Source organism: Candidatus Firestonebacteria bacterium RIFOXYD2_FULL_39_29 (genome assembly GCA_001778375.1).
GTDB lineage: Bacteria > Oederibacteriota > D2-FULL-39-29 > D2-FULL-39-29 > D2-FULL-39-29 > D2-FULL-39-29.
In genome coordinates, this window is the sequence record MFGV01000087.1 from 1 (window position 1) to 57,671 (window position 57,671).

General features: G+C 39.7%; 52 protein-coding genes and 1 tRNA gene (1 of these 53 running past the window's edge). 8 read left to right on the forward strand and 45 right to left on the reverse strand.

Annotated elements, in window-relative coordinates; translation table 11 throughout:
- Positions 1 to 228 precede the first annotated feature (228 nt).
- The 11 genes from A2536_12275 to A2536_12325 form a co-directional block, all read right to left on the reverse strand.
- A complete protein-coding gene (locus A2536_12275) occupies positions 229 to 1,185 on the reverse strand; it encodes an ADP-glyceromanno-heptose 6-epimerase (GenBank protein OGF44401.1) in 957 nt (318 codons plus the stop codon).
- Positions 1,186 to 1,381: 196 nt separating this feature from the next.
- Positions 1,382 to 2,380 (reverse strand): cytochrome C biogenesis protein CycH, encoded by a 999-nt coding sequence (locus tag A2536_12280; GenBank protein ID OGF44402.1) that lies wholly within the window; start codon positions 2,378 to 2,380, stop codon positions 1,382 to 1,384.
- Positions 2,381 to 2,413: 33 nt separating this feature from the next.
- Entirely contained in the window at positions 2,414 to 2,653 is a 240-nt protein-coding gene (locus A2536_12285; protein ID OGF44403.1) for a hypothetical protein, read from the reverse strand.
- A gap of 44 nt (positions 2,654 to 2,697) precedes the next feature.
- Positions 2,698 to 3,552 (reverse strand): hypothetical protein, encoded by an 855-nt coding sequence (locus A2536_12290; GenBank protein OGF44404.1) that lies wholly within the window; start codon positions 3,550 to 3,552, stop codon positions 2,698 to 2,700.
- Positions 3,553 to 3,607: 55 nt separating this feature from the next.
- Positions 3,608 to 4,450 carry a radical SAM protein gene (locus tag A2536_12295; protein OGF44405.1) on the reverse strand — a complete coding sequence of 281 codons (843 nt, stop codon included), beginning with the start codon at positions 4,448 to 4,450 and terminating at the stop codon, positions 3,608 to 3,610.
- A complete protein-coding gene (locus tag A2536_12300; GenBank protein OGF44456.1) occupies positions 4,429 to 5,157 on the reverse strand; it encodes a hypothetical protein in 729 nt (242 codons plus the stop codon). Before A2536_12300 ends, A2536_12295 begins: the two co-directional genes overlap by 22 nt.
- Before the next feature lie 621 nt (positions 5,158 to 5,778).
- Positions 5,779 to 6,171: a hypothetical protein gene (locus A2536_12305; protein ID OGF44406.1), complete on the reverse strand. Its 393-nt coding sequence runs from the start codon at positions 6,169 to 6,171 to the stop codon at positions 5,779 to 5,781.
- A gap of 89 nt (positions 6,172 to 6,260) precedes the next feature.
- Entirely contained in the window at positions 6,261 to 6,659 is a 399-nt protein-coding gene (locus A2536_12310) for a hypothetical protein (protein OGF44457.1), read from the reverse strand.
- Positions 6,656 to 7,126 carry a hypothetical protein gene (locus A2536_12315; protein ID OGF44407.1) on the reverse strand — a complete coding sequence of 157 codons (471 nt, stop codon included), beginning with the start codon at positions 7,124 to 7,126 and terminating at the stop codon, positions 6,656 to 6,658. The genes A2536_12310 and A2536_12315 overlap by 4 nt, the downstream gene beginning before the upstream one ends.
- Positions 7,113 to 8,666 (reverse strand): hypothetical protein, encoded by a 1,554-nt coding sequence (locus A2536_12320; protein ID OGF44408.1) that lies wholly within the window; start codon positions 8,664 to 8,666, stop codon positions 7,113 to 7,115. Before A2536_12320 ends, A2536_12315 begins: the two co-directional genes overlap by 14 nt.
- A gap of 131 nt (positions 8,667 to 8,797) precedes the next feature.
- Positions 8,798 to 10,402: a murein biosynthesis integral membrane protein MurJ gene (locus tag A2536_12325; protein OGF44409.1), complete on the reverse strand. Its 1,605-nt coding sequence runs from the start codon at positions 10,400 to 10,402 to the stop codon at positions 8,798 to 8,800.
- A 111-nt stretch (positions 10,403 to 10,513) separates the two neighbouring features.
- On the opposite strand from A2536_12325, the gene A2536_12330 reads away from it, so the two are divergent.
- A complete protein-coding gene (locus A2536_12330) occupies positions 10,514 to 10,774 on the forward strand; it encodes a hypothetical protein (GenBank protein ID OGF44410.1) in 261 nt (86 codons plus the stop codon).
- Between the two features lie 311 nt (positions 10,775 to 11,085).
- Here A2536_12330 and A2536_12335 read toward each other — a convergent pair whose 3' ends face one another.
- From A2536_12335 to A2536_12435, 21 genes are all read right to left on the reverse strand, one after another.
- Positions 11,086 to 12,168 (reverse strand): DNA polymerase III subunit delta, encoded by a 1,083-nt coding sequence (locus tag A2536_12335; protein ID OGF44411.1) that lies wholly within the window; start codon positions 12,166 to 12,168, stop codon positions 11,086 to 11,088.
- Positions 12,149 to 12,658, reverse strand: coding sequence for a hypothetical protein (locus tag A2536_12340; GenBank protein ID OGF44412.1), 510 nt, complete (start codon positions 12,656 to 12,658; stop codon positions 12,149 to 12,151). Before A2536_12340 ends, A2536_12335 begins: the two co-directional genes overlap by 20 nt.
- A 270-nt stretch (positions 12,659 to 12,928) precedes the next feature.
- Complete coding sequence (locus A2536_12345; protein ID OGF44413.1) at positions 12,929 to 14,332, reverse strand: hypothetical protein; 1,404 nt, start codon at positions 14,330 to 14,332, stop codon at positions 12,929 to 12,931.
- Positions 14,329 to 16,806: a leucine--tRNA ligase gene (locus A2536_12350; protein ID OGF44414.1), complete on the reverse strand. Its 2,478-nt coding sequence runs from the start codon at positions 16,804 to 16,806 to the stop codon at positions 14,329 to 14,331. The genes A2536_12345 and A2536_12350 overlap by 4 nt, the downstream gene beginning before the upstream one ends.
- Before the next feature lie 266 nt (positions 16,807 to 17,072).
- A complete protein-coding gene (locus A2536_12355; protein OGF44415.1) occupies positions 17,073 to 17,492 on the reverse strand; it encodes a hypothetical protein in 420 nt (139 codons plus the stop codon).
- A 236-nt stretch (positions 17,493 to 17,728) separates the two neighbouring features.
- Positions 17,729 to 21,820 carry a hypothetical protein gene (locus A2536_12360; GenBank protein ID OGF44416.1) on the reverse strand — a complete coding sequence of 1,364 codons (4,092 nt, stop codon included), beginning with the start codon at positions 21,818 to 21,820 and terminating at the stop codon, positions 17,729 to 17,731.
- Positions 21,798 to 22,289 carry a hypothetical protein gene (locus A2536_12365; GenBank protein ID OGF44417.1) on the reverse strand — a complete coding sequence of 164 codons (492 nt, stop codon included), beginning with the start codon at positions 22,287 to 22,289 and terminating at the stop codon, positions 21,798 to 21,800. The genes A2536_12360 and A2536_12365 overlap by 23 nt, the downstream gene beginning before the upstream one ends.
- Positions 22,273 to 23,259, reverse strand: coding sequence for a hypothetical protein (locus A2536_12370; GenBank protein ID OGF44418.1), 987 nt, complete (start codon positions 23,257 to 23,259; stop codon positions 22,273 to 22,275). The genes A2536_12365 and A2536_12370 overlap by 17 nt, the downstream gene beginning before the upstream one ends.
- 330 nt (positions 23,260 to 23,589) lie before the next feature.
- Positions 23,590 to 24,039, reverse strand: a complete 450-nt coding sequence (locus A2536_12375; protein OGF44419.1) for a hypothetical protein — start codon at positions 24,037 to 24,039, stop codon at positions 23,590 to 23,592.
- Positions 24,040 to 24,286: 247 nt separating this feature from the next.
- The gene (locus A2536_12380; GenBank protein OGF44458.1) at positions 24,287 to 26,089 is read right to left on the reverse strand and encodes an adenylyl-sulfate kinase; all 1,803 of its coding nucleotides are present in this window, start codon (positions 26,087 to 26,089) and stop codon (positions 24,287 to 24,289) included.
- Between the two features lie 7 nt (positions 26,090 to 26,096).
- Positions 26,097 to 26,978, reverse strand: coding sequence for a sulfate adenylyltransferase (locus A2536_12385; GenBank protein OGF44420.1), 882 nt, complete (start codon positions 26,976 to 26,978; stop codon positions 26,097 to 26,099).
- Positions 26,965 to 27,717: a phosphoadenosine phosphosulfate reductase gene (locus tag A2536_12390; GenBank protein ID OGF44421.1), complete on the reverse strand. Its 753-nt coding sequence runs from the start codon at positions 27,715 to 27,717 to the stop codon at positions 26,965 to 26,967. The genes A2536_12385 and A2536_12390 overlap by 14 nt, the downstream gene beginning before the upstream one ends.
- A gap of 21 nt (positions 27,718 to 27,738) precedes the next feature.
- A complete protein-coding gene (locus A2536_12395) occupies positions 27,739 to 28,188 on the reverse strand; it encodes a hypothetical protein (GenBank protein ID OGF44422.1) in 450 nt (149 codons plus the stop codon).
- Between the two features lie 27 nt (positions 28,189 to 28,215).
- A complete protein-coding gene (locus A2536_12400) occupies positions 28,216 to 29,034 on the reverse strand; it encodes a hypothetical protein (GenBank protein OGF44423.1) in 819 nt (272 codons plus the stop codon).
- Positions 29,035 to 29,053: 19 nt separating this feature from the next.
- Positions 29,054 to 29,449: a hypothetical protein gene (locus tag A2536_12405; GenBank protein OGF44424.1), complete on the reverse strand. Its 396-nt coding sequence runs from the start codon at positions 29,447 to 29,449 to the stop codon at positions 29,054 to 29,056.
- Positions 29,450 to 29,465: 16 nt separating this feature from the next.
- The gene (locus tag A2536_12410; GenBank protein OGF44425.1) at positions 29,466 to 30,269 is read right to left on the reverse strand and encodes an adenylyltransferase; all 804 of its coding nucleotides are present in this window, start codon (positions 30,267 to 30,269) and stop codon (positions 29,466 to 29,468) included.
- Between the two features lie 4 nt (positions 30,270 to 30,273).
- Positions 30,274 to 31,503: an O-acetylhomoserine sulfhydrylase gene (locus A2536_12415; GenBank protein OGF44426.1), complete on the reverse strand. Its 1,230-nt coding sequence runs from the start codon at positions 31,501 to 31,503 to the stop codon at positions 30,274 to 30,276.
- A gap of 1 nt (position 31,504) precedes the next feature.
- Positions 31,505 to 31,711, reverse strand: a complete 207-nt coding sequence (locus A2536_12420; GenBank protein OGF44427.1) for a thiamine biosynthesis protein ThiS — start codon at positions 31,709 to 31,711, stop codon at positions 31,505 to 31,507.
- 23 nt (positions 31,712 to 31,734) lie between these two features.
- The gene (locus A2536_12425; protein ID OGF44428.1) at positions 31,735 to 31,974 is read right to left on the reverse strand and encodes a hypothetical protein; all 240 of its coding nucleotides are present in this window, start codon (positions 31,972 to 31,974) and stop codon (positions 31,735 to 31,737) included.
- A gap of 54 nt (positions 31,975 to 32,028) precedes the next feature.
- Positions 32,029 to 32,265: a tRNA methyltransferase gene (locus A2536_12430; GenBank protein ID OGF44429.1), complete on the reverse strand. Its 237-nt coding sequence runs from the start codon at positions 32,263 to 32,265 to the stop codon at positions 32,029 to 32,031.
- The gene (locus A2536_12435) at positions 32,262 to 33,842 is read right to left on the reverse strand and encodes a hypothetical protein (GenBank protein OGF44430.1); all 1,581 of its coding nucleotides are present in this window, start codon (positions 33,840 to 33,842) and stop codon (positions 32,262 to 32,264) included. Before A2536_12435 ends, A2536_12430 begins: the two co-directional genes overlap by 4 nt.
- Positions 33,843 to 34,306: 464 nt before the next feature.
- Between A2536_12435 and A2536_12440 the strand changes: the two genes are divergently transcribed.
- Together A2536_12440 and A2536_12445 are read left to right on the forward strand one after the other, a co-directional pair.
- Positions 34,307 to 36,967, forward strand: coding sequence for a helicase SNF2 (locus tag A2536_12440; GenBank protein ID OGF44431.1), 2,661 nt, complete (start codon positions 34,307 to 34,309; stop codon positions 36,965 to 36,967).
- 130 nt (positions 36,968 to 37,097) lie between these two features.
- Entirely contained in the window at positions 37,098 to 37,961 is an 864-nt protein-coding gene (locus tag A2536_12445; GenBank protein OGF44432.1) for a hypothetical protein, read from the forward strand.
- A gap of 131 nt (positions 37,962 to 38,092) precedes the next feature.
- On the opposite strand, the gene A2536_12450 is transcribed toward A2536_12445, so the two are convergent.
- Positions 38,093 to 39,085, reverse strand: coding sequence for a hypothetical protein (locus tag A2536_12450; GenBank protein OGF44433.1), 993 nt, complete (start codon positions 39,083 to 39,085; stop codon positions 38,093 to 38,095).
- A gap of 475 nt (positions 39,086 to 39,560) precedes the next feature.
- Between A2536_12450 and A2536_12455 the strand changes: the two genes are divergently transcribed.
- Positions 39,561 to 41,129, forward strand: coding sequence for a dehydrogenase (locus tag A2536_12455; protein ID OGF44434.1), 1,569 nt, complete (start codon positions 39,561 to 39,563; stop codon positions 41,127 to 41,129).
- A gap of 157 nt (positions 41,130 to 41,286) precedes the next feature.
- On the opposite strand, the gene A2536_12460 is transcribed toward A2536_12455, so the two are convergent.
- The 11 genes from A2536_12460 to A2536_12510 form a co-directional block, all read right to left on the reverse strand.
- Positions 41,287 to 41,691 carry a hypothetical protein gene (locus tag A2536_12460; GenBank protein ID OGF44435.1) on the reverse strand — a complete coding sequence of 135 codons (405 nt, stop codon included), beginning with the start codon at positions 41,689 to 41,691 and terminating at the stop codon, positions 41,287 to 41,289.
- 14 nt (positions 41,692 to 41,705) lie between these two features.
- The gene (locus A2536_12465; GenBank protein OGF44459.1) at positions 41,706 to 42,755 is read right to left on the reverse strand and encodes a hypothetical protein; all 1,050 of its coding nucleotides are present in this window, start codon (positions 42,753 to 42,755) and stop codon (positions 41,706 to 41,708) included.
- A 329-nt stretch (positions 42,756 to 43,084) separates the two neighbouring features.
- The gene (locus A2536_12470) at positions 43,085 to 43,657 is read right to left on the reverse strand and encodes a hypothetical protein (GenBank protein ID OGF44436.1); all 573 of its coding nucleotides are present in this window, start codon (positions 43,655 to 43,657) and stop codon (positions 43,085 to 43,087) included.
- A gap of 12 nt (positions 43,658 to 43,669) precedes the next feature.
- Positions 43,670 to 44,746 carry a hypothetical protein gene (locus A2536_12475; protein OGF44437.1) on the reverse strand — a complete coding sequence of 359 codons (1,077 nt, stop codon included), beginning with the start codon at positions 44,744 to 44,746 and terminating at the stop codon, positions 43,670 to 43,672.
- 387 nt (positions 44,747 to 45,133) lie between these two features.
- A complete protein-coding gene (locus A2536_12480; GenBank protein ID OGF44438.1) occupies positions 45,134 to 46,552 on the reverse strand; it encodes an amidophosphoribosyltransferase in 1,419 nt (472 codons plus the stop codon).
- 121 nt (positions 46,553 to 46,673) lie between these two features.
- Positions 46,674 to 48,158, reverse strand: coding sequence for a hypothetical protein (locus A2536_12485; protein ID OGF44439.1), 1,485 nt, complete (start codon positions 48,156 to 48,158; stop codon positions 46,674 to 46,676).
- 506 nt (positions 48,159 to 48,664) lie between these two features.
- On the reverse strand, positions 48,665 to 49,231 hold the full coding sequence (locus A2536_12490) for a hypothetical protein (protein OGF44440.1): 567 nt from the start codon (positions 49,229 to 49,231) through the stop codon (positions 48,665 to 48,667).
- A 339-nt stretch (positions 49,232 to 49,570) separates the two neighbouring features.
- On the reverse strand, positions 49,571 to 50,560 hold the full coding sequence (locus A2536_12495; protein OGF44441.1) for a hypothetical protein: 990 nt from the start codon (positions 50,558 to 50,560) through the stop codon (positions 49,571 to 49,573).
- The gene (locus A2536_12500; protein ID OGF44442.1) at positions 50,557 to 51,585 is read right to left on the reverse strand and encodes a hypothetical protein; all 1,029 of its coding nucleotides are present in this window, start codon (positions 51,583 to 51,585) and stop codon (positions 50,557 to 50,559) included. The genes A2536_12495 and A2536_12500 overlap by 4 nt, the downstream gene beginning before the upstream one ends.
- A 133-nt stretch (positions 51,586 to 51,718) precedes the next feature.
- Positions 51,719 to 52,441: a cytosolic protein gene (locus A2536_12505; protein ID OGF44443.1), complete on the reverse strand. Its 723-nt coding sequence runs from the start codon at positions 52,439 to 52,441 to the stop codon at positions 51,719 to 51,721.
- Positions 52,365 to 53,282 carry a DNA methylase gene (locus A2536_12510; protein OGF44444.1) on the reverse strand — a complete coding sequence of 306 codons (918 nt, stop codon included), beginning with the start codon at positions 53,280 to 53,282 and terminating at the stop codon, positions 52,365 to 52,367. Before A2536_12510 ends, A2536_12505 begins: the two co-directional genes overlap by 77 nt.
- Before the next feature lie 237 nt (positions 53,283 to 53,519).
- Here A2536_12510 and A2536_12515 point away from each other — a divergent pair.
- Positions 53,520 to 53,595 (forward strand) — tRNA-Met (locus A2536_12515).
- A gap of 277 nt (positions 53,596 to 53,872) precedes the next feature.
- Positions 53,873 to 54,787 carry a hypothetical protein gene (locus tag A2536_12520; GenBank protein ID OGF44445.1) on the forward strand — a complete coding sequence of 305 codons (915 nt, stop codon included), beginning with the start codon at positions 53,873 to 53,875 and terminating at the stop codon, positions 54,785 to 54,787.
- A 168-nt stretch (positions 54,788 to 54,955) separates the two neighbouring features.
- On the opposite strand, the gene A2536_12525 is transcribed toward A2536_12520, so the two are convergent.
- Positions 54,956 to 55,531: a hypothetical protein gene (locus tag A2536_12525; GenBank protein ID OGF44446.1), complete on the reverse strand. Its 576-nt coding sequence runs from the start codon at positions 55,529 to 55,531 to the stop codon at positions 54,956 to 54,958.
- A 253-nt stretch (positions 55,532 to 55,784) separates the two neighbouring features.
- On the opposite strand from A2536_12525, the gene A2536_12530 reads away from it, so the two are divergent.
- Together A2536_12530 and A2536_12535 are read left to right on the forward strand one after the other, a co-directional pair.
- Positions 55,785 to 56,666 (forward strand): phosphoribose diphosphate--decaprenyl-phosphate phosphoribosyltransferase, encoded by an 882-nt coding sequence (locus A2536_12530; protein ID OGF44447.1) that lies wholly within the window; start codon positions 55,785 to 55,787, stop codon positions 56,664 to 56,666.
- A 186-nt stretch (positions 56,667 to 56,852) separates the two neighbouring features.
- Positions 56,853 to 57,671: the beginning of an excinuclease ABC subunit B gene (locus A2536_12535; GenBank protein OGF44448.1), read on the forward strand. It continues 1,281 nt past the right edge of the window; the window shows 819 of its 2,100 coding nt (coding positions 1-819); it begins with the start codon at positions 56,853 to 56,855; its stop codon lies beyond the right edge, outside the window.

Genomic DNA, 57,671 nt, shown 5'->3' on the forward strand with positions numbered 1-57,671 from the left:
CGCTTCTTGGTTCCAGTTGTCAAAGAACGGTGTTTCTAGAAATAATTGCGACACAGTCTGAATTACTAAATTCTAAGAACTAAACAATCACTAAATATCACCTAATTATAATTCTTAAACAAAATCTTTGTATTTATATTATAAACTTCATTATGTTTAGTGCTTAGTGATTTAACCTTAGTCATTGTTTAGTTATTAGTGCTTAATCCTTAGTAATTGTTTTTTGTCTCACCAGTAACTCTTATTCTTTAAATACTTAGCATAGTCTTTCACTGCGGCTTCCAGGGTCATGCATTCGTGTTTACAGCCGGCATGGCGGAGTTTTGTCATATCGGCTTCGGTGAAATACTGGTACTTGTCACGGATGATCACAGGCATTTCTATATATTCTATTTTTGGTTTCTTTTTGACGGATGCAAAAAGGGCCTTGGCCACATCGTTCCAACTCCTTGCTTTGCCCGTGCCGACATTAAAGATACCTCTCTTCTTTGGATGTGTCAGGAAGTAGTAAACAATATCCACTGCATCCTTCACGTAGATAAAATCCCTCTTCTGTTCGCCGTCGGCGTAACCTTTTTTGTAGGATTTAAAAAGACACATAGGTTTTCCCGCCGCAACTCCGTCGAAAGCTTTGCAGATCAAACTCATCATCTCTTCTTTATGGTACTCATTCGGACCGAAGACGTTGAAGAACTTGAAACCGGTAACTTTATTCTGGAGTTTGTTTTTTATTAGCCAGAGGTCGAACATCTGTTTCGATCTGCCGTAAGGATTAAGAGGTTTCTGGATGAGAGTGCTTTTATCTTCATCGCTGTATCCCTGATTTCCGTTACCATAAGTAGCCGCAGATGAAGCATAGAGAAAGGAAACTTTATTTTTTAAAGAGTACTCTGCAAGAGCTTTGGAGTATTCAAAGTTATTCTTTTTCAGAAATTTCGTATCCATCTGCATCGTGGAGGAGCAAGCCCCCATGTGGATTATCGCATTCGGTTTGAATTTAGGAAGTTCTTTGAGGAGTTCATCCTTATCCACATACCCGTCCAGCACCTTCCCTTTCAGATTGTCCCATTTCACAGGATTATCCGACTGGTCCACAGCAAGGATGTGCTTTATCCCTTCATCATTCAGCTTCCTGACAATACAGCTCCCAATAAACCCCGCCGCCCCGGTAACAATAACTTTCATTTTTTTACGTCCTTTTTTTAAAAACTATTCCACTTCCGCCAGTTATGTTGGTCGGATCTTTTGTAGAAATTACAAAACTACCGGATTCTCCGCCTAAGGCGAGATCTCACCGTAGGTGGACACTGATAAAAGCTATGCTATAAATATTATTGCATTAGAACATATATTTTTCAATAATAATAGAAATTGACTAATATTATACCAATAAGTTCAATATAACTTTAATCATATTTTCTTTTTCCTGTGATTTACTGGCAGCAATCAATAAAGTCAAGGCAACAAGCGTATTATCTTCTATACACCTACTACCATCTTTCCTTAATAAAACATTATTATTCTGTAAAAAACAAACAAAAAGAGTTGCTGCAATTCGTTTATTTCCATCTACAAAACTATGATTTTTGGTTATAAAATATAAAAGATTCGCAGCTTTTTCTTCTACCGTTGGATAAACATCTTCCCCTCCAAACGTCTGATAAACAGCCCCTATTGAGCTCTTAAAACTACCATCTTTCTCCTGCCCAAACAACTTTGAATCTACATATTTTTTTTTCACCATGCTGATAATTTTACCGGCTTCCTCATAAGTAATTTTATACCGTTCTTGTTTTGTTCCTTTCGGGACAGCAAGTTTTTGATTGTCGTAATCATCCAGTATATCAAGAGCGCGCGAATACTCAGTTATTACTCTAATAAGTCCTTTAGTTTCATCGGAAACCTTTTCAATGCTAATAATATTTCCTAAAAGCCTTATTGAATTCTGTAGTTCACAATATTTATGCTCTGATAAACGAAGCCTTTTTTCATTAATCGTATATCCATTTACAAGGTGCTTTTTTAAGACGTTTGTTGCCCAAATACGGAATTGTGTTCCCCTTTTGGAATTAACCCTATAACCCACAGAAATTATTGCATCAAGATTATAGTATTCAATATTCCTTTCAATTAAACGCCCGCCCTCATTTTTAACTGTTGCATATTTTGCAACAGTTGAATATCTGCGGAGCTCTTTTTCCTTGAAAACACACTGCAAATGGCGAGAAATTACAGATTTATCTCTTTCAAATAATTCTGCCACCTGATTAAGGCTTAACCATACTGTTTCTTTTTCTAACTTAACTTCAAGCCTGTTTTTATAAAGAACAACCTGTCCTTTTGGCATTTCTTCTATTTTATTATTTATTCTCTGCAGCATTATTCATCCTCCAAAACAGTAATAGTCCTCTACTTAGTCATCAATCCTCTTCCCTGCCAGATTCTTCCATTTCATAGGATTATCCGACTGATCCACCACCACCAGGATATTATTAATCCCTTCATCATTCAGCTTTCGAATGATACAACTCCCGATAAACCCCGCCGCCCCGGTAACAATAACTTTCATTTTTTTACGTCCTTTTTTTAAAACGATGCCACTGAAAGAAACTATCCTTGTAAATATTATTGCATTAGAACACTGATCTTTCAATAAGAATAGATTCTGAATCTACCCCGATTTAGAGAACTACTTGTTTAGTTACAAACAAACGTTTTTGATTGATCAATTTTATGCAATGCACTCAAATTAGTCCATACTATTTGCCAGAGTTTCTCTGAAAATTTATCCGAAGAAACATTAATTACCGTCTCGATATAAATACAATTATTACCCAGATAATCTATATGATATAGCCGTTCGTGACCAGAAGGAAGCACCTTATGTTTAAACCATTCAGGAGAACACTTAATATATACCCTAAAAAAACAACTTTGAGGAGTATTTAAAACTCCTCCCGGATTCTCTTCACTTATTGGGCCAACATTATTTTCAAATTTTAATTCTGAATATACATTCCCGTTGTTTAAAAAGCTTGCGTTATCTTTGAATCCAACCAATTCAGGATAACTTTTTTGAATTTTCACTATATCATCATAAATATTTTTTGTAGTTATTTGAGAAACTTTAATTATTTCGGCCTTATTTTTTAAAAATTTGTTCCAATCCCGGATGTAGTAAAAAGATTCAATACTTACATAAACTATAAAAACACAAACAAATACTTGAATAATTTTTCTTTTATGCTTTCCTTTTTGCCAAATAAATATAAGATATGCCATCAATAGATAAAAAATACAAAATATACCATATATAATTTCGCCATATGGTCTAATTCCCATTAAAATCAATATTTTATCCATTGGTATACCAGTAAAACCTACCATCCTTGCTATTAACTCACCAATGTTCCGTTCATATGTCAAACTTATATGATGAGCCATGTAACCTGGGAATATTTGAGTTAATAAAATAACAATCAAAACATTAACAATTGACGTAACAACAAAAATCAATAGGCTATACAAAATAAGCTTAATAAAAGTTATCATATCCTTGCCTCCAACTAAGCTCTTCATAGTTTTTCAACAGTTTCACTGAATTATTCTATATTTTCGAGGTGCAAAGCTCACGATGCACCTTGTCATCAATATATTTTACTTTTGAAGTTACGGTGCCTTCTTTTACATAATATTTAATATCATTTTTTTTACAGAATCCGACGAAATAATCGGCTAGGGAATTGTAGTATTCCTTATGGTATTTGAAAACTGATACTTCGGCATTATAATTCAGTTTTCCGAAGACGATTTGATCGACAAAATCGACAGCTTCAAGAATCTCTTTAAGATTCTGTTCAATAAAATTTGGAGTAGGATACGGCTCCATACTCACCCAGGTCTTTAGACCGTTATCGTGAAGATACTTGAGTGATTTGATCCTGTCTTTAAAAGCAGATGTGTTTGGTTCATATTTCTTTCTGAAGTTCTCATCCAGTGAAACCAAAGTAATCCCATATCTATTGTTTTTGCTTTTCCCGTTTCTTTTTGCCAACTCCCGCGGATAAAGACCTTTCGTAAGAGTACTACATGGTTTTTCAGCTTGGTTTAGTTTGTCAATTATCTGGATACTCAACTCGGAAACCGGATCTTGCTCGTACATAAACGGATCTGTTGAAAAGCACATATGCACATAATTAATCTTATTTTTATACCGGGGTATCTCTGCATCCAGCAATTCCAGAGCATTCTCTACAATTTTTGGCTCAAGCCACTCTTCATAAGTTTTTACCACGCCGCATCTCTTTTTCATCATAAAAGCATAGCAAGGATACTTACAGCCGTGAGAACATCCCTGTACATGATTTAAGCAGTAGTCGGAGTATTCCACTCCTGTCTGATAAAGCAATGTTTTACGAGTTATCGTTTTCAATTTATTTTCACCTTGCATCCACTTGGATACGTATATTTCTTCTTTCTTGAGGATAAAACGATTAATTCTAAAGGAGTTGCTTTTTCCATTTTCTTTAAGACCGTTCTTAAATGTTCTTTTCTGAAAGATGTTTCTATGTTTACAAAAGATTCGAGATCATCAACTAAAACTTCTAGCCCTTTATATTTCTCTATAATACTTTTATTGAGTCTATTAAAATCTGGAATATCCTCAAACAACAAAGGCTGAGAGGAATTATAAGTCGCATCTGAAAATCGAAAAGAACCGCTTGGATCAACTTTCCACATTGCATCCTTCATTTTCGATAAACCAGTTTCACTGTTTGTACCAAAAACCAAATAGTAATCACTTTTATTATGCCTATTAACTATTGTAAACGTTCTTACATACTTAATTCCAGCATATTTTTCTAATTGGTCTCTATAATGAGCAATTAGCATGCTTTCCCTATTGGGTACATCTTTAAACTTTTTCCAATCGTCAGAACCAAAAGTCTCAGTTATTGCAGCTTCATTTTGAGGTAGAACTAAGAATCTATTTAGTTCTTCTATCATAAAATTAATAAATACTTCACATCTTTTATTAGTCACAATATTTTTTATGAGACTCATTGGTATTCCTGTAAAACCAAAAGGATCTATAAATACAAATGAAGGAGCAAGTAATCTTCCTTGTTTTTCAAGGTTTTCAAGTATTGAACCCATAACACGAGAAAATTCCCCATAAACACAATCACACTTAACATTTACTGGTTTAGTTATTCCGGAAACCTTTTGTTTTAAATAATCATATCTGCTTTTATCAGCTTCAATAAATAGCATTACTACTTCAGATTTTATAGGTGTTTTGTGTTCGCATATAGTTTTAATAGCTATTATAGGCGAACCATCTTTTCCCCCAATATATTCCCCAGGTCCAGAAAAGCCATCAACATATAATATTCGATCCCCAAATTTTGATAAGATAGGTACCCACGCTGCAAGATAACGTCGTAATATTTCGTGTTTAATTTCTGTATGTGGCTCAATTTCCCATAAAACAGTTTGAATCTTTCCCATATTCTTATCTTCCCCCAGACGTCAGACATGAGAAAAGCAATTTTGAATACACCGTTTCACCCTTGTCAAATTCATTTTATACTTTTCTTCAAGCTTTTTCAATAGATTCAATCAGGATTCAATCGGAAACAGGAAGGTGTATTAACATATCTGCTCAATGGCATTTTTATTAACAGGTAAATCTGCACAGAAAAGTGAAACTTACAGACGCTGGATCCCCAATCTAGTTGAGGATGACAAAAAGGGAAATTATATTGTTTTAGTCGACTACTCTCTTAACAGTTTTTGCATCTCTTTGTCTACAAGCGGGCCCATTTGGTTATATACGGGAGTTACAACGAACAGCATGAACAATACGGTAACGATTATTCCGAGAATAACGGAGATCCAGACCCAGAGTTTGGCTTTTTGGGTGTAAGTTTCTGCCTCGTCGTATTTTCCCTCGAGAAAACTGGAGTTTACTTTCAGACCGTAAATAAAAGAGACAATGGCCGTGGGAATGCAGGAAAGAATAAGCAGAATAGAGATGATCATATAATTTTTTGGTTTTGGTTTCTCTACTCGGGGTCTTCGTTCGTCGTCATGCAGAGGGAAATTACAAGCCTCGCATTTCCAGAGGTTGTCATTGTTGTCTTTACCGCACGCTTTGCATTTTATCATAAAACTCCTTCTATAATGCTTTATCTTTCCGTCACACGACACTGGATTCCGGGTCTAAGCCCGGAATGACAGGTGTTTTCAACAGCCTGTTACGACTTAAACAACGTAAACGGGTAAAAAGATAAATTTCTTAGTATCATAAATAGTATTATACCAGAAATTATCAGCCACCAAATAGCTGGTTTTAACTTAACTTCCGGTAGTTTTACCGCAAAAATTGACTTTAGTACATATAGAAGGAACCAGACGGTTAAAAAGGGAAGAACCATCACCATTAACGGATTGAAAAAGAAGGCTTCTTTTATATTTCCATGAAGTAGGTTATGCAGAGCTCTTAAAGAACCGCAACCGGGACAGGAGAAATTTGTCAGATAATGAGTCGGACAGGGCGGATATATTCCGCCTTCTCCCGGAGCAAAATAAAATAGTACAATGACTGCAATACTGACCAATATAATCAAACCTGTTGCTGTGGATTTTTCAGTCATTTTAGACGTTCCAGATGCAACAATTTTTTCTTCCAATTCCTTCCTCCGGAGAAGCCGCCCGGGGTCCCGTCGCTTTTTATTACACGGTGGCAGGGAATTACAATAGGGCAGGGATTTTTTCCAAGGGCATTTCCTACTGCGCGGGCAGAGCCGGATTTTCCTATTTTTTTTGCAATCCAGAAATACGGCCTGGTTTCGCCGTAGGGAATCTTCTTTGTACTCTTCCAAACCTTTGTTTGAAACAGGGTAAAGCATTTAAAATCAAAAGGCGGGGAGAAACCCTGTTTTTTTCCGCAAAAATACGCTTTCAATTCTTTTCCAAGTTTTTTCATAAATAGAGGCGGGTTTTGCGAAACAATAACAGGTTTACTTTTTACCGGAAAAGATATTTCTTTAACGCCCAGGGCTGAATAGGTTAATTTAATCCAGCCGGGTTTAACTTTAACGACAAACTCATTTTGTAACATCTGTCTTTTGCTCTAAGAGCGGAACTGTAAGCGCTTCTGAAGTAGCCGCTGTCTTTTCCTGTGTTACAAAAAGCGCAGGCGGGACCGGTTTTGGAGGAGTGTACGGGTAAATATCTCTTTTTATGGGTTTTCCCGGAAATATTCCTTTTCTTATACCATCTTTATCTTTTACAATCTCCCCATTTACCATAACAATATCAAAACCTTCCGAGTACTGCGCCGGATTTTCCACAGTGGCTTTCTCCACTATTTTATCCGGATCAAACACAAGTAAGTCAGCATCCGCTCCGGTTTTTATTCTCCCTTTGTTTTTCATAGCCGAAGATATCTTTTCAAGACGCTTTGCGGGATAATAAGAACACATCCTTACAGCTTCCATCAGAGTAATAATCTTTTCTTCCCTTACATATTTTTGAAACAGCCGGGCGTAGCAGCCGGCACCGCGGGGATGGTTATTCTTTTCAATTTCTATTATTGTGTCGCTTCCTATCATCATCCCTGGAAATTTAAGAGCGGCAACAATATCAGTTTCCGGAATAGCATAAGCTACCGTCAGGGGATTGTTGGCCGGACGTTTCATTTTTCTTATTGCTTTATATTTCTCTTCAGTCAGACGTTCAGAAGTATTAGCCACCTGAAGGTCCTTATAAGTGATATTGAACCTTTTTTGCCAGTCACCGTCAAACCTCGCAGAAGCAAGATAGGTTGCCCAGGAATTATAAGGGTACATGTCCAGAGTAATATCAAGACCTTCTTCATTCGCCTTTTTTATGAGGTCCAGAGAGGTGTTCATGGAGAAGGTACCGCCGGTACTGTTAAAATGATCTATTTGGAAAGAAACACCCGTTTTTCTTACTATATCTATGGCTTCAAAGATAGCATCTATATTTGTCTTTTTTTCATACATCGTGGAATATCTAAGGTGCGCCGTACAGATGGCTCCGTACCTTTTTACAACTTTTGCAAGTTCTAAGGCCTCTTCAGTAGTAGTCCCCGGAACATACTCAAAGCTAAAATTAAGCCCCAAAGCCCCGTTTGCGAGAGCCGCATCCGCAAGCCGGCACATCTCTGTTATCTGTTCTGATGTCGGTTTTTCATAAGCTCCCATAAGACCAACCGAATAACGAAGGCGGATCTGGCTTACCGCACCCCCCTGATTCAGATACAGATTCCCCTGTGTCCTTCCCCAAAGCTTTCGAAAGTTAGCCATGGAAGCTCCATGCATGGAAAGATTGGTCGTAACGCCATCAGCTGCCTTATAGTATTCTCCGGTTTTATTTTGATCATAAGACAGGAAATCAATAAAACCGGGACACACGACCAGGCCGGAGACATCAAGAGAACGTTTTGCTTCAACACCCTTCGGTCCCGCATATACAATCTTTCCCCATCTTATTCCGATATTTTTAACTTCATCAGTTCCGGATTCCGGATCAAGCACCCGGCCGTTCAAGAGCGCAAAATCGCATATTTCCTGCGCCCCTAAAATACCGCGAGCGAGCACAAGTAATAATATTACAAGAGCAACACACTTTTTCATTTATTTACCATCCTGCGAAAAGCGATTCCACCGATTACAGAACTACGGGATTCCACTGATACAAATTTTTGCTTTGTTAACTTGTTTTACTTCTTTTACTGCTCTTACTTCACTTTCTTCTCTTGCTTTTCTTACTGCCCTTGCTTCTCTTGCTGTTTGTGCTTTCCCAGCCTTCTTGCAACTGCGTCCGTGAATAATTTTGCTTCCTCTATTTTTAAAAACCGTGCCAGCCCCAGATAAACCGGTAACGCCAGAAGTATCGGAACCAGTACGACAACTATTCTCTTTGTTAAACCCGGAGTTAAAACACTGCTTAAGAACTCCGAAGAAAGCCACGCTATAACTGCCATTATACACGAAGCAAGGAGAACTTTCCAAAAGACTTTAAGGATATTTTTTCCGTCAAGAGGCCCCATTTGTTTTCTGAGAAAATAGTACAACATTAAGAAGTTCAACAAAGTTGAGATCGTATTTGCCAGGGGTAGCGCAGCATAGTTCATCTTTTCCATTAAAATAATACTAAATAGTCCGTTCGTAAGTATGGCCACTATTCCGCAAATGACCGGAACATTGGATTTTTTTAGCGCAAAAAATGCAGGCGTAATAATTTTATTAAGAGAAAAGAGCGATAATCCCAGAGCATAGTAAATAGTCACAATTGCCGTTGCTTCTGCGGCCTCTGCCGTAAAATTACCATGCCTGAATAAAAGGTCAGTCACTCCATAGCTAAGAACAATAAGTCCGAGTGTTGCCGGAACAGTCACAAATAACGAAAGACGGAGAGAAGAAGAGATCGTATCTTTAGCTTCTTCAGTCTTCCCCTCGGCTACAAAAGAGGAGAACATAGGAAATGAAGCAGTGGCAATAGCCACGCCAAACAAGCCGATAGGAAGCTGCATCAGCCTGAACCCGTAGTAGATGTAAGTTATAGCCCCGGTGCCAAGCAACGAAGCAAGAAAAGTATTAACAAAGACAATATTTATCTGTCCGATAGAGTTCGAAAATATCGCAGGCGCCATTACGCGGCCCATCTGTCTTATTCCGGAATCTTTAAAGTCCAGTTCATAGCGCAGCTTAAAGCCCTTCTTATATATTATCGGCAGCTGGATAAGGACCTGAACTAACCCGGAAAAAAGCGCGCCAAAAGACCAGACAATGACCTGAGTCTCCGGAAGTTTTGAAAATAGCGGACATAAGGCAATACCGGTAATTATCATTACAAGGTTTCCTATTGCCGGAGCAAGGGCCGGGACGGTAAAATGTCCTTCGGAATTCAACATACCCATTATAACGGTGGCAAAACCCATAAAAGCAATAAAAGGAAACAATATTCTGGTAAGCAAAATAGCAAGTTTTATCCCTTCAAGCGCAAAACCGGGAGCAATTACTTTAATAAGAAACGGAGTAAAAACCCAGGCAAGAATTATAAGAATAGAAAATAATATGCAAAGAATACTGATAACAAGGTTGGCCAATCTATAGGCTGCCTCCTTCCCTCCTTTATTCATATAATCGGTAAAAGCCGGAACGAAAGCCGAACTTAAGGCGCCTTCTGCAAGAAGATCACGGAACATATTAGGAATTCTATAGGCAACATAAAAAGCATCAGAGACAATACCTGCTCCAAATAAAGCGGCATTTATCTGATCCCTGACAAGACCAAGAATACGGCTTAGTCCTGTAGCCAGGGTCATTACTGCTGCATTCCTGCCTATTTTTTTCAATTTTTCGGTCATTTACCTATCCAAACTTTGATTGTCTTGTTTATCTTGACTTTTACGCCTTATTTTTGTTATATTACTTGAGTATTTATACTGCGCTTCGCAGTAAATCTCAGGAGGTGTACGTTGCCATTACTTAAATCATCAATAGAAGCAGCAAGAAAGACCAAGAAAATGACCTTAATTAACAGGTCTACCAAACATAAACTTAGAGTTACAGAAAAAAAGCTTCTCAGTTTAAAAACCCATGAAGAAGCCTCCAAATTACTCAAAATCTTGATTCCTAACATTCAAAGGGCGGCACTGAAAAATATTTTCCCCAAGAATACAGGAGCAAGGAAAGTTTCAAAATACACCAGATACGTTAATTCACTTAAAGGAAAATAAACTTTGCCTGTAAGCTACAAGCCGCTGGTTTTTAGCCGGCGGCTTTTTTATTTCAGAGAATTCATCTGCTATAAATGTCCGCGTTAGAATGTTACACGTTATCACGTTGCTCACGTTCCACATTAAAGTGGTATATATTTAACAAAGTAAATCGATACTGGATCCCGTGTCCCAGTACGGAACGACAAAATAATTGCATTCTTCTGTCACTTTGTACTTCGCACTTACCTTTGCTAACCATCCGACCCTCTAACCTTCTAAACATCCGGCATGCTTTTACCTAGCCCCTGGTATCAAGAACCCAGAAACTTTCATTTTAGTAACAATTTGTATACCAAACTCTCAATCACCTGTGAAGGCATCTTTCCCGATTTTCTTTTGGTTTCTTTATCAGTTTTTGCAAGCTCAGAAAATATTGTCTTTAACTGTTTTTCATCATAAAACCGGGCCTGAGTAAGAAGTCCGGAGATAAAGTAAGGATGCACGCCAAGCTTTCCCGCAATAGAGTTTTCAGGAATTCCGGCACGAAGAAGGACTTTAGCCGTCCAAATTTTCTTAAAATGACCATATACAGCCCCGACTATCATCGGACCGGCAGCATGTTTATCGTAGACATAGAATATATCATCAATTATTTTTAAAGATTTGACCAGATTTCTTTCTGCCAGGGCATTAACAAAATCAAATATGTTTCTCGCATCAAGTCCGCTCACTAAAAACTCCACATCAACTTCATCTACATGTTTTTTATCACCGATATAAAGTATCACTTTTTCTATCTCAGAGTCAAGGTCTCTCATATTACTTCCTACTCTCTCGACAAGTATATCCACGGCCTCCTGGGATATCGTCTTTCCCAATTCGGATAATTTCTTTTTTATCTCAGAACCAAGTTGATTAGGATATAGCTGATAATAAGTAAAGGTTGTCGAAGAAGCTGCGGCGGAAATCTTCTTGTAAGCAGCCCCTTTTTCAAAATCACTTTTTTTCACGTCTTTGCTTACTAATATTAAAACAGTTGATTCTACCGGAGTTTTAACATATTCCAGAAGAGTATCTTTAAGGTCTTTTCGAAGTTTTTCAAATTCCCGCAGGACAACCACACGCCTGTCTGCAAGAAAAGGCACGGTCTTAATCGTCGAATCAAAATCAAAAACAAAATTACTCTTTGCCCGGCGGCTGCCGGATTCTTCTTCGCTTTCAGCAGGGTCTCCGTCTTCATCTTCTTCCCCGCCGGCTTTACCCTTGCATTCTATTTCTGTGTAATTCAAATCTTTATTTTCCGCAGGTAAAGACTTTCTTAATATTTCTTTTACCTTTTTGTCTTTATTAAACTCATCATTGCCGGCAACAAAATATACCGGAGCTATGGGTTTAGTAACTTTCCCAGCCATAAATGACCCTGTTGACAATCCCTTCTGCAAGAGACCTGTAAACCCGCTGCCTGGCACCAACCTCAGTTTCTATGCTCGTCCCCTGTACGGTAAAGGTGGTCGCCCCGCCGCCTATTCCTCCAATTTCTTTCTGCTCCCATATTACTTTGCCGGTTTTTAGATTAGTAAACTTTACATCCAGGATTATTTTAATCCTATAGGAAATAATTACATTATTAACATCATAGGCCATTGGCTGCAGTTGATAGAGCCGTATAGTCCCCTCAAGGAGCGCATCTGACTGGTCTTTGGCAACTACTTGAAGCCGGCCATCAATCAGAAATTGCTTTACGATAAAGTCCGTCATTTCAGTATCTATACCATACTGTGAAGTACCGTTTATGACCACCGGAATGTTAATCTTTTTTATTCCCGGATCCATATTAGGCTTCATAGAAGCGCAACCGGATAGAAGCAAAAGCCCTACAACCAAAACAAAAATATTTTTCATATTGTCCCCCTGATAAGTAAACTACAATAGCACTTATCCGTAAACATCATTATATTATCCTTATTTCTAATTGTACTTTGTTTTAGATGAAAACTCAAGCAAAACCCGCCCGAAACTCCGGGCTGATGACACAGATAAACGCTAATAGATATCACAGATGGAAACATTTTGCTTTTGCTAAGCATCTGACCCTCAAAGCATAAACTAGAGGGATAATGGCACTTTGCTTTTTCCGTTTCTTTTGCCAAGACTCTAAACTCTAAGCATTAACTACAGGTATGCTATCCTGTTTTTTCCAGATCTTTTCGCTTTGTACAGGCATTTATCAGCTTTTGATAAAACCTCTTCAGATGTAATACCATCTTGAGGAAAGAGCGCATAACCAATACTCATCGTCACCTTTATTTTCTTTTCATATTCAATAAATTTAGCATCCATTACGCTTTTGAAGTTCTTAAGAAAAGCACCTATATCCTCATTTTTTCCGTCTCTGAGCACTGTAAATTCATCTCCACCATAACGTGCCAACACACATCCCTTTAATTCAGATTTAAAATAATTCGCAATATTTTTCAAATATGTATTACCGGAAACATGACCATAAGTATCATTATATGTTTTAAAATTATCCAAATCTATCATGATTATCGCAAAATCTTTTTTGTGATTAACCCGATTATCCGACTGTTCCAAGAAAAATCCGTAATTATACAAGCCGGTAAGGCGATCCATATCCGCAAGATGTTTCACCTCTTCATACAATTTGTTTCTTTCTATTACCAGAGCGAATTCTCCGGCCAGAGTCATAAAAAGATCATAATCCTGCTCGGAAAATTCTTTCATATTTTTCGGTTTAACTCTCAAAAACCCTGTGACTTTTTTATCTCTGGCCTGCGGGAAATAGATAAAACTTTTACCTATATATATTTTTGCCTGATTAATAAGCAGATCTACAATCTCCGGATCCATTTCACTCGCGGAAAATTCGTCATCCTCTCGCAATAGTTTAAATTTTTTCACCTTCTTATCATAAACCGCAACTTCCCAATCTGAGATCACATCAATTTTCTCAAAAAGAGGATCTAAAAGCTGCACCATGATATAATAATCAATATTTTCATTCATTATCTCGGTAATAGCCAGAATAAGCCGGAGATCTTTAACATGTGTCTCTTCTTTTTTCACAGTTTCAGAAAGAAAACCCGTAAAAAGCCCGACCACAAAGAGGAAAGGTATTCTCATGTAAATATTAACATCATAAATATTTACATCTTTATTTATGAGGAGCCAGGAATAAAGAAGAGAAGCGATAATTGTCGATATTATACTTGCTTTAATATCCTTTCCAAGAGCCGTTATTACAATTACCAAAAAATAAAGAAGAAAGAAATCCGTACCGGCACTTTTCGTAAAATATATCCCAAGGGAAACAAGGATTATATCGCCTATAAAAATAATATACCTGAAGTTGTTTTCCTTGAAATACTCCAAAGAAATAAAGTAGAGAAAAATATTGGAAAGGATAAAAAACAAAACGAGTATATTAACATAGTTAACAAGCTGCAAGCCGTCATTGGCCGCGGAGAAAACGGCCATATAAGCAGCGGCGATAACAATAAGCCATCTGAGATTTAGAAAATTATATTTAAACTGCACTAAATCTTTTGTATTCATACTGCCACTATGTTTACCAGTTTATTTTTTACCACCACTACCTTTTTTACAGTTTTTCCCGAAAGAAAAGCAATAATTTTCTCGTCTTTCAGTGCAAGCTCTTTTACTTTTTCATCTTCGATATCCAGGGAGACGGTGAGGCGCCCGCGTAATTTCCCGTTTACCTGAAGTACAATTACCGCCTCTTCCCCGCTGATATACTCAAGATCGCACTTTGGAAGTGAATGAAGGAATATACTTTCCTTATAACCCAGTTTCTCCCAGAGTTCTTCAGTAATATGAGGCGTAAAAGGAGCCAGCAGAAGCACAAGATCTTCAACCGCCAGTTTTAACAGGGGGGGGAAAGCTTTCTCTTCCCCTTCAGGCACCTTAAAAAGATACAGATAGTTAGTAAACTCCATAAGAGCTGCCAGAGCCGTATTGAAATGAAAATCCTTTTCCACATCTTCCGTTACTCTTTTTACGGTTTTATTAATACTGACATAAAATTCCTTAAGCTCTTTACTTAAAAGTTTTGGTTCAATTTGTCCTGTTTTTTTAATTACAGGTATTGAAGTTTCGACAAATCTTTCAACACGTCCTAAAAACCGATGAAGGCCTTCAATGCCTTTATCATTCCACTCCAGCTCTTTCTCAGGAGGCGCGGCAAAAAGTATAAAACCCCTGACTACATCAGCGCCATATTTCTCAATAAGCGGATCAGCCTCAACCGTATTGCCCTTTGATTTACTCATTACCTGTCCGTCCTTCAAGACCATACCCTGAGTAAACAAATTAGTAAAAGGTTCATCAAAGTCAACAAGCTTTAGATCATAGAGAAATTTAGTAAAGAACCTGGAATACAGCAGGTGCAGTATTGCATGTTCAACCCCTCCGACATACTGATCTACAGGCATCCAGTACTTCACCTTTTCAATATCAAAAGCCGCTGCATTATTTTCAGGATCGCAGTAACGGAGGAAATACCAGGAAGAGCAAATAAAGGTATTCATGGTATCCGTTTCTCTTCTTCCCTCTCCGCCGCACCCGGGACATTTAACTTCTACAAATTCTTTTACGGAAGCAAGAGGAGAAGCTCCCCCCTTCGGTTTAAAATCTGAGACAAAAGGAAGTTCTACCGGCAGATCCTTCTCCGGCACCGGCACAATTCCGCACTTATCGCAATAGATAACGGGAATAGGCGCCCCCCAGTAGCGCTGTCTGGAGATAAGCCAGTCCCTTAATTTAAATTTTATAGCTTTCTTACCGATTTTATTTTTCTCCACAAATTCAGCCATCAGCTCAATAGCTTCCGTATTTTTCTTTCCGTTAAATTCTCCTGAATTAACCTGGAACCCGTCATTCACATACGCTTCCGTCATTGTTTCCCCGGACAAACTCCCGCCTTCCGGCTGAATTACAACTTTAACAGGAAGATTATATTTCTTCGCAAAATCAAAGTCGCGCTGATCATGGGCAGGAACTGCCATTACCGCACCCGTACCGTATTCCATAATGACGTAATTAACCGCATATATAGGAACTCTATCTCCGTTAAACGGATTAATCGCATAAGAGCCTATAAAGAGCCCTTCTTTTTCCGTAAGGTCAGAGGTTCTTGCTATCTCGGATTGTTTTTTAAGTTTATCGGAAAACTCTTTAACCTGAGGTTCATATTTTGTGCCTTTTACAAGTTTTAGCGTAAGCGGATGCTCCGGAGCAATCACCAGATATGTCACGCCAAAGATTGTGTCAACTCTGGTAGTATAAACAGATATCTTATCGTCTGTTCCCTCTATTTTAAAATCCACTTCCACACCAAAAGATTTACCTATCCAGTTTTCCTGCATTATCCTGACTTTTTCCGGCCAGCCTTTAAGTTTTTTAATATCTTCAAGCAGCCTGTCCGCATAGTCGGTTATTTTATAGAACCATTGATCCAGTTCTTTTTTTGTAACTTCCGTTTTACACCGCCAGCAGACCCCGTCAACGACCTCTTCATTTGCCATAACCGTCAGACACTTTGGACACCAGTTAGCTTCTTTCTTTTTCTTGTAAGCAAGACCTTTTTCGTAAAACTTCAGAAAAAGCCATTGAGTCCACTTATAGTAATCAGGAGCGCAAGTAGCAATCTCACGACTCCAGTCATAACAGATACCGATTTTTTTCAACTGCTGTTTCATAACTTCAACATTTTTATAAGTCCATTCTTTCGGGTGAACATTATTTTTTATAGCCGCGTTTTCCGCAGGAAGCCCGAAAGCGTCCCAACCCATAGGATGCAAGACGTTGTAACCCTGCATTTTCTTATATCTGGAAACCACATCTCCTATGACATAGTTTTTACAATGTCCCATATGAAGACGGCTGCCGGAAGGGTACGGGAACATCATAAGAACATAATATTTCTGTTTTTCCGAGAAATCCTCTGCTTTAAAAAGCCCTTTACTTTCCCAGTAAGCCTGCCACTTCTTATCTATCACATTACTTATCACTCTTGGACTCCTTCTTTGCTGCTTTATTTTCCGTTCTCATTTCTTCCGCCTAGGCGGATTTCGCAAAGATTTATGGTTTGATATTTTGACTTTGCTCAATATCTACAGCTTCACTTAGCACTTTTTAACTCCTTTTTGAAGAATGATTCCACATCCGCCAGTTATATTGGGCGGATCTTTTGTAGAGATTGCAAAACTACAGGATTCTCCGCCCTTCCGCCCAGGCGGATTTCGCAAAGATTTATGGTTATCTATTTAAGATTTGCTCAACTGCCTTTTCCGTCTTCCGCCCTCGGTTTTTTCCGTGCCTCTGTTCCTCCGGCTTTTTTTCCGCCCTCTGACCCCTGGCTTCTGTCTTCAGCTTTTGCCGTTTTCACAGCTTCCGACTTCTGACTTCCGCTTCCGCTTTTCTGCGCATCTGAGCCTCCGCCCTTCTGAGCATCTGCACCGCCCTCCGACTTCTGTCCTCTATCCTCTGTTTTTCCCGTACTTCCACTGGAGCTTCCGCTCTTTTTGTAGTCATTAACATAAAAACCGGATCCCTTAAAGACAAAACCTACGCGGGAGGCAGGAAGTTTTGGCGCTTTAGCCCCGCATTTTTCGCATTTTTCCGACTGTTTATTCTTTGTTTGCAGTACTTCAAATAAGTGACCGCATTTATCGCACTTATATTCATAAATTGGCATTTTAATTCCTTTTTGAAAAACGATTTCACATCCGCCTAGGCGGATTTCGCGAAGTATTATGGTTTTATATTTAGACTTTGCTCAACTTCCTTAACTTTGTTCACTTTCTCTGCTTTCTTTGCTGTACTTGCTTCCTCCGCCTAGGCGGATTTCGCGAAGATTTACGGTTAGATACTTAATACTTCGCTCAACTTCTGTTTTTGCTTCCCCTGCTTCGTTTACTGTACTTGCTGTCTTTAAATCATCAATTTTTTTATATCTACTTCCGTACTTCCGGATTTCATTATTTTTTTATCGGACAGAAACTCTTTATCCTTTGTCTCTTCATTATTATAGAAGACGATCCTTTCCGCATATTTAGCATCACCTTTTTTAACCGATTCAAAGAACTCTTTATAATCCCCGTCCGCAAGGCTTGCGCTGATAATTACATTCCTGTAATTTCCCATAGTAAGCTTTTGTTTTGCAAGTTTGGCATTTCTTGCGATATAAACACTGTAACCCATATTATAAAGAGAATCCCCGAAGATCTTAATTATTTCACCTTTATCATCCACGACCAGAAGATTATTTTCCTCTTCTTCGGAATGCTCGGGCGAAGAAACAGGAGCTGCAGGAGAAGGAGCAGTATAAATATCAAAGGAATCATGCTTTCCGCCGGCTTGTTCAGTTTTAGACTTTAAATCAGTTTCATTATTTTCAGATTTTTCAACCGGCTTTTCTTTACCCGGCTCCTCAATATTCAGATCCGATTTAAAAGCAGACGTCCTCTCGATAACCATTTCCAGCTTTCTTTTTTGTTTATCTTCAGTATCCGTTTTTGTTTCAACAGAGAAAACCGGCAGAGGTTTTGCCTGCTCCTGCTCGAGTTCTTTTCTCATGATTTCGTAATGTTTCCTTGCAGCATCACGCTCCGCAGTCAGTTCCCCTTTTTGTTCTTCAAGATCTTTTATCTTCTCTTTAAGAGCCTGTTGATCCTCTCCTACTTTAAGTATCAAAGATTGAGCCTGTTTATCGGTCTCTTTTTTCCTGCCTTCAACAACATTAAGAGCTTCCGTCATTTTTTTATTTTCATTCACCAATAACATATATTTTTGTTCCAAATCAAGCTTTATCATTTCAAGTTCCCGCACCTTCCCGGATGCTTTCAACTTGTCTTCTTCCATTCTTCTGGTTGCTTCACCGACTGTAGCCATAACCTTCTGCGCAGCATCTTTAGAGGAGGCAACTTCAGCCAGCTGTACCGCAAGGCCGGTCTTTTCCTGATTTAAAGCCCTAACAGCAGTTTCCAGCTGATTAATCCTGTCAAGAGCAGATTTCTTTTCTTCTTCTATTTTAGCCTGCAGTTCGGAAAGAGGGACATAAGCAGACAGATCCGCCACAGGTTTTTCCTTTTCTGCTTTTAGAGCCTGTTCCAGATCTCTTATTCTTCCTGCGTATTTTTGATCCTGAGCTTCAAGCCGTTCGGTCACCAGATCTGCAACTTTTTCTACAGGCATAAACTCGGCAGTATTTACCGGCTTTTCCTCGGCGGCTTTGACTTTCTTTTCCATCTCTGCTAACCTGACCTCAAAATACTCTTCTTTCTCTTTTAAAACACTATTATTTTTTTCTTCCAATTCGGCCAGCTGTCTTTGTTTTTCTTGTATTTCGTTATCTTTGGCACCCGCAAGCTCTCTTAAACTATTCAATTCACCAAGCTGTTTTTCGGCCTCCTGCAATTTCGCGCTAAGATCAGCCTGCTCTTTTTGCCCTGCCTCAACTTCCCTGTTTTTTAAAGCCTGCAGCTCTGCAAATTGTTGTTCCCTCTCTTGCAGTTTAAAAACCATCTCATTTTGTTTTGCCTCAAGTTCCTTATCTTTTTGTTCAAGCTGTTTTGCTCCGGCAGCAACCTGAGACACTTCTACAAGTTTTTCTTCAAGTGCCTTATTCTTCTCCTCCAACTGCTTCATGCCGGTCATTACAGCAGCAGCTTCCATAAGTTTCTTTTCAAGCACTGCCACTTCATCTTTATTTTCCTTTTCCCTTGCCGCCTTTTCTTCGTTTACCTTATCCAGAGGCACAAACCGTGCAGGATCCGGTTTTTCCACGGCTGTTTTTAACCGGTTTTCCAACTCTTGAATCTTTAATACAAAATTCTTTCTATCCGCCTCTATTCTGGTGTTAACCTCGGCAAGGGGGATAAACCTTGAAGGATCCATCTGGGCCAATTTCACGGAATCTGTTTTAATTTTATTCTCCAGTTCCACAACCCTTGAGGCTTCTATATTTACCTGTTTATTTAACTCCTCCACTTTTATATTGTAATTCTTCTTTTCCTCTTCAAATTTTGAAACAAGCATTTCCGCGAGATTCCTACCTTCGTTTTCCAAAGATTTAACTTTGTTAACAAGTTGTTCATTCTCGCCCTTTAATTTTTCAAAATTTTCTTTAAAACCGTCATTTGCCTTTTGAACCTCTCCCAAACGCTGGACCATACCCTGGTCGTTCCCGTTTTTCGATGAGGAGTTTTTTGTTAACTCCGAAAGCTTTTCTTCAAGTCTATTCTTATCAATTTTCGATTCATTAAACCTGACTTCAAGCTCTGCCCCAACCTTTTCCAGCTCGTTAACCTTGCTGATAAAATTCTTTCTTTCCGTTTCAAGTTTTTTATTATAATCTTCTATTTTAATGTACTTGTTCGGATCCGGTTCCCCTGATGCCGTCCCCGGCTGCATAATAAGCTTTCTATATTCCGCTGTTTTCTCATTTAACCTGCGTTCAAAATCATTCTTTGATTTTTCAATTTCACTTATCTTCAAAAGAAGCCCTTTTCTTTCAGCTTCAAGTTTCATGTTAAACTCATTAATAGAAATATACTGCGAAAGATCAGGTTTTGCACCGCCGTTTTTAGCCAGAGCCTCTTTCAGCTCCGTCCTGACTTTCTCCAGTTGATTCCCCAGCTCCGTATTTCTTTCGCCAAATTCCCGGAGTTTGTCATCAAATATTTTCTTTTCCTCTGTAAGCATAGTCGCGGATGACCGGAGAGTTCCGTCTTCACTTGAGAGCTCAGTATTTTTTGAAACGTAATTCAAAAGAATAACCATAAAAACTATAGAAAGCCCTGTGCATAAAAGACCTGTACCGAGTACGGCAATATTAATCCCGCTACTTTTTGACTTTGCAGTTGTAACCGAAACTGCCGCGGATTTTTCGAGATTAACCGCGGGGATAAACAACACCAGAGAAAGTCCTCCGGTTCTCACCGGAAAATGGGCAAGGTAATACTCTTTTTTGTTTACGGAAACGCTCTCAACCCCTCCGAGCTCTTCATCCCTTGTTGTATTCTCCCAGAATTTGGGATCAAGAACACGGGAAAGGGACGATTGAAAACCTTCATTACCATAACTTTTAAGGTCGGATTGCGCTGTTACCGCACCGTCAATCTTCAGCATGTCGTAGCCGTAAATTGAAGAAGCTGCAAGCACGCCGTTTTTTGTAAGCACGGCAGGGAAAGTATCCGGATAAGTAAATTTCTTTGCCTGGTCCTTTCCGATAAGTTTTTCAAGAAGCTTTTGAAGTGATATATCAGCGCCGAGCACTCCTTTGTAAACACCGTCAATATAAAGAGGCATGAAGTACGAGATCATCCAGCTCTTCGATTCCTGATTCCAGTATGCTTCCGTCCAAATCTCCATCCTGCTTTTATTCAAATCAGGACCTGCGATACGGTAAGGCGAAGAATCTTCATTCATAAACAAGCTGTCTGCTTTAATTTTATAATTTCCGACTTTATAAAGCCCTGTCTTAACAAGATCATCAATTTTGGCCCAGGGGTATTTTCTGACAGCTGTTTCAGTCATAATATAGACAGACTCAATCACAGTCCCATTTTTCTCGATCAGAGAGAGCGTACTATCCAGGTAAGCACCAATAACCGGGATTTTTCCGTCCTTTGAAGCCTCCTTATAACTGCCGCTGACAAAAAGAACCCCTCCTTCTTTCTCGGGACTCCAGAGGAACTTTCCACCGGCGTCGGTTTTAATTTTTCTATAATCTTCCTGGGTAAAAAACGCGTTTTGCCTCTTAAAAACACCGGCGATAACGTCACCGCCCATACGTCCAGCCAATTCAACTTTCCGGAGAATCATAGTCAAATACCAGGAATTCCTGGCAGTAAGAGAGACAGCATTATTCTTCTCGCTCTGAAGTACATTCGGCGTGTTTGGTTTTCCTGCAATATTCAAACCGGACGATTGAAACGAAAAATAAACAGTTAGAAGTACCACGGGAATTATACCTGCCAATATAAAAACTCCGGTTAGTTTACTTTTTACCATTTTTTCCACTTTTACCAGCCTTTTTAATTATATTTGTAGTTGATTTGTTTTTTATAAGAGGAATATTAAAAACCTTGCCTCCTGCATTTTTGACTAAATCGCCGCCGACAATACTTTCAACAGACCAGTCCCCTCCCTTTACAAGCACGTGAGGAAGTACTGCTTTTATCGTATCATACGGAGTGTCCTTTTTAAAAAGCACTACTAAATCCACAAAGGGGAATTCCGAAAGTATCTCCATCCTGTCGTTCTCGTTATTAACAGGCCTGCCGGGACCTTTCAAACGCTTAACAGAAGCATCGCTATTAACGGCAATTATAAGCACATCCCCGAGCTTCCTTGCTGCTTTTAAATACCGCGTATGCCCGACGTGAATAATATCAAAGCATCCGTTGGTAAATACAATTTTTTTACCATTTTTCTTCAAGGCCTTAACAACCCTGACAAGGGCATATAGTGTTTTAATTTTTGTGTTCATTAAGCGCCTGTTTTAACTCCATCATTGAAAGCGGAGCCGTGCCGACTTTGCCGACAACCACACCCGCGGCAAAATTTGAAAGATACGCAGCATCGAGTAAAGAAGCTTTTGAAGCAAGCGCCATCGCCAGTACTGCAATAACCGTATCTCCGGCGCCTGTAACATCATAAACTTCTCTCGCGTAAGTGGGAATAGTAACGGGCTTTTTTCCTTTTTCAAAAAGAGTCATCCCGTGTTCTCCGCGTGTTATTAATACCGAGTCGCTTTTTATTTTTGTAAGAAGTTCTTTACCGACTGAATAGAGCGAAGCTTCGTCCTTAATAATTTTATGCACCGAACCCTCTGCTTCCTTCGCATTTGGAGTTATCACAGTAACACCCTTATAAAGCAGACAGTATGCCGGTTTTGGATCCACGGCAATTTTTATTTTTTTCCTTTTCGCCATTTTAATTACTTCCTTGAAGACGGAAGGGATAACGACGCCCTTGCCGTAATCGGAGATAATAACCACATCCACTTCATCCATGAGAGACTCGACACGGCTCAAAAGCTGTCTTACTATGGCAGGACTTACATGTGTTCTTTTTTCTGAGTCAATGCGGACAATCTGCTGGTGCTGGGCAATAACCCTGGTTTTAAGTATGGTCGGCCGTTCGGAATCTTTCACAAGCCCGAAAGCGGAGATGCCCTTTTTAGAAAGCTCGCTGGTTACTTTTTCTCCATAAACATCGTCACCTATGACGCTGATAAGGTGCGCTTTTCCTCCAAAATTAGAGATATGGGAAGCCACGTAAGCCGCCCCGCCCGGAAGTAGCGTTCTGGATTGTTCTTCCACAACAGGAACCGGCGCTTCAGGCGAGATACGATTGACTTTACCGAATATATACTCATCAAGAATAACATCCCCAAGCACCAAAACACGGGTAACATTAAACTTTTTCAATATTTTTTCAAGCTTTTTCGGATCCACGTCTATTCCCCTTTAGCTAAAATGACAACACTAATCCTGTACCACCACATACCATTCCCTTCGTTCAGGTATATGGCATGCTCACTTTTTCGGGTGCAGGGCATAGATGAAAACACTAATACATATTATACAATATGGAAGAGTAAAAGTTAAGCCAAAAAATCCCGGAAAGACACTAATCTTCTAAGTCAGATTATGCTATCTACTACAGTTTTTTAGGTAAGATCTCGTCATCAACAGCCCAAGTTCCGCTGAATTGGGCATATTTTGACTCATTTTTCTTATTTAAAGCCTTTTTTTATTAAATGTTTTCATACTGTCTCCTTGCTTTTAAATCTGATAATTAGCTGACTTCTCAGCCCTCATTTTTTCAGCTCTTTCGCAGATATCCGAAATAGTCGTCTTATCAACAATTCCATTTATTGCGTTCTTAACTTCAAGCCATGTTTTTTTAAAAGGGCATCCCGGTTCATCATCACATTTTTTGTAACAAGAAGTACTCACGCAGGCAATCGGCGATGTATGCCCTTCTATCAGTCTTACAATTTCTCCGAGTGTAATATTTTCCGGTTTTTTGCCTAATGAATACCCGCCCTCAGGACCTCTTTTGCTGTTCACATAACCGGAGCCTTTAAGCAGCGTCATTATTTGTTCCAGATACTTGACAGGAATATCCTGCCTTTCAGAGATATCCTTGATTCTCACTGTCTTCTTTTTGCCGTAAAGACATAGGTCCAGAAGCGTTTTTAGTGCATAATCCCCTTTATACGATAGTTTCATAATTGATCCTCTCTAAATGAAAGTACACAATCTATACCTGTTTGGTAGGGATTATAGCATTGTATCTCTCATTCTTCAACAAGAATACTTATCCCTAAAAACGAAGTAGGAATATTCAAGTTAAAGTAAAGAAAAGCGTATATGGTTGTTTCTTAATCAGCGGAATCGAACCCGAAATCCTACTAAAATATCAATATTCTTAATGCCAATAATGGTGTACTCTCTACTTCGGATTTCGGGCTTATTTTTACAAATAATACTCTAATATCACCTCCTTATGCATCAAAAGATTTATGACTTTTCTTACGGCATCCGCAGTATCATTGTATTCCTTTATTTCCAGGTCCGGATTAAATTTTACCAACCCGCTTTCTCCAACACTTACCACCGCTATTTCATTCGGCTCGCTTAACATCTTTAATATTTCAATGTCAAAATCATCCGCATTGTCTATCGTTGTAATAAATATCAACCCCGTATCCGTAAGAATTCTCGCCAATTCTCCTAATCTTCTTACTTTTTCCTCCATATACAAATCATACGCCTTTATATCGGCATCCAAACCGTAATCAATGCTGGATAAGCCCATATAATAAACATTATGGTTTTTATCAAACAGTTCCCTTTCCAGTTTTTTTGCGATGCTTTGTTTAACATCACTTGGAGCTCCAACAAACACAACAAACTTCGACCTGTGTTTGTTCCTTTTTTCCCTCTCATCCGATTCTATCAATCCTTTATCCCAAATGTTTTCCCTGTTCTTTATATGCTCCTTAAGGATAGATTCATTTTCCTGTAGATTTTCAATAATTATTCCCCCGCCGGCTATTTCATAATTATCGATAATAACAAACCGTCCTGTCACCTCAAGATCTCCTATAGTATCAAAAGCTATCGGTTTAGCAGTTTCAAAGATACATTCAGCCACATCATGCCTGTCTACCTGCCTTTTTGTGTTCACTGCCGTTAAATCCGACACATCAAGAGACTGCTTGATCTCAACAAGTTTAACTGACGCTCTCGTTGCTGCTAATTTCAGTTTATAAGATTTGTCCTTTATCATTGGAGCTCTTCCGACCCAGAATATATTGGCTTTGAAGCGATTTCCTATCTTCGGAGGATTTCCGCTGTTTTCCAGGATCATCAGCTCTCCCGGCCGGACATAAATCTGGGTATCCAGCGTAAACCCGACAGCCTGCCCTGCGAAAGCTCTCTTTTTCTTTTCCGTATTAAAACTTTCAATGCTTTCTATCCTTGAATTTTTCCGCGATGGAAGAAATAGAACTTTATCTCCTGCATTTATCGAACCTGCAGCGATAGTACCGGCAACTATTCTTCTATCGTCGCTTTCCCGGGTAAATTTATAAACGTCCTGAACCGGAAAACGGAAAGGTTTTTGTCCGTCAGGGACCTCATGAACAAAATGATCAAGCTGAGCAAGTACTGTCATTCCCGAATACCAGCTCAAATTCCCGGATAAAGAAACGAGGTTATCCCCGTCTCTTGCGCTTATAGGAATAAAATTAACGTCTTTTACATTTATTTTGTTCAGAAATGCTGTATATTCTTTTTTTAAAGATTCAAAAGTATTCTCGTCGAAATTCACAAGATCCATTTTATTAACAAGAACGGCTACCTGTTTTATCCCCAGCATCGATAAAAGATATCCGTGCCTTCTGGAATTCTCTTTAACGCCTTCTTTGGCGTCTATTACAAGCAATGCTGCTTCGGCGCGGGCTGCTCCGGTTATCATGTTTTTCAAAAATTCAATATGACCGGGAGCGTCAATAATAATATAATCCCGCTTTTTGGTTTTGAAAAAGCATCTGGCCGTATCTATCGTAATACCCTGTGACTGTTCATCTTTCAAGGCATCCAGAAGAAAAGCATATTCAAACGGCTTTGCGTTCTTAAAGCACATTTGTTTTACAAATTCAAGCTTTCCTTCTGGAAGCGACCCTGTATCTGCTAAAAGCCTGCCGATAACGGTAGACTTGCCGTGATCCACATGCCCTACTATCACTATGTTCATATGTTCTTTGTCAGTCATTTTTCCCTCACATATATCCGTCACGTCTTAAGGTTTCCAATCCGCCGCCGTCTTCCTTATCCTGATCCCGGCCTGACCTTTCGGCAATATTGGAAAACTTGCCGCTTTTCAGTTCCTCTATTATTTCATCTACATTTTTCGAAGTGGAGTCTACCGGCTTTGTGCATGGATAGCAGCCAAGCGAACGGTAACGTTTTCCGTCACCCTTGTCAAAATACAGGGATACCACAGGTATACTTTCTTTTCTTATATATTCCCATATATTCAATTCTGTCCAGTCAAGTAATGGATGCACGCGGACATGGGTCCCCGGAGCAAAATCGGTCTTAAACTGGTTCCAGAATTCAGGAGGCTGCTCTCCAACATCCCATTCGTTATTCTTATCCCTCGGCGAGAAATATCTTTCTTTTGACCTCGAACCTTCTTCATCCGCTCTGACACCCACAATAACACCGGTATAAGGCTCTATATTGTTATCCTGTACATACCGTTGTAAATTGTGATCCATTCTGTAACGGGACCAACTGCCGTCCAGTGTATGTTTTAATGCTTCACTCTTAAGATTTCTGCAGCAAGTTATCCGGTCGGTATTTCCATCCGGATAGGTCTGCTTTTGCTCAAGAGCTGTAATATTTTCCCCGTAAACCATGTTCAGCTTCCATTCAAGCGCGAGTTTGTCCCGATACTCTATCATCTCAGGTATCTTGTAATGAGTGTCTATATGTACAAGAGGGATAGGGACATGACCAAAAAAAGCTTTTCTGGCAAGCCAAAGCAAAACTGTACTGTCTTTGCCTATAGACCAAAGCATGCAGATATTCTTAAATTCTTTATAAGCTTCGCGCAATATAAAAACGCTCTGTGCCTCCAGCCTCTCAATATTGTCCATTATTCCCCCTGTTTTTTAAGTGCAAACCACACTCTTTATGCTCAGGACTTTCCCACCACCAGCGTCCTGAACGTATATCTTGCCCGGGTTTTATTGGCCTGGAACACGGAACACAACCGATACTCGGATATCCGCGGTCATGCAAGATATTATATGGAATGTCGTTTTTTCTGATATAATCCCAAACCTGATACTCTGTCCAGTCAAAAATAGGATTAACTTTAAACAGCTTGAACTTATCGTCCCATTCAACGCTCACAATATCATTTCGGGTGACTGACTGACTTCTTCTAATGCCCGAAATCCAGGCTTCTAGACTTTCCAGTTTCCTTTTAAGAGGAACTATTTTCCGAATGTGGCAGCATTCTCGCCTCAAATCAATACTTTCGTAAAACAAATTGACGCCGTGATTTTTAACAAGCTCTTCCACATCTGATCCTTCAGGAAAAAGTACTTCAATATTTACCCCGTATTTTTTTCTTGTCTTATCAATTACATCGTAAGTTTCCTGAGGCAGTCTGCCTGTATCTATCGTGAATATAATTGCATTTTTGTTTTTTTTAAGGATCATATCTGTTAAAACCTGATCCTCCACGCTCATACTCGAAGAAAGCGCTATCTTCCCAATCCCGAAATGATTCAAGAAATAATCTACAATACCCTGAGCATCGAGATTTCTGATTCCATTTCGATATCCTGCTAATTCCTCTATACTGTAATTTATATTTTCTGATGACATGCTCACGGCTCCTTTCTTTTTCTATGCTTCCTTAATTTTTACCTTGCCGGGTCTTACATTACTTTTATTTTTAGATTGATTCCGCCGCAGTATCCCGTTATTTAAAGTTTTCATTGAACATATATGAACAACTACGCCAACAGCTATTAGAAATAACATCACTTTAAGCCAGAAATAATGAATTATAAAGAAGATCGTATAACCCATTGTAATATTTAAAAATACTATTGCCGTAATTTTAGCCCTTAAAGGTATTCCTTTTTTCTCGCGATAGTTTTTAATATAACTTCCAAAATACCTGTTTTTCAGAAGCCAATTATAGAGTCTTTCCGAGCCTTTAGAGTAACAAACAGCCGCAAGTAAGAGAAACGGGGTTGTAGGCAAAAGAGGCAGAAATATACCCAGAATCCCAAGCCCCACAGAAACCGTGCCTGCAGTTATTAATAATATTTTTATTGCTTTTTTATACATACCCGCTATCCTTATGTTCCCAGTATTTTAAAAAACAAGAACAGGGCCTACGGTAATAAATGAATTAGTCTCATATTTATCTTGGAAATAATCAATCTTACAGGACAAGCCAAACTCTCTTGACAAAAATACGTCAATACGGTTTCTGGCCGTAAATAATGCCGGCTCATTCTGCCCGAATCTGAAATAGACGCTTGAGCTCAATCTTAAAAAGTGGTAAAGAACAAGATCAAATCCTGAACCAAGCGAAAAATAATTTAAACTTACATAAGATGTGCTCTTGAATCCGTATTTATTCACTCCTGCTACGAGCATCCCCGGAGAAGTGACAACCGTATTGACCTGCTCGTTGAAATACCCGATAAAGGGAGAAAGTTTTAGATCACTTATCTTGAAAGAAATTCCCGCAGTAGCATGAGTCCCCCATATCGAACTGTCTACATCAAGCGAGCTCAATGGCGGTACGTCCGCAGTATTAAGCTGGGTGTAAAAACTGATGTAATCAACAGTAAGACCGAACACCGGCTGGATCTCTCCTTCATTACCAAAAAAATAGCGGGTAAAGAAAAGATAATTATTTTCACTGCTTTTACCTAATATTGAAAAATCACCAGAGCTTCCTATTATCAGATTCGGAACGGCATAAAGCATGTAAATACCATATAATTGGCCGCTGTCTTTTAATACCTGACTAACAGAGCTGCCCGGGACTTCAAACTTCACTTCATTATTGATCGATCCTGTGGCTGCCGAAAACACAAAAACCGATTTTTTGGGTGCCTCTTCAGATATTGCGGAAATGCAAAACAATGCAAGCGTCAGAAATATTGCAAATATTCTATTCATTTTGTTCTCCTTTTTAATTTTACTGTTCGATCTCAAGAAATTCTTCTTTTACAGCCCCTTCCAGTATTTTGAAAACTTTCGCTTCTCTTTTTCCGCCCTCCAAGGAGGCAATAACGTATATTTTATCTGCATCGTAGGCCAGTTTAATATCTTCTTCAGACGGCCTCGCCGGCGAATTCGGATGAGTATGATACACGCCGAGAATATCAAAACCTTCGATCCTTGCCTCTCTCATTACCTTAAATTGTTCAGCCGGGTCGAGAGAAAAGTGATCTTTACTTTCATCGACATTCCTCATTGGAAATATCTTTTTAATAACTCCGTTCTTTCCTCCAAGATAACCGCAAGCCTCAATCGGAGCTTCTATTTCTCCCTGAGCAAAAATCTCTTCAATATCTCTTTTTCTTATTTTCATGACCTTCCCCGCTTCATTATCGATTTAAATCGCATGCCGGTTGTTCATAATCCTTTAATTCTTTAATAACAGGGTTAGACCCGCATATCTTGCAATCCAGATTTCTTTTAAAACCGATTCTTCTGAAATCCATTCTGAGCGCGTTAAAAATAAGCATTTTATCCGTAAGAAGATCTCCTTTGCCTATCAGAAATTTCAGCGTTTCCGCAGCCTGCATCGTCCCCAGTATCCCGGCAACAGAACCCAAAACCCCCGCCTGTGAGCAGGTCGGCACAAGGTTCTTCGGCGGAGGATCCGAGAATATACATCTATAGCAGGTACTTCCGGGAACATAGGTCATTGTCTGACCGTCAAAACGCAGTATTCCCCCGTGTGAATACGCTTTTCTGCTGAGAACACAGGCGTCATTTACCAGAAACTTTGCCGGAAAATTATCCGTACCGTCAATAATAAAATCATAATCTCTTATAATATCCGCTATATTTGACGCAGTAGCCCTTTCACGATAAACCTCAACTTTACATTCCGGATTTATCTGATTTATCTTCTCCCTGGCTGAGATAACTTTAGGCTTACCTATATCCGGTGTAAAATGAATCACCTGTCTCTGCAGATTACTCCTGTCCACCACATCGCCGTCAACTAAACCAATTTTTCCGACACCGGCTGCCGCCAGATATAACGCCGCAGGCGCTCCCAATCCTCCGACGCCGATAATAAGAACTTTTCCCTGCATTATCTTTTCCTGCCCTTTACCGCCAACCTCGCCCAAAATAATATGCCGGCTGTATCTCTCTATCTGTTCATCGGAAAAATTCATAGCTTCACACCTCCAAAGCTTGTTCAATGTCATTAATAATATCTTCCACATCCTCTATCCCTACGGAAAGGCGGATCATATTATCATAAACCCTCATTTCTCGTTTTAAATCTTCTTTATATTCACAGAATATAGTGGAAGACGGATGTATCGCCAGAGTCTTATTGTCATTGATATTTGTTGCTCTTCTTATCATCTTAAGCTTATTTAACAATTTGAAGCATTCTACCTTCGTTGACATCTCAAAAGTAAGAATAGCACCGCTTTTTTTCCCGAACTGAGAAAGAGAAGCAGGATAATATTTTGAACTCGTAAGTCCGGGATAGTTAACCCGTCTTACGCCTTTTCTTCCCGATAAATATTCCGCTACTTTAAGCGTATTTTGGCAGGACCTTTCCGCGCGTAAAGCAAGAGTTTCTATCCCCAAGCTCTGCAAATACGCGTTATGCGGGGCAAGACACGCCCCAATATTTCGGAATACTTCTTTTCTTAATTTAGCGATAAATGCAAACTGTCCGTAAAATTTCGCGTTTTCCTTAAGCTTCGGGTTCTTCGCCCAATCAAAGGTCCCGTTATCAATTATTAAGCCGCCTATGGTGGTTGCTCCCCCCGATATATATTTAGTCGCCGACAGGACTTCAACATCTACACCGAAGGCCTTGCTGTCAAAAAAGTCAAGAGGCGTGACCGTTGTATCCGCAATCATCAGAATACCGGACTTTACGGCTATAGCCGACAGCTCTTTAATATTTACGACTTCCAGCTGCGGGTTGGTTATTGTTTCAAAAAATATCGCCCGCGTATTCCCGTCAATCAGGTTTTCTACGGAACTCGGATCGGAAAAATCAGCGTAACGTACTTCCAGACCCCATGATTTTAACGTCCTCTCAAAAAGCGAGTAAGTGTTCCCAAAAATCAGCTTTGTCGTGATTATATTATCACCACGCCCGGCCGCTGCCAATATCGTGTTACTTATCGCGGCCATTCCCGAAGCAACAGCAAGGACGGAAAACGCCCCGGTTGTATATTTTACCTTCTGCTCAAGATGTTCCACTGTCGGATTTGTTATCCTTGTATACACGTGACGCTGTTTTTTTCCCAAAAACGCCTCTTCCTGTTCTTCCGCGGAGTCAAATTCGAAAGAAACTGAATCATAGACGGGCATATGAAGTGAGCCGTGGACGTCCTTTTTTACAAAGGGACTATGTAAAGCTTTGGTTGAAAACCCTTGCATATTACATTCCTCCGCCCATAAAGTACAGGAAATCAACAGCGTCCTTTTCTTTTATAATGGTTTTAGAAAACTCTTCTTTCTTTACAAATTCCCCGTTTAACTGCACACTGACCATGTCAGGACTTTCGACTTTGTTTTTAACCAGTAAATCCGAAACACTTATTTCTCCGGCTAAATCAAATTCTTTTCCGTTTATTTGAACTTTCATAACATTCCCCCCTGTTAATTCTTTTAAATATTATATTCAACCGGTTCTTCCTTTCTGCCAAACTTTATTTTATTCCAGAGCCTTTCATGAAGGTAATACAATACAGTTTTTGTTGCTAATTCAGCCAGCCCTATAGACAACGCAAGTTTAATTTTACCTGTCAAAACAAATGAAATAACAATAGTATCCAGCGTACCTGTCGTCCTCCAGCTAATGGCTTTTAATATACTTCTTGAATGCGTTTCGAAATATTTTTTACTCATAACAACCCCTTTGAATTAGGTTATTTTGTCTTTCATTATTCAATTATAACCTTCTTAGCATTTTCTGATAATCACGGAATAATAATCTTTAACTTGTTTAAGGCTCAATATCTTATGTCCATCTTCCTTTACGCTTCGCGGGACATTAACAACAGGTTCTCCGTCGCCAAGAAGAAGCTCTAACGTCTCTCCAACCGCTATTTCTTCTATCTTTAATTTGGTCCTGACGTAATTCAAAGGACAGCTGACTTTCCTCATATCCAAAAAATGATCCGCTTTTATCTCACTCATAAGCTCCTTCCTTTTTGCGCCTGAATAGCTGTTTTTATTGTGTCAACTCCTTCTTCATCCATAATAGTTCTCATATTTTTATTCTTTTCTTTAATAATCTTCAGCAATACTTCGGTAATCCGTAACGCCTCCGCTTCATCAATAAAATCTGCTACTTTTTCTGCCAGTTTCACTCCTCCGGGATAATTGTCATCTTTAAAATGAGGGCCAACACCTCCCGCGTATACCGCAATTCCCCGCTTCTTTTCTACGATGGCATCGAAGGGGCAGGATTTTACACAGAAATCACAGTTCCTGCATCTTTCTTCATTGATAATCGCTTTGCCGTCTGCCATGTCAATCGCCTTTACCACGCACGCCTTCGGACAAATACCGCAGCCGTTACACTTTTCGCTTACAACAACCGGCAGGACTACTCCTGAATATCCGATATCCGATAACAAAGATATTCCGCAGGAGTTCGGGCATCCTGAACCTGAGATTTTGATATTCAAGTCACTCAACCCGACTTTCTCTACAAGCTTATCAACTTTACATAAGAGATCCTGAACATCAAATCCCCCGTTAGTACAATATCTGCCAAAACAGGACTGGATATTGTCAACACCTCTGTCTAGAAACTCAAGACCCTTATCAGCCGCGTCTTTTAAAATACCGGACAACTCGCTTTTTTTAATACCCGGAACTTCCGGCCCACCTCTTACTGAAAAATGTATGAAACCAAGACCGTGCTTTTCTGCTATATCCGCGAGAACTTTAACCTGCGCGGAAGTCAGTTCGCCGTTTATTGCTTTAAACCTGGCTATAGTATGCTCTTTGTCAGCGGTTTTACTCTGCTTTGTATCGCACTCCCGAACGGTTAGCTTTACCGCTTTATCGAGATCCTTTGTCACGGCCGCTTTAACCGTCTCCGCGCCAAGCCGCCTTATTAGATTTGCAGACCGCTCCCCAGGTTTACCTTCTTTCCGGATAAAATTTACATAGTTCTCAACTAAAGCCACGCACTGTTCTTCTGAAAGCAGCTTCGCAATATTTAGCCCCACAAACGGTTCAAGCCCCAGTTTTCCGCCCAGATACACGTCATAACCCTTTACGTCTTTCTCCTCTCTTGCCACAAACCCGAGATCCGCAAGAACCTGCGGAGAAGTGCACTGCCTTTCGCACCCGGCAATGGATGTCTTGATCTTGAACCCGCCCCTGTCATTAGTCCAGAAAGAATCAAGTTTCCCGCCTAAGTCAATAGGATTTAAGACGGCATATTCACACAACTTGGAATCATAGCAGACGTCCCCGTTCCTTACCCTTGCGCCGCACCGGTCAAGAACCAGGTTGACTTTTTCTAACTCATCTTTTGCTGTCTGAATGTCATTAAGTTGGACAAAGGGTATTATCGGAAACTGTCTAGAAGTAAACAGTATTACCCCTTTTGCGTATTTTTCCGCAATCTCGGCCACTTTGCGAAGCTTTACCGCGTCCATATTATCGCAAACCGCCTTAACCCAAACTGAAAACATATCTTTACCTTTAAGTTTTACGACCCCGCCTTTTTTTAATTCTTCGAGTTCACTTGGGTTCATACTCCCCCCTCTCTTACTCTACTATTCATACTGCCTTAGTAGGGATTGTAATACATTTACTGCCTTTTGTCAAGTCTTTTTTGTTATATATTTTTTAGAAGGGCTTTATTGACTTTTGGGTATTAACCTCTCCGAGCTTATCCTCCTAAAAGATTGGCGGATCCGCTAAGGGCGAGATCTCGTCAGAAACTTTGACGGACAGGCTGCTCGGTTTTTTTTGGCATAACGTCATAAACGATATCATTAAACCTTGAACCATTTATACTTCAGTTTAACGGTACTATACCCGAACATAGAGGGTGGTTCGGAGGCAGGGAATTAGACCCGAAAGCAACCTTAATGCCTAAAAGTGAATGTTTTCTACTTCGGATTTCCGGGAAGAAAACAAACCTTGCCAAAGCAACAAAAGAAGAGTATAAATATTCAGATGATAGGTCTATCAACAGATTATATGGAAGGATAAGATGTATAAAGAACTGACTGCTGTTTGCCTGCCGGATCAGAGCATAGAACTTGAATGGCGGAAAATAGAAGATCCGGTAAACAAGTCTCAGGAATTATTGCAAAACGAATTATACAAAAGATACACGGAAGATTTCAGCTCTTTTATTTTATTCCTGGGTTTTAGCAGTCAATCTACACCATTATCAGCAAGCTTGGATTTTTTTAGAAAGTCAACGGGCTTGTATGTAAAAAAGCTTACGCAAACACCCGACCTTGAAGTTTTGCGAGAGTCGGTAAAGCCAGATTTAACAATTGCTGAAATTGATGATTTATTGTCCCGCCTACCCTTTATGGTCGGCTCAGAGTACATAACCCCGGCTTTTCTTGAAACTATCTGGGTTAAATTAGACACAGCTTTTAAAAACAAATTAAAAACCCACAAAAGTTCCGTTGATGAATTAATTAAAACTTTCAGTCCTGATGTTCATCTCGCAGGACGTGTATATTTTCATCTTGTGGAAAGCAAAAATGAGGATTTACCTTTCGCTTTTCTGGCAACATATTCCACAAGCTTAAATGAGCAGGGAAAATACAGACATGTTCCGCTAAAACATGCTTTATTAGAGCACGGCAAAAACAGTAAAAAACTGCTGGAACTTTTATCCACCGTGCATTTAGCCGCCAAGGAAAGCAGGATTGTTGCCGGCCTTATTGAAAACGGCGAAATATTTCATCCCATAGCATTATCAGCCAAGGATGCATACAATATTTTAGAGGAAATTCCTGTTTATGAAAAATACGGTATACTCTGCCGGATTCCAAACTGGTGGAAGAACAGAACAAGCACACTGAAACTTGATATACGTATCGGTAACAGTTCCCCTTCATTTCTGGGTAAAGACTCAATTCTTGATTTTGAAATAAAACTTTTATCCGGCGACCTCGAATTGACTGAAAAGGAAACTATAAAACTGCTAAATGAATCAGAAGGGCTTGCGTTTATTAAAGGTAAATGGATGGAGGTTAATCCGGAAAACCTCAAAAAGACGCTTGAAGCTTACAAAAAAGCGCGGCAGATGATGGATAAGGGAGGACTTAGTTTAAAAGAAGCCATGCACCTGCAGCTTAATTTACAGAAAGACCTCGGCATATTAAACGATGAAACAGTGGAGATTTCCGGCGGGGATTGGCTTAAATCCGTTATTGAAAAACTTCGAAAACCTGAGTTGATAGCTTCTGTGAGCATACCGAATAATTTCAAGGGAGAACTTCGACCCTACCAGCAGAAAGGATTAAACTGGCTTTATTTTCTTCATTCCTTGCAGTTTGGCGCCTGTCTGGCAGATGACATGGGATTAGGGAAGACCATACAACTGCTGGCTTTCCTGAACGCGCTTAAGGCAAACAAGCAGGAACCCGCAAGCCTTCTGATAATACCGGCCTCCCTTATTTCCAACTGGATTAACGAAATTCAAAGATTTTCGCCGGACTTAAAGTATCACATAGCTCATCCGGTTTTTGAGGAAAGTAACTACGCCGCCGGCCCTGATAAGGATTTTATAGACAAATATGATCTTGTGATCACAACCTATTCTTTATCCAAGAAGTATGACTGGCTTAAAACATATAAATGGAACTACGTCATTTTAGACGAGGCTCAAGCCATTAAAAATCCCGGAACAAAACAAACAAGAGCCGTCAAAACTCTTAATGCAAACAACAGAATAATCATGACCGGAACTCCTATTGAAAATAGTTTAGGCGACCTCTGGTCTTTATTTGATTTTTTAAATCCCGGGCTGCTGGGCAGCGTCAAGGAGTTTTCAAATTTTTCCAAAAAACTAAAAGACAATCCGGACGGGTATACAAAACTGAAAAATATCACCTCCCCCTACATTTTAAGAAGGTTGAAAACCGACAAATCCGTTATTTCCGATTTGCCTGATAAAGTTGAGATGAAAACGTATTCAGATTTAAGTAAAAAACAAGTTGTCCTTTACGGTAAGCTTGTAGAAGAAATAAAAACGATGCTGAAAGATAAAACTGAGGGAATCGAGAGAAAAGGACTGATACTTGCCTCTCTTATGAAATTTAAGCAGCTTTGCAACCATCCGGATCAATATCTGGGAAGAGACGAATATTCCGAGCTTGACAGCGGCAAATTTTTAAGACTGCGTGAAATATGCGAAACAATTTTTGAAAAAAGAGAAAGGGTTTTAATCTTTACTCAATTCAAGGAAATCACAGAGCCTCTCAAGGAATACCTGGAAACAATATTCAAGCATAAAGGCCTGGTTTTTCACGGCAGTACACCTGTTAATGAACGAAAAGACATTGTTGAAAAGTTCCAGGGTCATGAATATGTTCCGTTCATGGTATTATCCATTAAAGCCGGGGGCGTGGGTTTAAACCTGACAGCGGCAAACCACGTTATTCATTTTGACAGATGGTGGAATCCGGCAGTTGAAAATCAGGCAACCGACAGGGTTTTCCGGATAGGACAGAAAAAAAACGTGATAGTCCATAAATTTATTACCCGAGGAACACTTGAAGAAAAAATTGACGCCATGCTGCAGGAAAAATCAAATCTATCAAACGAAATTATACAAAGTTCAAATGCTTCCTGGATAACCGAAATGAACAACGATAAACTGATGAATCTGTTTTCACTGTCACTATGAAATCTATTGTAGTTGCTCAATTTATTGAGCATCAGCCTGATAAATCAGGCAACTACAAAAATGAAAAATATTTGAGAACCGGTTTTGGGTGAATTTACAAATAATCGTATAACGGGAGGAGGATAAAATTATGGGATACTACTATGGGGGATTTCCACGATATGAGTCGGTTGGAGAAAAAAGGGCAAAAGCGCAGAAAAAATTGGAGCATTTGAAGAAGAAGAATCCGGATATTACCCCGTTGATTTTACAGGGAAACAAGCTCGCCCGCACCTGGTGGGGTATAGCATGGAATACAAACCTTGAAAAATACGCAGATTATTCAAACAGGATCGGCAGAGGCCGCAGTTACATCAGGAACGGATGTGTTTTGGATTTCAAAATAAGCGAGGGAGAAGTAACCTCGCTTGTACAGGGAACACGTTCGCGTCCTTATGAAGTGGCAATAAAAATAAAACCGTTAAAAAAGGAATCCTGGAACGAAATAAAAAGACAATGTGAAGGTAAAATAGAATCTTTACAGGAGCTTATTGAAGGCAGGTTCCCCAAAGACCTCATGGAAATAGTCACCGCGAAAGGAAAAGGGTTATTTCCCTCCCCTAAAGAGATTACTTTCAGCTGCAGCTGCCCGGACTGGGCAAGTATGTGCAAGCATGTGGCGGCAACGCTTTATGGAGTCGGCGCAAATCTGGATGACGACCCCAAGCTATTGTTCCTGCTGCGTAAAGCTGAGATGGACGATCTGATAACAGAAGCCTTGCGTGATAAATCAAAAAATATGCTTAAAAAAGCAGAGAAAAAAACATCCCGGGTAATTAACGACGCGGACGCAGGCAAAATGTTCGGTATCGATATTGACGAAAACACCGGCTCAGCCAAGGCCACCAAAATCAGTAAAAATAAAAAGCCTAAAATTACCGGTAAAACAAAGCAGCCGGGAAAATCGGAGAAATCAGACACAAAGAAAAGAGCCGGAAATTCCCAAAGAAGATAGAATCGGATAAACAACAGAAACAAAAGGGACAGACACCGATAAAGCGGTTGTCAGTCCCTTTTACCTTGGTATTATGGCGCCGTGCTTTTCGAGGAGATTGTGTATCTCCGGAAGTGGAAGTTGTTCGGGGTCTATGTTCTTTTTGGCGGAAAGAGCGGCCATTGCTCCGGCGGCCTGGCCCATCGCCATACAGGAGGCCTGAACTCTATAGGCAGAATGCCGTCTTTTAGATGGCGGAATATCAGGCCTGTGCCTTTGTAAGTATGCACATCAACAGGGTAAAAACTGTAACAGAGCGCGTCCGGCCAAAGACGGCCCGACTCATAATCCTTAATCGTAATATATGCTTTACCGTCGATAACTACGGTTTCCCTCACACCGCACTCGGGAGCTAAAAATGATATTTCCAATTTTTTAAGTCCGTGTTGTTTTTTTAACCAGCGGTAGATCTTTAGTATCAACGCCCTGCCTCCGAGTTCAAGCGCTGTCTCGCCTTTACTTCCATCCGCATAATATTCATTCACATGAATGCTGTTTAATCCGCAGCCCTCAAGAAGCCGGAGCAAGCGGTCTCCTAATTTTTTTCCGCCCCAGCCGAACTCTGCGTCGGCGAAAAGACGTTTCTTTATTGCTTTTTTATATTCTGCAATCAAAGCCGTCTTGTTTAATTTTTTAAACTCATATCCGCTTAAGGAAAAGATAGTCGCAGCCGTCTGAAGAACTTTTTGTTTTTGTATTTTGAAACCTACAAGTTTGATAACATTTGCGTCCCCGGTGCAGTCGACAATAACTTTCGCAGAATAATCCTGAAGACCTTCTTTTTTGCAAAGTTTTATTTTCCAGATACTACCCGAGCGCTTTACTTCCGCGGGCATTGAGTGAAAAAGTATTTCAACCCCGGCCTCCGCCGCTTCCGCATCACAGATCATCGCATATAACGCCGGATTTACAGCCAGAGCGTGCTGTTTTGAAAGGGCCGCGTAAGCCGAGGCAGAAGGAGGACATTTCCCTTCTTCCTCGAGCGCCTTAACACAGAGCTCGCAGCCGATACCTTTTATTACCTGTTTACCCCAGGCATAAAAAACACCGGGAAAGTTAACGACCGTCAGCGTCCCGCCGAGCATTCCGCATTTTTCAACTATAGAAATGTTTTTGCCCCGGCACGTCCCGATTGTATTGCTGCAATCACGCCCGCAGTACCCCCGCCGATGACTATTACATCATAAGAATATTTTTGCATATTATCTCAAAATGAAGCAACTATTTTAAATGTAAAATCATTTTAACCTCTTTTTCAAAGAAATACAATTACTTATAAATTGCGGACAGGTAAAGCTGTTGTCAGCCCCCTTGACTAAGCAAGATATGACTGATATATTGTAGAGACAGGCATGCCTGTCCGGACAAGCCCTCCTTAGAGATTGGTGGGCAAAAGAGCGTGCTTGTCCCTACACTACAAACAAACAATAAGCGAGGATGGCTAAATTGCAATTAATAATAGAAGAACGATTCCACCTCCGCCAGTTTATATTGGGCGGATCTTTAGATGAGATTACAAAACTTTAGGATTCCACTGATAAAAGCAGAAGGTAGGAACTATTGCAACTACTAATTAATGATCTCTTGATTCCTGTTGAAAAGGACGGGATTTCTCAGTATATTTCTGTGGCGGCGAAGAAACTCGTCCTTGGAGAAGAGCAGGTAAAGCTCGTTAAGATACTTTTTAAAGAGCTGGATGCTAAGAATCCGGAGCAGTTTTATTATAAGCTTTCTATTGCCGTAAAAGTACCGCCCTCATTCCCCAACAGGGAGAATTTACCTGTCTTTCTTGAGAAGCTACCTCAGGTAATAACACCCAAACCGTCCAAGGATAGACCAATTGTCATCGGGTTCGGTCCCGCAGGTATGTTTGCGGCGCTCTCCCTTATTGAGTATGGGCAAAGTCCTTTAATATTTGAAAGAGGCAAAAAAATAGAAGAACGGCATGCTGATATTAATACCTTTGTAAAAGAAAAAGTTTTAAATCCCGAATCAAATATCCAGTTCGGCGAAGGCGGCGCGGGGTCATACTCAGACGGAAAACTTTTTGCCCGGGCCAGAAATTCAGTATACATTGATAAAGTCATAGATACTTTGATAAAATTTGGAGCACCGCCGCAGATAAAATATGCCGCAAGGCCGCATCTGGGAACAGATGTTCTTTGTGAGATAGTTAAAAACATCAGGAACTATATAATTGAAAACGGCGGAGAAATTTTCTTTAATTCGAAGATGACCGACCTCATAACACTTGACGGCAAAGTCAACGGCGTAGTAATAAACGGTGAAAAGGAACACCTTTCTTCAACTGTTTATCTTGCACTCGGACATTCCGCAAGGGACACCTTTCTGCTCCTTGATGAAAAAGGCGTAACGCTGGAGCAAAAACCTATTTCAGTCGGTATAAGAGTAGAACATCCCGTTGAAATAATAAATCAGATGAAGTACGGTGAAAAGTACAAGAACTTTGCCCCCCTCGGTGCGGCGGGTTATTCTTTCAATTATACCGATGAGAAAACAAAGAGAAGATTAAACACTTTCTGTACGTGTCCCGGCGGGGAAGTCGTAAACGCTTCCTCAGAGAACGGCCTTCTGGTAGTAAACGGTATGAGTTATTCAAAAAGGGACTCAGCCTTTACAAACACCGCTTTCATTATAACGTGTCAGCCGTCTGATTACCCCTCCGCCTCACCGTTATCCGGAATGGAGTTTCAAAAGGAGATAGAAGCGAAAGCTTACAACGCAGGCGGCGGTAATTTTGAAGTTCCCGCCCAGAACCTTATGGATTTTTTAGATGGAAAAACCTCTACGGTTTTAAACAAAAACTCCTGTAAGATCGGAACCAAGTCCGCAGATCTTACTCAGATTTTTCCTAAGTTTATAAGTGAAACACTTAAAGCTGCTTTTAACCACTGGAAACCCGAGTATCCGTCATATGTTTCAGAACACGGCCTCTTACTTGCGCCCGAGACAAGAACCTCTTGCGCGGTAAGGATAAAACGCACGGAAGAATTTGAATTGGTAAATATAAAAGGGGTGTTTCCGATTGGAGAAGGTGCGGGGTATACGGGAGGAATTACTAGTTCGGCGGCGGACGGGATTAGGGCAGTGGAAAGGGCAAATCACTAAGAATTAAATCCTAAGCACTAAACAATAACTAATAGTTAATCACTAAATTCTAAACTCGCGAAGTGAAACGAAGCCCGCCGAAGCTTTTGTGGCTGAAAATTCGAAACAAAATAGATAAACCAGAAAAAGAAAACAAAATAAATACAAAATCAATGGTTTATCTAAAGATGTATTGTTTTTCGGCGATGTTTCCCTGGAATACCAATCTCAGCTCTTGCTTGTCCATTGGGATGAAATGTTTTGTTGTTCCGAGATAATAGCACCACATCCTTTCGGAAGGTATTTCACGATCAGGTTTTCCCAACAGTTCTAAAATCTGTTCTTTTGTCATTCCTTTAAAGTCATACCTTGCTAAAAGATCATTTCTCATTTTCTGTCTGACAGGGTTTTCGCTGTTGTACTTTATCTTCCATTCACTTGAATTAAACGGTTTTTGAGAAAAATAATCAACACTCCTCAAGTAATATTCAGCACAATAAGGAGAGAACAATATTGCAATTACAATGACAACCATAATAACAAATAGAATTTCAAAACTTGCTTTAGTATGTGGCGATTTCACCTTTTGCTCCTTTTCTAACTCCTCTTCTTATACTCCGCTATTAGTTCTTTTTCAACTTCTTTTTTGGCGGGTAAGAGTTTCTTTAGTTCATTGGATGGTTTTGAAGTTAACTTATATTCAGCTACGCCCATAGGATTTAAAGCCCGGCTCATGGAGTATTCGACCACAACAGAATCTTTTTCTACACAAAAGATTATCCCTACTGATGGGTTCTCTCCCTTATATTTGGTCTGCTTGTTTAACAAGTCAAGATATAGGTCAAGTTTAGCAGAATGTTCCACCTCAAACTTAACGGTTTTCAGTTCAACTGCCACCAGGCACCTGAGAATCCTGTTAAAAAACAAAAGATCGACGAAGTATTCATTATTGCCGAGAGTTAAGCGGTATTGATTGCCTATGAATGAAAAGCCCTTCCCCATTTCAAGCATAAAACGTTTCACTTTTTCTACAAGGCGCTTTTCCAACTCTCGCTCCATAACAGATTCTTTTATATCAAGAAAATCAAGATTATATATACTTTTTAGCGATTCATCCGCCTGCTCGGCAAGATGAGCCGGCAATGTTTTGACAAAATTATGCTGTTTTGGAAGGTTTTTATGATATTTATACGCACCGGCTTTAATCTGATGAATAAGCACATTCCGACTCCAACCCATTTCTGCTGTAGCTTTAAGATAGTATTCTCTTTCTTCATTACATTTAACCATCTGCAAAATGGCAATATTTTGACCCCATGGTATTTCTCGCACAAGCTGTGCGAGTTTTGGGAAATCCTTATACTCAATGTAAAACAACCTCATACGCCATAAATTTTTATCAGAAAAGCCATTTTTGCTTTTATATTCCTCTATCAAATCAATTGATAGCTTCTCAACAATACCCTTCCCCCAACCGTATTTTTCCTGGCGTAATACAATCATTTTGCCAATATCCCAATACAGCTGAATAAGTTCATGATTAATAGACCTCGAGGCTTTTATTCTCGCAGATGTTATTCTTTCTTTTATGTCTTTCAACAAATCAGGATAACTTGCGTCAAACATGTTGCTTTTGTTTTCTATCATTTTATCCTCCAGTATAATATTAATAATAGTAAAAGCAAACAAGCATTTCTCCAACAAGCTGTTGGAGAAACTGACTTTCAATAAAATGAGTTTTTAACTCTTTTCACCCTTTGTTTTATTATGGTATATTTTTACACTAGGCAGGCATTATTGTCAAGATAATATTAATCTACGAAGTTGTTGACGGAAAGATAAAATTTCGGGTGCAGTTTCCATCATTTCTCGCACGTGTCGTATGAGTTAAAATACGGGGACAGCCCCCAAGAGCGGGTGCAGTCCCCTTCAAAATGAAAAAACAGGCAGGGCTTTGACCCTGCCTGTTTTTTATGTTAGAACGTGTAACTTACTTTTACGCCAAAACCAATTTTGTGTTGACCCGAGGTGTATAGGGCTGAATATAAGGCTGCGGCTTTTAAATTGGGAATTACCGTATATTCAAAACCGCCATAGTATTCGGCTTGTTTTGCATCTGTGAAGAATAAGACTTCTCCGCCGACTACAGGGGTAAAGCCGGCAAAAGACAATAATTTAAGGGTGGAATCAAAACCTGCGTTTATCGAGATCGAACCCGTAACGTCAGTAGAATTATTTAAGGCAGCTCCCGCGAAAGGGCTTACGCTGATTCCGGAAACTATTTTATCAAAAGGCATAAAAACCAACCCGGTTATTCTGTAGTTTTCATTTGTGCCGGTTAAAGCAAAACCATCATATACTTTGTGTGAAACTCTGACGCCAAGATTTAGAGGTAACTTATTATAGGTTACCCCGGTATCCCTGTACCACATAAGGGTACTTGACGGTGTTAAATATGCACCTACTGTAGTGTCAACAACAAATTCCCCGCCGTAGGAAAAACCGGTAACGGCAATAAGCAGAACCAGACTTGTTAATAACTTTTTCATTGTTTTACCTCCTTAATATGTTTTGGTACATGAGTATGGAGTTGTAGTTGTACTGGTTAAAGTCCTTCCGGGACCGTACATATTGGATGTAACCGTTCCGGTGTGTGTTTGACGTTTAAAATCAGTAAAAACAGTTTCTAGCCCGCCAGATGCACCACCATTTCTCATCGTCAACGTGAATGTTCCGTTCCCGTTATCCACATATGCATTCGGGTCAATACCGTTATTGGCAGTAAGATAATCAGACGCATACTGGTCGAAGAAGGATCCATAATTGCCCATATTCTGACCACTATTATCAACTAACATATTTCTGCTGCCACCGCCAAGTAATTTTCCTGCCCCGTCAAAGAGCATGGTCAAACGGCCTTTTATTGGATTTGAGTTTATACTATATTCATAAGCTTCTTTTGTTGAAGGAGCTCCTAATGTAACTATTGAAGGAACATATAAGAGATGCATTCCTGCAGTAGTTATTGCTGAGTCAGGAGATGATCCGCCGCTTGTTCCCGTTACACCATCATAATACAATAAGCAATAATCAAGATCTATAGATACATTTACATCCTGAGGTGTATTTGTAACTGTAAACGGCTGAGAGAAGAATGTAAGAAGACGGTAAGGAGCGACCGGATCCCCGTCAACAGCATTCCACATCAAATCTTCAGGCTCAGCAGGTCCGACGGTATAATTAGTGTGATTAGTTTTCGTATAGTAGGTCACGCCGTCTACGACAACACTGCCTTTCACCAAAGGGTGCGCAGAACAGTTTATTGAAATACTGTTATATGGCCCCGGAGTAACATTTCCATTAAAAGTCATAACACTTCCCAGTGAAGATACAGAGGTGAGATCTACTTCCTGGGAGCCTGACCAAACAGTTTCCATTATAGTACTGCCGTTCTGCACCCAAATTGACTTTATTTTTACAACAAAGGACTCTATCGTTGCTGCAGTATTATGTGCTTTATACATCGCCGCAAAGGCAGGAGAGGGTGACACTTGTTTTGCTACCAGCATACAGGCCAGGGTTAGAGCCAGGAGCAAACAATAGATTTTAATAAATTTCACAGCTTTATTAATTTTCATTGTCGTCTCCCTTTAGAGTTTTGCAATAGATACTTTGACGTTACCACCGACACCGGAACCGCTAAGCACAGCGGTAAACGGGTTCTTTCCGCAGCCGACAAGCAGAACGGAATACGTCAGGACAACTGCAAGAATTGCGAAGACTACAAACCTGAACTTTTCTTTCATTTTGTTCTTCCCTCCTTTTTTAAATAGATTCCACTGATATAGGCAATAATATTGCTTAACACTAGCTGATTTCTAACTTATGTTAATTATACACCTAAAGACTAAAAATTCAAGATAAAATAATATTTATTGTTAACCGAAAATCAGCAGGAGGTTAACAGAAATGCGGGGACAGCCCCTAAGGGCAGGTGCAGTCCCCTTAAGGATGTAAGTCCGAGGTTAGCTCTCGGACTTACATCCTTCGCAACCATCCCAGCAGTAGGTGCATAGTTTTTCTTTGGGCAAACCGATTGCGGCAACCAAGTCTTCAAGACGCTGGTATTTAAGGGTTGTCAGCTTCAGGCGTTTTCTTATAACTTCCACCATGGCTTTATAATTTTTGGAATCAGGATTCACAAACGCTTTCGGGTCTTTTATTTCTTTTCCTATCAGATCCTTAATAGCCCATCTGCCTGCAAGATCAAGGAGAGAACGGGAACGGGAAAAATTCAGGAACTTGCAGCCGTAAACAAGTGGCGGGCAGGCGGGGCGCATGTGAACCTCTTTTGCTCCCATCTTATAAAGACGGGCGATGATTTCCCTTAATTGCGTTCCCCTCACTATGGAATCCTCACAGAAAAGCAGGCGTTTTCCTTTAATTAGTTCCTTTATCGGAATAAGCTTCATCCTGGCAACAAGATCCCTTATCTTTTGATCCTGAGGCATAAAACTTCTGGGCCACGTCGGAGTATATTTTACAAACGGCCTCTGGAACGGAATACCTTTTTCATTGGCATAACCGATAGCATGCGCCGTACCTGAATCCGGTATTCCCGCTGCAAGGTCAATCTTTACATTATCTCTTTTTGCCAGCATAACCCCGCACCGGTTTCTCGCCACCTCAACATTTATTCCTTCATAATCAGAAGAAGGGTAACCGTAATAAACCCAGTGAAACGCACAAATTTGCAGTTTTTTTGAAGGTTTTTTCTTTACTTTAACTCCATCAGTTGTAATAAATACAATCTCTCCGGGACCGAGATCTCTGACATATTCATAACCCAGATTCGGAAAGGCAGTCGTTTCAAAAGTCAGAGCGTATGCCCCTTTTTTCTTTCCGAGAATAATGGGCGTTCTTCCCACTTTGTCCCGCGCCGCATAAATACCCTTTTTGGTAAGCAGGAGCAGAGAACAGGAACCTTCTATCACGCTCTGCGCTTTTGCTATTCCGGCCTCAAATGATTTTTCCTGATTTATTATGGAAGCAACAAGTTCGGTAGGATTTATATAACCCCCGCCCATTTCAGCAAAGTGGGAGGATTTTTTCTTAAAAAGATTTTTAACAAGTTTGTCGGCATTTTTAATAACACCTACAGTAACAATAGAAAAATCACCAAGATGTGAAGTAATAAGGAGAGGTTGGTCTTCGTAGTCACTGATTATTCCTATCCCCATATTACCCTTCATTTTAAGGACATCTTCATCGAATTTGGAGCGAAAAGGTGCATTGGAAATATCGTGGATATACCTTATAAAACCATTTTTGTATACCGTAGTCATACCGCCGCGTTTAGTCCCCAGATGAGAATGATAGTCCGTACCGAAGAACAGTTCTGCTACACAGTCTTTTTTAGAAACCACCCCGAAATATCCGCCCATTAAAGCCTCCAATACTGTAAGATGCTCAATTTTAACATGTGTACAGCGATTCTTCCAGCAATAAAACAGAAGACGGAGGACAGAGGGCGATGACAGCAGCCGGCAAGAGCTTGGAATTTAGTTAAAACGGTATTGTAATGGAAAATACTGTTCCTTCGTTAAGACGGCTCTTCACAGTAATTTCCCAGCCGTGTTTTTTGACTATTTCATAGCAGAGACTGAGGCCCAAGCCTGTACCCTTGCCGACTTCTTTGGTTGTAAAAAAGGGGTCAAATATATTTTTCTTAATTCCATCGGGAATACCCGCACCGGTATCAGCAACATTTATAAGAATACTCTTTTTTTCAACAGCAGCAGAGACTGTAAGAGTCCCTCCTTTCGGCATAGCATCTACCGCATTGCTGCAAAGGTTGATTATCACCTGCTCCAGAGCCTGTTTTCTCGCCTGTATTACAGGTATCTTCACGTCAACTTGTTTAATCAGTTTAACCCCTCCGGACTTTATTTTGGACTCAAGGAGGAGCAGCCCCATTTCAATTTCGGAAGCTGTATTTACCGGCTCTATTGTGTAATTTCCGGTATGCGCAAACTCCAGCAGGTTTTGGACAAGGGTTTTACACCTCTGCGAAGCCTTTTCAATCATACTTATCTGCTCTTTTAAACCGGGGCGCAGCCCTTCTTCTGTCTTTAGAATCCTCTGTGAATAGCCAAGGATTACAGTTAGCGGATTATTTATCTCATGCGCCACTCCCCCCGCAAGCCGCCCTATAGCCGCCAGTTTCTGCGACTGATTCAGCTGGTCTTCTATTTTTTTTGTATCGGTAATATCCCTTGCAGTAGAGAGAGTACCGGTAATATTTTCTTTTGAATCCTTCAAAACACGGCACCACCAGGCAAGAAGACGTTTTTCGCCGTCTTTTCTTCTCTGCCAACTTTCCATATACATTATTTCTTCTCCACCGCTAGCCACCTTGCTATATGTAACATCCTCAATAAAATAATCGGCAGCAGCTTTTCCGATAATATCTTTACCGAAGAAGGTCTTTCCGGCATTATTCATCCAGGTATATCGCTTATTATTATCCATCTCGGTAATAATATCGGGTATTGACATGAGAATAGCATTATCACGGGCAGACACCTTTTCAAGTTCTTTATAAGCAATATTCCTGTTTTTTTCAAAGTAAAAAGAAAAGTATGTTATACAAATATATGTAGCCAGGTAACGAATTTTAAAATCCTGAGCGTATTCCATCGGCCAGACAGCATAAAAAGCAAGAAACACGGCCACAAAATATATCGAAACAAGTATCATGCCCTGTCTTGTTCCTAGAATAAAGACAGTCAGAAGCGGGACGCTAAAAGACCACACGGCTCTGGAATAATCAGTAGAAACCAAAATGAATAGCTGCACGCAAAATACCACAAGAAAAATATATGAAGATATGACAACCGTATTCCTCCACCGAAGGAATAAATATCCTGAAAATATCAAAGAGAATGAAATAACATTTATTACAGCCTGACTGATTTCCTGTTTAATAAAATTTATTATAGAAAATATGACCAAGGCAGAGCCGCCGACGTAAAATCCGACAAGAAGCATAACTGTTTGCCGGCGAGATTCCACATGGCTCATCTCGAGCAAGGATTCGATACTCTTGCCTATAAATATATTTTTTAACAATCGTTTTATCAAAATATTTTTTCCCTGACAAATTATCAACTTTACTATTTATCCGCTTTTAAAAAAGATTCCACTGATAAAGTCTGAAACCAAATTCTAATCAGCTCTAGTAAAATCTCTTTTATACATTCCTATACTTAAAGATGCGGCTTCAAAGAACAGTTCTGCTACACAGTCTTTTTTAGAAACCACCCCGAAATATCCGCCCATTAATGCCTCCAGTACTGTAAGATGCTCAATTTTAACATGTGTACAGCGATTCTTCCAGCAATAAAACAGAAGACGGAGGACAGAGGGGGAAAACAGTTCCTTTGTAAATCAATCTATTAAAGTAATTTTACAACCTTGTTTTCTGCTATTTCATAACTAATTCTAAGACTGTTGTCTCCCCAAATTTTACCTTTTAGCCGATCCCTGTCTATCTTCTAAGGAAATAAACGTTCTTCTACAAGCTTGCAGATTGCATGTAAGACGGCTGCGTGAGCTTCCTGGATATGCCAGGTTGTTTTACTCGGAATTTTCAAAGAGACATCGGCATATTTGTGCATTTTGGCTTTATTTTGCCCTGTGAGACAGGCAGTGAAACATCCGAGGGATTTTGCTTTTTTCATCGCTTCTATGATATTTCCGGAGTTACCGCTTGTGCTAATACCGATGCAAACATCCTCTTCCCTTGCAAACGCTTCTACCTGTTTTGAAAACACATATTTATAACCGTAATCATTCCCTATCGCAGTTACTGAGGAACTATTGGCCGCCAGAGCAAGCGCAGGCAGGTGACGCCTTTCCTTCGCAAAGCGGCCTACAAACTCAGCAGCAAAATGCTGGGCATCCGCAGCAGAGCCGCCGTTACCAAATATGATAAGCTTTCCGCCCCGGAGATAGCTTCTATATATTTTATCAATGACTACTTCTATCTCTTTAGAAAGTTTCCTGGTTGCAAGAATAGTTTTTGCCGAATCGGACAGTTCTTTCTCTATTTGCTTTTTCATTGGATTAGCTCCTTAAAATACGTTACGAGTAGCGGGTGACGGGTTGCGAGTTCTACATTAAGGTGTTATTTATATATTTTTTTCCTTAGCGCAAACTTTACACCTCATACTTCGCATAACTTTTATTATATTAAGTTTCACTCAACTCCCGCTTTTGCCAAGCGTCCAAACCTTTAAGCATTTGCTTCGCTCCACCCTTGGCCCGCCTATTGGCGAGGTGTCGCACAACATTGTAGCGGACAAGGTCTCACCACATGTGGACAAAAACAGACACTGGATCCCCGATAAAAGCACTCGGGGATGACAAAATTAACAACAAGCACTAATTGAAGATTTTTGTCATTTTGGAACAACAACATTTATCAACACTGCGTTTATGGAGCCTACAAAGGCTTTGCTTTTCATCATAAGAGGGATATGAGGCTCCTCAACAGAAACCCAGACCGTCACTTCACCTTCCTGTTTAAAGATACTTTCAAAGTTCATAAAAGGACGAACAGCGTAAGCTTCGTATCTGCCGAGAGGGGTCCTAATTTTTTCTTTTCTCAGAACACTCGCGGTTAACTTATTAACTTTTCCGTCGGCATAAACGGCAATATCTATATTTCTTCCGACTGCCAGCTGATGCGCCCTGAAAAAATAAAAAGCGGAAAAAACATCCTGACAGAACTCAGGAATATTATACAATTTATCCCCTTCTTTGACCAGTCCATTATTCTGGTCATAGTACTGGGTTGTTTCATTTTCATAATTACCTTCTATAATTTTTTTATAAAGTTTTCTTGTATAAAGCCCTTTTACATCTATAAAACTTTCAACGGTATCATCCACCCTGTAGACCGAGGCCAAAAGGGGGACAACTTTTGCATTTGAAACCAACCGGTACGCCGGCTCCCCTTCAATGCTTACTTTTTCCTTTATCTCAAAAGACGCTGTTGCAGCAGTGATCCCTAGGTACTGCACGGCAAATTCAAACTTTTCTCCGACCCCGAACTCCTTATAATTAATTTTTCTTGATTTTTTCGGCTTAACCGTAGAAGTTACAACCTGCACTTCTTTTTGTTTCTCCTGCACTATGCCGGGAGTTTTTTCAGCTGTTATTTCTTTTTTCGCAATAATTTTGGTTTCCTCTGTCACGGGCTTTACTTCGGCTGTAATTTCAGAGGTAACCGCAGGGAGTTCAAAACTAAAAACCTCATTTGTAATCTCCCTGACCTCTTTAAGCTCATTTTCCTTTTGCTTGCCGGCATCCATGACCGTATACTTGCCTTTGGTCACACAACCAAAAAGCAGAAGAACAGAACTTATTATTAAAAGTGTTTTTTTCATAGGAATAACTTCGCCTTTTCAATCACCTCTTCAAGTTTTATAGTTCCCATGCAGTCATAATACATGCAATTTTCTCCCGTGCATTTTCTACAGCTTCCTAGTTTTGGCTTTAATATTATAGCCTTATTACCCCAGGGACTCCATCTCTTTTCGCTGATCACATAGACCGGAGAGAAAAAAGATATAGTCGGGGTTTGTACCGCTGCTGCAGTGTGCATGGTACCGGTATTTTTACTTATGAGCACAGCCGTCTTTGCCAGCACCGCACCCAGCTGTTTAATATCCGCGCTCCCTTTTAAAACCGGAGGGCGGTTCCTTAGCCGGAGAAACAGATCTTTAGTAATAAACTCCTCGTCCTTCCCCTCAATCAGCAGAACTTTTACTTTCAGCTTTTCCTGCAGAGCATCTATCAGTTTTGCATATCTTCCCGCATCCCAGTTATACATAGAACCGGCAGCCCCTCCGGGATGGACTGCAACTATTTTTCCGGAGAGTTTATTTTTCTTAAGAAAAGAAGAGGCAAACGCCTTGTCTTTTTTATTAAGCCAGAGTTTTATCTTTTTATCTATTACCGGGATAGAAAGTGCTTTTAAAAGATCCAGATTATATTCAAGTTCATGCTTTTCGACCCTGCTTCTGTGAAGAAGGACCTTTTTATTATAGAAAAAGGAGTACCATTTTGAAGCAACACCCACTCTTAAAGGAATTCCGGCAAGAAAAGCTGTCAAGGAAAGTTTAAATCGCGGAAAAACATGGATAACCGTATCATATTTTTTGGCGCGCAGCTCTTTTACAAGCAGGAAGAGTCCTCTAAGCCCGGCATGCCGGCCCTGAGGCTCGTAGACCAGAAAAGCATTCAGGTAAGGGTTATCTTCAAGTATTTTTCTGCTATATTCCGCGCCCAGAAAATCAATGCAGGCATTTTTATCATTCAGTTGAAGGTTTGTTATAACAGGCAATGTAAGAATAACATCACCAATACGGTCAGTACGGCAGACAAGTATTCTATTATTGAAAGAAGTCATAGATAGATTATACCATAGGAATTAATGAAGTTTACAGTATGCAGTTCGTACCTTAAAGCCTGATCACAGAATCAAATCTATTTATCAGGTTGTTTTTGGCTGCGGGTGGTCAGTTTTTCAAAAAGATAAAACATTAATTGCTCTTAGCTGAATTGAAAGCAACCAGTTTTTCCCAAAGGATATTTCCTGAATTATCGCAATATTCGCTGCCAAATTCTCTTGTAAATTTATTTATTACTTTTGCATATTCTTTTGTAAAATCCTCGTTCTTGTTTTTGGCTTTATAACCAAGAGGTTCTACTATGTCTATATAAAGATTCTCGTCCCCAGAAATAAACCCCCAAAACATCTGACCGCATAACTTCTGATAATCGCCTTTATTTGATTTATTATCAATGCCATAGCAGCATCCGTTTACGGCAATAATATCAGCCCCGGCTATCCTCTTAGCTTGTTTAAAATTATCTTTCATCCTTTCTATTTGCTGGCTATTACCCCAGTTGGGACCGGATTTTATGGAAACAATGTATTTAGAGCCGTCTTTTTTTAACTCTAAATCTATGCCTTCTGTTGTTGATTTATTTCCACCATACACACAGCGGCAAACAAAGATAGCAAGCTTTTCTAATACACCGCCAAAAACAGCCTCTTCCTGGGACGATAAATAAGCATCAAGAATTGTTTTAACCAAGTCTTGTGCTGTTAAAACATTTTTTGCTTTAAAGAGATACGGATTTTTCCTTTTTAAAACATCCTTCAAGCGTAATTCAAGCAGTTTATCAAGCCGTTTTTGATGAAACTCTTCTATTTGCGGTTCTATAAACTTTGTTATGGCTTTTTTTAATTTTGCATTCATATTTTCCCCTTTTCTCAAAAAGAGAGTATTCCTTCTCTTTAATACTTTCTTTTGCTATTTTTACATACTCCGGAAGTATTTCTATCCCGATAGAATTTCTTCTTAATTCCTTAGCTACTTCGCAAGTCGTTCCAGAACCAAGAAACGGATCCAACACACAGTCATTTTCTTTTGTAAAGAGCCTAATAAACCATTCCGGCAACAGCCTAGGAAATGTTGCACTATGATTCTTATTGGATGTTTCTGTAGCCAAGTGCAAGACATTAGAAGGATACGCCATTGTTCTTCCGACCCAATTTGAAATATTTTTTCCAAAACCACTGCCAACCTTAGAATTAAATCTTATAACATCATTTTTACCAAGAGTTTTAAGTCTTGTCTTAGCCCAATCACCCATAGGAACCATTACATTGTCTTGATACATTCTAAAATTTTTAGATTTATTAAATTGCAGGCACCTCTCCCAAGCATCCCTGAATCTATTAGGCCATTTGCCCGGGTGACAATTTTTTTTGTGCCAAATAAATTCTTCCGTCCAACGCCATCCTTGCTTTCGCATTTCCATAATCAATTCAATTACATAAGTATGCCTTTCACCATCGTCAACTTTTTCTTTGATATTTAAAATGAAGGTACCGGAAGGCTTTAACACTCTTAAGAACTCCTTCGATCTATGCAAAAACCATTCAACATATTTTTCCGGTTTCACTCCTCCATATGTTTTCGCCCTGCTATCAGCATATGGTGGCGAAGTAATAATCAAATCAAAATAGTTGTCAGGGTATTCCTTAAGTATATCCAAACAATCTCCGATTTCAATTTTTGTTTGTATTTTTTCCATTTAAGTTGCACTCCTAAATCTACTTTAAATAATTACAAAATTACTTTTCTTAGTATAACTCAAAAAGATTATTTGAGCAATAGCGAATAATCTAATAAAAGATGCAAATACGATCCCCCTCCCGAGGCTCGAAAGTGTAAATGCTTGATTTTTAAGCTGCATTCCTCCAACCTTCCAACCCTCTGCCTTGTTTTGTCTTGATTTTTAAGGGATTATTCTGTAAAATACCTTTTGTGTGGCGGGGTAGCTCAGCTGGTAGAGCACGGGAATCATAATCCCTTGGTCGAGGGTTCAAGTCCCCCTCCCGCCACCATTTTTAATATATTACATTAGTGTTGGGAGGTCTCCGCCACAAAGCTTTGGCGGATTTCGCATGAAAGATGCTCAACCCTCCCGCCACCATTACGAAAAAGCATAGCTTTTTCTAGGTTCATAAAGTTTCTAAGGTTTGTAAAGTTAATAAAGTTTTTCAAGCAGGTTCTTATTAATAAGAAAATATATAATGTCAGTGTGTATTAATAGAGAGATATAATGTCAAAACGCTTTTACTTTATAAACCTTATGAACCTTAAAAACCTTATAAACTACCCTTGATCTTATCTATCAGTTTAAATAGCGCTTATCAGAAGGTTCTTCTCTTTGATTCCTTTAAAGAAGGCTGGGTTCTCCGGGCTTTGGAGCTATATACAGCCCCGAGCGGAAAGGGAATAAATGTTGCCAGGGCTTTAAGAACTCTGGGCAGTAATGTAATTGCAACGGGTTTTATAGGCGGTACAAACGGCGCGCTTATCCTTAATGAACTTAAAAAAGAAAAAGTTAATTCAGATTTTGTGTTTACAAAGGCCAATACCAGGGTATGTACAACGCTGATCAATAAAAATAATAACGTTTTTACGGAACTGATCGAACCGTCCGGAAGTATTTCAGGGGAAGAACTTACGGCTTTAAAGAAAAAACTTTCAAAACAGCTTAAAAAAGCCGAACTTGTTACAATTTCCGGGACTCTTCCCCCTGGAGTTGATAACTCCTTCTATTGCTGGATAATAAAAGAGGCCGCCAGAACCGGAACACGCGTTCTTTCTGATATCTGTAAAGAACCGATGAAGAAAGCTGTAGCTGCAAAACCATATTTGATCAAAATGAACCGCGATGAATTTACGGCAACATTCGGCCCGCAAAATATAGAAAGCAAAATATACACTCTCTTTAAACAAGGAATAAGCTGGGTTATTGTAACGGACGGCAAAGAAAGATTCCTTGCAGGGGCTCAGGGAAATGTTTTTCTGGTCACCCCTCCTAAAATAAAACCGGTCAACGGAGTAGGCGCGGGTGATGCCATGCTTGCAGGAGTTGCGTACGGAATTTCCAAAGGGCTCACGCCGGAAGAGACGCTAAAGATAGGAGCAGGTGTTGGCGCCGCTAGTGCGTTAACGTTAAGGCCGGCGGAGTTTGAGACGGCAAAATTACATAGTCTTGCCAGGCAAGTACGCGTTAAGCGGCTATGAATATACGTTTATAAAGTTTGTAAGGTTTATAAAGTAAAATCTCGAAATTATAATATCATAAAGTTAAAAGGCTGTAGGGCTTGTCTATAAAAGTCCATAACGTAAAATCTTTGAAATATATTAATATTTCTCACGTTACACGTTACTCACGTCAAAACTTGCGAAGTACTATTTAGCCGGTTTAGGTTGCGACTTCAACGAGAATAATAGCGGAATGAATAACATTGATATTGGGAAGAGATTACTAAGACCAGTTAACCCGCTGCAAAACAAAGCAAGCGAAATAGAATAAATAAAATAAATCAGCATTAGCTTTATGAAGCTAGGATCTATAACACCTTTTTTGAAATCTTTGCGAACAACATATCCTATAATTGCACAAAATATTACAGAATTTGATAATGTTGCAAACAGATTAATAGCATATTTATATGAGAATTCCTGCCTGCCATAATAACTGCCAAAAAGAAACATACAAGATAATATCAGAAGAATTAGATAATGAAACTTACTCGTGAGGCGTTCAACCCTGAGGTTTTTATCCGCTAACATAAACATCATAAAGGATAAATTGAATGCTATTCCAATACCGAAGGATAAACCTTGCGCCTCTTTAAAATAATCTAACCTAAAAAATATTAATGGATTAACTATAGTAAATAGAGTGATTGCACAAACAACAAAACTGACCATCTTATGAAATCTCGTTATTACGATATCGTTCTTTTCTGTTTTTTTAGGCACCATACCCCCTTCATTTAAGATAAATTATTGTAGCAAGTAGCGTAGTTTTTCACAAGTTAAAAATTAAAGTATTTTATAGTTGTCTGATTTTATCAGGCGCTCGATGTCATGCCTGAGGCAGATCCGACTCAGGCGGAAATAGAGCAACAAAAAGTGGGACAGGCACGTGCCTGTCCCACTTTTTGCACTTTTAGTAAGCTTTTTCTCATTTATCTTACCAATTTTCATTCATTTATGATAAAATCTAAGGTATATGAACGCCTTTAAAATAGTAAAATACATATTCCTTAGTTTACGGCCGAAGCAGTGGACTAAGAACTTTTTGATCTTTGCGGCGCTTATTTTTTCGCAGAAGCTTAATAACTATTATTCTGTTATCGAGACACTCATAGGGTTCCTAATCTTCTGTATTGTTTCCGGCAGTATATATACTCTAAACGATATAATAGACAGGGATAAAGACAAGCTCCACCCTAAAAAGGCAAAAAGGCCTATTGCCTCGGGAAAACTTCCGATCAGTTATGCGATCCTTTCCTTCCTCTTCTTCGCAACACTCGGAATCGTTTCCGCTTTTAACCTGGAGACAAACTTCGGCTGGGTAATCGTTATCTACATAGCCCTGCAAATACTTTATACTTTCAATCTGAAAAACGTCGTTATTCTGGACATCTTTATAATTGCCATCGGCTTTGTCCTTAGAGTGGTCGCCGGCGCGGAGATTATCGCGGTAGATGTTTCCAGCTGGCTTTTGGTCTGCACGCTCTTTTTGTCTTTATTTCTGGCGCTCGGTAAACGCAGATTCGAACTCATCAAACTTGACAAAAAAGCTACTTCTCACAGGAGTTCGCTTAAAGAGTACAATGTCTCCCTGCTGGACCAGATGATAACGGTTGTCACCTCAGCTACGGTTGTTGCTTACGCTATCTATACACTTTCTCCAGAAACTAAAAGCCATTTTAACACTGAACACCTGATATACACCCTTCCCTTTGTCCTGTACGGAGTGTTTCGCTATCTCTACCTTATATATCAGAAAGAGACCGGGGGAAATCCCGAAGAAATTCTGGTTACGGATATCCCGCTGATCATCGACATTTTATTGTACGGTGTTACGGTTTGGTATATTATCTACTAAACTAAATACCGTTAAACCATTAATCAACTTACTAATTACTAATGACTAGTGACTATTTTATGATGGCGGAGAAAAGCTTCCGCCTTCTGAAAGTATATTTTAATTAATAACAGCGGAGAACTTACCGCTTTCCATAAATAGTCATTAGTCAATAGTACTTAGTCATTCACGCATAAGGAATAAACCATGAGCAATTTTAAATTAGTGTCGGAGTATACTCCTAAGGGTGACCAACCGGAGGCGATAAGGGGGCTGATTTCGGGATTGGAAAGAGGAAAGAAACATCAGACACTTCTTGGGGTTACGGGGTCGGGGAAAACATTTACTGTTGCCAATGTTATTGAAAAAGTAAACAAACCTACCATTATTATCTCCCACAATAAAACCCTGGCGGCGCAGCTTTACGGGGAGTTCAAATCATTTTTTCCAGAAAATGCGGTGGAGTATTTCGTCAGTTACTATGATTATTACCAGCCGGAAGCTTATATCGCCCAGACGGATACTTACATAGAAAAAGATTCTTCCATCAATGATGAAATTGACAAGCTGAGACATTCCGCCACCTCGGCTCTCCTTACAAGAAGAGACACCATCGTCGTAGCAAGCGTTTCCTGCATATATGGAATAGGTTCCCCCGACACCTACAGCAAAATGCAGGTTGTTTTAAAAAAAGGCATGGAGTTTAACATGGATACCCTGATAAAAAAGCTTGTAGAGATCCAGTATATGAGAAATGATACGGATTTTTACAGGGGTACGTTCCGGCTTCGCGGGGATATTCTCGATATCTTCCCCTCCGCCTCGGATACGGCAATAAGAGTAGAGTTTAACGGAAATACCATTGAAAAATTATCGGAGATAGACGCTTTCTCGGGAAGCACGCTTAAAAGAACGGAGACAGCAGTGATATTTCCGGCCGCGCACTGGGTAACTCCTCCTGAGGAATTAAAGAGAGCCGCAAAAGCTATTGAAGAAGAGCTTGAAATACGGCTTAAGTTTTACAAA

Coding starts and splice junctions, on each gene's coding strand:
- A2536_12310 (OGF44457.1), bottom strand. CDS start 6,659: ATGACTGAAAAATCCACAGCAACAGGTTTGATTATATTGGTCAGTATT.
- A2536_12305 (OGF44406.1), bottom strand. CDS start 6,171: ATGATAAAATGCAAAGCGTGCGGTAAAGACAACAATGACAACCTCTGG.
- A2536_12300 (OGF44456.1), bottom strand. CDS start 5,157: ATGGGTTCAATACTTGAAAACCTTGAAAAACAAGGAAGATTACTTGCT.
- A2536_12485 (OGF44439.1), bottom strand. CDS start 48,158: ATGCTTCTTGTCGGATTTTACGTCGGCGGCTCTGCCTTGGTCATATTT.
- A2536_12315 (OGF44407.1), bottom strand. CDS start 7,126: ATGTTACAAAATGAGTTTGTCGTTAAAGTTAAACCCGGCTGGATTAAA.
- A2536_12295 (OGF44405.1), bottom strand. CDS start 4,450: ATGCAAGGTGAAAATAAATTGAAAACGATAACTCGTAAAACATTGCTT.
- A2536_12320 (OGF44408.1), bottom strand. CDS start 8,666: ATGAAAAAGTGTGTTGCTCTTGTAATATTATTACTTGTGCTCGCTCGC.
- A2536_12395 (OGF44422.1), bottom strand. CDS start 28,188: ATGTATAAAAAAGCAATAAAAATATTATTAATAACTGCAGGCACGGTT.
- A2536_12290 (OGF44404.1), bottom strand. CDS start 3,552: ATGATAACTTTTATTAAGCTTATTTTGTATAGCCTATTGATTTTTGTT.
- A2536_12345 (OGF44413.1), bottom strand. CDS start 14,332: ATGAATACAAAAGATTTAGTGCAGTTTAAATATAATTTTCTAAATCTC.
- A2536_12355 (OGF44415.1), bottom strand. CDS start 17,492: ATGCCAATTTATGAATATAAGTGCGATAAATGCGGTCACTTATTTGAA.
- A2536_12470 (OGF44436.1), bottom strand. CDS start 43,657: ATGAAAAAGTTATTAACAAGTCTGGTTCTGCTTATTGCCGTTACCGGT.
- A2536_12410 (OGF44425.1), bottom strand. CDS start 30,269: ATGAATTTTTCCGATGAACAGATAGAGAGATACAGCCGGCATATTATT.
- A2536_12480 (OGF44438.1), bottom strand. CDS start 46,552: ATGGGCGGATATTTCGGGGTGGTTTCTAAAAAAGACTGTGTAGCAGAA.
- A2536_12420 (OGF44427.1), bottom strand. CDS start 31,711: ATGAAAGTTCAAATAAACGGAAAAGAATTTGATTTAGCCGGAGAAATA.
- A2536_12405 (OGF44424.1), bottom strand. CDS start 29,449: ATGAAAATAAGAAAAAGAGATATTGAAGAGATTTTTGCTCAGGGAGAA.
- A2536_12440 (OGF44431.1), top strand. CDS start 34,307: ATGTATAAAGAACTGACTGCTGTTTGCCTGCCGGATCAGAGCATAGAA.
- A2536_12450 (OGF44433.1), bottom strand. CDS start 39,085: ATGCTCGGCGGGACGCTGACGGTCGTTAACTTTCCCGGTGTTTTTTAT.
- A2536_12465 (OGF44459.1), bottom strand. CDS start 42,755: ATGATAGAAAACAAAAGCAACATGTTTGACGCAAGTTATCCTGATTTG.
- A2536_12340 (OGF44412.1), bottom strand. CDS start 12,658: ATGAAAAATATTTTTGTTTTGGTTGTAGGGCTTTTGCTTCTATCCGGT.
- A2536_12275 (OGF44401.1), bottom strand. CDS start 1,185: ATGAAAGTTATTGTTACCGGGGCGGCGGGGTTTATTGGGAGCTGTATT.
- A2536_12415 (OGF44426.1), bottom strand. CDS start 31,503: ATGCAAGGGTTTTCAACCAAAGCTTTACATAGTCCCTTTGTAAAAAAG.
- A2536_12385 (OGF44420.1), bottom strand. CDS start 26,978: ATGGACAATATTGAGAGGCTGGAGGCACAGAGCGTTTTTATATTGCGC.
- A2536_12475 (OGF44437.1), bottom strand. CDS start 44,746: ATGAAAATTAATAAAGCTGTGAAATTTATTAAAATCTATTGTTTGCTC.
- A2536_12435 (OGF44430.1), bottom strand. CDS start 33,842: ATGAACCCAAGTGAACTCGAAGAATTAAAAAAAGGCGGGGTCGTAAAA.
- A2536_12365 (OGF44417.1), bottom strand. CDS start 22,289: ATGAACACAAAAATTAAAACACTATATGCCCTTGTCAGGGTTGTTAAG.
- A2536_12510 (OGF44444.1), bottom strand. CDS start 53,282: ATGGAAAAAATACAAACAAAAATTGAAATCGGAGATTGTTTGGATATA.
- A2536_12490 (OGF44440.1), bottom strand. CDS start 49,231: ATGAAAAAGCAAATAGAGAAAGAACTGTCCGATTCGGCAAAAACTATT.
- A2536_12530 (OGF44447.1), top strand. CDS start 55,785: ATGAACGCCTTTAAAATAGTAAAATACATATTCCTTAGTTTACGGCCG.
- A2536_12505 (OGF44443.1), bottom strand. CDS start 52,441: ATGAATGCAAAATTAAAAAAAGCCATAACAAAGTTTATAGAACCGCAA.
- A2536_12335 (OGF44411.1), bottom strand. CDS start 12,168: ATGGCTGGGAAAGTTACTAAACCCATAGCTCCGGTATATTTTGTTGCC.
- A2536_12325 (OGF44409.1), bottom strand. CDS start 10,402: ATGACCGAAAAATTGAAAAAAATAGGCAGGAATGCAGCAGTAATGACC.
- A2536_12390 (OGF44421.1), bottom strand. CDS start 27,717: ATGTCATCAGAAAATATAAATTACAGTATAGAGGAATTAGCAGGATAT.
- A2536_12445 (OGF44432.1), top strand. CDS start 37,098: ATGGGATACTACTATGGGGGATTTCCACGATATGAGTCGGTTGGAGAA.
- A2536_12495 (OGF44441.1), bottom strand. CDS start 50,560: ATGAAAAAAACACTTTTAATAATAAGTTCTGTTCTTCTGCTTTTTGGT.
- A2536_12280 (OGF44402.1), bottom strand. CDS start 2,380: ATGCTGCAGAGAATAAATAATAAAATAGAAGAAATGCCAAAAGGACAG.
- A2536_12425 (OGF44428.1), bottom strand. CDS start 31,974: ATGAGTAAAAAATATTTCGAAACGCATTCAAGAAGTATATTAAAAGCC.
- A2536_12500 (OGF44442.1), bottom strand. CDS start 51,585: ATGACTTCTTTCAATAATAGAATACTTGTCTGCCGTACTGACCGTATT.
- A2536_12380 (OGF44458.1), bottom strand. CDS start 26,089: ATGACTGACAAAGAACATATGAACATAGTGATAGTAGGGCATGTGGAT.
- A2536_12400 (OGF44423.1), bottom strand. CDS start 29,034: ATGAATAGAATATTTGCAATATTTCTGACGCTTGCATTGTTTTGCATT.
- A2536_12430 (OGF44429.1), bottom strand. CDS start 32,265: ATGAGTGAGATAAAAGCGGATCATTTTTTGGATATGAGGAAAGTCAGC.
- A2536_12375 (OGF44419.1), bottom strand. CDS start 24,039: ATGAAACTATCGTATAAAGGGGATTATGCACTAAAAACGCTTCTGGAC.